The following is a 57,671-nucleotide window of genomic DNA, read 5'->3' on the forward strand; positions in this document are numbered from 1 at the left end:
GTCTTACTCTGGTACCGACGGTATCCTGGTTCAAAACCAAGATGGCTCAGTGACCTTCTCGCCAAATGAGAACTTCAACGGTGACATCAGCCTGGATGTCACCATCATCGATGATGATGGCGCCACTGCTGAAACCACCGCAGGCATTACTACACTGGCGGTTAATGACGCACCTGTAGTTGATGGCAATGTCGCTTACACTATGGATGAAGATGGTGTTATTACGGTCACGCAAGAGCAGTTACTGGCCAATGCCAGTGACATCGATGGTGATGAGTTAACTGCTAGTAATTTAGCTGTTAATGGTAATGGCAGTGTGGTTGATAACGGTAATGGCACATTCTCCATTACACCAGATCCAGATTACAACGGCGATTTAGGGCTGACATTTGATGTTTCAGATGGTGAAGCAACTGTTTCTGCCGCAATGGATTTAACAGTAAATCCAATTAATGATTTACCGACAGCACCTACTATCAATCTAGAGGGTACTGAAGACGTCAGCATAACCATTGACCCTAACTATATCCTTTCACAGGCAAGTGATATCGATGGTGATAATCTGACGTTAGATAATCTATCGGTTCGTCAACCTGCCAACTCATCACTAACACAGAATCAGGATGGTACTTATAACCTCATTACTCCTGAGCACTTCAATGGCTTAATAGAATTAAGTTATACCATTTCTGATGAAACTGGAGAGGAAGTTGAAGGTGAATTGGCAATGGATATCATCCCAGTGGATGATTCACCATTCCAAAATGGTAATGCGCATCTGACTATTCAAGAAGATGGCGACATAACCTTTAGCGAAGCTGATTTATTAGCCTTATTCGGTGATGTTGACAGCTCACTAACCATTTCGAAAGTGGTTACCGCAGATGGTGAGGAGGCTGACGGCAGTATTACTGACAATGGTGATGGAACCTGGACCTTTAGCCCGACAGGTGATTTTGCTGGTACCGCAGGTTTGCAGATCGTCGCAACAGATGGAAATAGTGAAGCAACGGTCGACTTACCTATTTATATTCGACCTGTAGCTGACGGTACTGTTATTACCACAGCTCATGAAGGGCCACTTGTTTTTGCTGAAGATAGCACGGGTCATTTCTCACTTAATGTTGAAATGCTTGATGCATCAGAAACAATGGAAAGTCTTGTGATGACAGGCTACCCAGTAGGCTTCGTAGTGAGTGATGGCACCAATACCATGACTATCACTGAAGAAGGGCAGGTTGTTGATATAACCCAATGGAATCTTGAAGATTTATCAATGACGCCACCAGAAGACTACAACGGTAATTTCTTTGTCACAGTATCTTCAGTTACTTTAGATGTTGGCGATGAAAGTTCAGTAGAGGATGACAGTCCATTATTGAACGATGTGCCACATGAAGAAGCATTTGCCATGAATGATGATGGTTACGTACTTTTAGAGGCCAGCGATTTATTGGAATCTCAAGGTTTAGATTCAGAGGCTGTCAATGTTGAAAGCGTGAGTTATTCAGGTGAAGAAGGAGTATTGATAGACAACGATAATGAGACATGGACATTCTGGTCAGATCCTGATTATCAAGGACCGGTCACTGTCGATTTTACCGTAGATGACGGCACATCTCATTCGGTTGATTTTGAAATATCGGCAATAAACACAGAGGCAGCAGTAGATAATATTGCCGAGGCAAGTATCGAAGCGCCAGCTGCAACAATCGTAACTGTTGATGAGTTACTTGAAAATGTAGAAGGTATAGAAGGTGATAATTTAACTGTTTCAAACGTGCAGGCAGAAAATGCAGTCGTTATCGATTTACTTGATGGTAGCTATAGTGTTGAGCAAGATACTGATTCACAAGGTTCTTTAGACTTAACTTACAGTGTCAGTAATGGCACAGATACAGTCGATAGCTCAATAACCCTTGGCTCTGCAGTAGGGAATGAATCTGAAGATTATGACTATACAGCAGCACCTGGTGGCAGTGTAAATGTATTCATACCAACAGATATCAGCTCAAACAGTGAAGTCGACCATGTGATTATTTCTGGTTTACCAGAAGGTGTTTCGCCTCAGTCAGGTATAGAGCAAGGAGACAGTGAATACTTAATTACTGGGGACTTATGTCAACCAGTCAAGCTAGAAATACCAGAAAACTTTAGCGGTGATATTAATATGGACATGAGTGGTGTTAATAGCATGGATCAACCAATTGATGGAGCAGCAACGTCTATTACCATTGACGTTAATTCCTCTTATGAAATGGATGGCTCAAGTGCTGATACGCAACAATTAATCACAGGCTCTGATGATAGTAATGCAGGTGATTGGACTTCAGGTGATAACACCGATCTCGGTATTGACGTTATGGATGACAGCGCCAGCTTTGATGATAGCGCTCATACAACAACAGAGGATGACTCAACGACATTGGCTGATTCAATATAAACCACGATTAAATATTTACAGTGATAAGACGTTAAAGTGCAGGTATCTTTATAAAATATATGTTTTTTATAGAGATATCTGGATTTTAAACTAAAGTTATTATTAGGGATTATTAAATCGTAATTACACAGTACCTAAGTCGTCAATTTAGGTGGTGTTAACCAAGTCAAAATGAGTTTTAAATATGATAAATATAACAGCGTTAAGTGACATGTTTGATGGTGATACAGAGTGCGTAAAAGAGCTATTAGGTTTGTATTTAGAGTGCAATGCTGATGCCGCAACAACCATTGAGGCGCATTATAGTACTCAGGATACAGAGGCGCTTTTTCATGTTTTTCATACTTTATCAGGTTCTTTGTCTAACTTGTGCGAAGAAGATGCTGTTCCATTGATTAGGGAGGCCGAGGGGATAAGTAAAAAGGGCGAAATGCCAAGCAGGCAGCAAATAGATGTAATACAGCAACACCTATCAAAAATTGCTGAGCAGGTTAGCCTTTCCGTTTAAAAAAATTTATTTCATTGACATAACAAGGTAGTGATGGAGATAAATGAAAGGTAAAGATAATCTTGAGCAAAACTTTGAAGACATCATCGAGGAGTCTATTAACAGTGTTCATTCTGATAGCTCTAGCGTATTAATAGCTAAAAACAGCAGTAATAGTTCACAAAAAGTTTCCTCGGTTGCATTTGTCTTTTTCTTTATTTTATTGATATGGGGCTCACAAGCAGAGCTTGAAATTACTGTGGCCACAAGAGGGGAAATACTTCTAAACTCAGATATCGAAAAAGTGCAACACTTAGAAGGAGGGATACTTGAAAAACTCTATGTCGCCCCTGGCGATATTGTTTACAAAGGCCAAAAAATTGCACAATTAAGATCAAAAGATAAGCTTGGTGATCTTGCTGTTAATCTTTTTGAAATCAATCAGCTTAGGATAGAGCTAATAAAATACGAATCTTTAATATCCCAACAAGAACCCGACTTTTCAGCCTTTAAAGACTATCCACAAACGCTCAAAATACAGCAAGAGCAATGGCGAGAAGAGAATAGCAAAAATGTAACCAGTGATGATTTAATGGAGCATGATATTGCCCATAAAACGGTGATCATCGACTCTATGAAACAGCGAATACTTTCTTCTACAGCCCAGTTAAACATAATTAAAAAGCAACTCGCCATAAAAGAGCAATTGTATAAAGAAGAAATGGCGTCATATACCGACGTGCTTAATATGCAAGTGCAAGAAATGAATATGCTGCGTGAAATTGAAAATTTAGAGGAGTCAGTAGTTAATGAAGGTTTTTTATTAACTCGTCTCACCAAGCAACTGGAAAACACCAAGTTTATTAGGGATAGCGAATATCGAACCAAGGTTGTTGCGCTAGACAAAGAGCTTTCAATAAAGTCAAAAATGCTGCCATCGATTTCAGATAAAGTGGATCGCTTGTTTGTTTATTCACCGGTAGACGGTACAGTAGATAAGCTTAATTATAATTATATCTCTGCCATTATATCGCCAGGGGATAGCATTGCTGATATCACGCCGTTAAATAATGCTTTACGAGCTGAGATAAAAATAGCCCGCAAAGACATAGGTTTTATCGTTAAAGGCCAAAAAGTAAAACTAAAGCTTGATGCCTATAATTTTGCTAAATACGGTGTTATCGATGCGGTGATTTCATCTATCTCGAGAGGATCATACGAAGAAAAAGAAGAAGAATTTTTTCTAGCCGAACTCACAATCAATAAAAATTATTTAGAAAATAAAGGGGTTAAGTACCACTTAGCACCATATATGGAATTTACTGCAGATGTAAAAACAGGCAGTAGAAAAATTATTGATTATGCTCTTAAACCTATAATGGCTGCGTTAGAAGAGTCGTTTAATGAGCGTTAAACATGAATGTAAAATATAATAATAATGCGCTAAAAATTAAAATTGCTTTTGCTATTGTGCTGATATTAACTCTCGGCCAAGTGGTTTATTCACTAAAAAATACCGTTTCTGGTCAGAAGCCTGCCGTCACGGCTAATCAAGATGCACTCATTAACACCTCAAACAATATCGTCGATCAACTTGAAATATTAAATGCCACCCTCTCCTTATGCGAAGTAGGGCGCTCACCATGTAATAAGGCTCAAATTTCTGTTTTGACGCAGCAAATTGCTAAAGACGTACAGTCTTTCATTTCTATCGCATCTACTGAAAAAAAACTTATATCCCTTGCTGGTCTGTTAAAGTTTGACTACGTTAACTTATATGTAAAAAAGTATAATGATCATAAAGATATCAATACATTAAAACTTGATATCGAAGGAAGTTTAGCAGAAGTTAGTGATATTTCAGCTAACCTAAATCAAAAATTAGCAGCTGATATAAAGCAAAATTCACAATCCCAAATGGCGATATTTTTTGCCATCAATACCGCCATATTTGGTTTTTTTGTGTTTGGCTGGTACCTGATAAGGAAGCAAATTCGATACACAGTAAAAGAAAAGAGCAGATTATCGAAGTCGTTTCATCATATTTTAGGTGACGTTAAAACCCTCAATCATAGTTCTCTAAAGCATCGCTTATCAGATATTGAATCAAGCTCAGATGAAAAAAAAATCTACTCCATGCTGCTGTTTAGTTTTGAAAAGTTAGAGCAGCAAATGAGTAAAACTGACTTATACCAAAGGCTGTATAACTTATTAGGTTATGAAATTAGAGGCATAACTAACACCATACACGGGGGCATTGATCTACTGGTCAATAAAGAGAATGTTCAAGAGGTTTTACAGGCCAAAGAGATCACCACTGCGACCAGAACATTAGAAAACCTTGCTGAAAATTTTAATTTACTTTCAACAGTAGAGTCATCTTCTAGCACAAAGTTGGTCGATTTTTACAATTTAATTAGTGAATTAGTAGTACTACTATCAACAAAATCTAAGCAACAAAATAAACTTATAGAATGTTACGTCGCAAATACTATTCCCTTATCCTTTTATGGTCATCATACTGGTTTATTTTGGCTTTTGCTGATGCAAATTTCCGAAACAATCTCCAGTTCCAACTGTCGTAACGTACTGTTTTCTTTAAGTTGCAGCTCGGCAACAAGGGTTGAGAAGTTACAGATTAATATTGATCTATACCTCTATGATCAAGATATACCCTCCATGGAGCATATCGAAAATTTAGCTTGGGGTGTCGTACCTAAAAAAGACATAACCAACAAGGCATTGGTTAAAACATTACTCAATCAAATAAAAAAATATCATGTCATTCAAAAAAATATTGATGACATATCAAGAGTGCGGATCTCTTTTGATGTCACCCCTGTTGATTATCAGACTGAAAATAACCAGCTCTACGGCAGAACGCTGCTAATTTGTGGTGCATCTTATATGCAAGTTGATGTGATTGAACAAATGCTAACAGATCAAGGGGCTAAAGTGATTATTGCCCGCACCGGCAATGAATTATTTCAATCTATAAAGGAGCTTTCACCCCAAGATGGCATCATCTTAACCAATACTATTCAGGGGGTAAATTTACAGTCATTTTGTAAAATATTAAAGGCGAGGCTGAATAAGAAAGTGATCAAAATATTCTTGTCGTTATCATCCTCAAATATCGATGAGAAGCTCTACGAACATGTTGATCATGTCTTTTATCACCCTTGTCCACCCAGTGATTTTATCGCCCATATTGTTGAGCATATAAATAAAGACGAAGACGCAGCGGTAGATGAAAAATCAGAAAAAATATTAATCGTTGAAGATGATAGGTTGCAGCAATTTATCTTGAAGAAAATACTCACTGATTTAGGTTTTGATTGTGATACGGCTAATGATGGTAAAGAAGCCATTGAGTCAGTCAAAGTGGGCGATTATAAAACGGTGTTTATGGATTGTATTATGCCTAATCTTGATGGTTTAGAGGCGACATCAAGGATCAGACAGAGTGACAATGAAAATAATCTGCCTGACAGGGTCATCATCGGTGCGACCGCTTTAACCAGTAACGATGAACATCAAAAATGTATCAGTGCGGGCATGGATTATGTCATCCATAAGCCCTATAAAAAAGATGAGATTTTTAATGTATTAAGAAAGTATCTAGCAATTAATAAGGCGAATAAATGAAGATTATTAAATTCGCTTTAATACTGTTGTGTGTTGTTAATGCTGCTTCTACAAGGGCATCAGAGCTATCTTTGTTAATTGATCAGGCATTGAGGAATAATTATCAGATTATCAGTTCTGAGTTTGAATTAGTGTCTTCAGAATATGATCTACAAAAAGGGACTTCGCCTTTCTTACCAACCGTGAATATTCAGGCAAATTCCACTTGGAATGAATCTAAAACCACCTACCCTAACCCTGATGATGGCAGTCGTACCGATAATGACTATAACAGTAATGGTTACAGTTTATCCTTGTCACAGGTATTACTGGATTACTCTATCGTATATGACTACGACTTGAGCAAGTTAGAGTTACAAATAAATGAAATAAAACATAATAAAATTCTCAATGATATTATCATCAAGGTGGTTGAAAATTATTTCTCTTATTTAAAATTCAAAGCGCAGCATAAAGCCACCAAAGTGGAGCTAAAGTCATCTCAAGCACGCCTAGAGCAAATTAGTAGAAACAATGAGCTGGGTAATGTGGCCAAAACAGATGTTTATGAGGCCTATGCTAAGAAGGAGCAAAATGCAAAAAGCTTGGCAAGCATTGAAAAAGACATCAGGATTTCTCTAATCAAGCTCAATTCTACAACCCAAACAAAGCTCGAACCTAAGTTTGATATCCAATTAAATCAGCACTATCAACAGATCCCATCAAGAAGCAAAAGTAAGCTTAAAAAAAACTTAGCCCATAAAAACTACGACATTATTATTTCACAATACAATATCAAAAAATCAGAAACCACATTGGATAAAACCAAATCAGGCTTTTACCCCACCATTTCAGCGTCGGCAAATTATAGTGTCAATGATAGCAATAATAATGTTGAAACCTATAACGATGATATCAGCTACTCTTTAAATATAAATGTTCCCATAATGAGTGGTGGCTCCACTTATTATGAATATCAAAAAAATAAGAATAAAATATTCCAGAGTATCGCTAACCATAGGCAATCAATTGATGACGCAGGAGTTGAATTTGATGAGTTGATTTATCAAATTAATGACAATGTCACATCAATTAATTTGTTGCGGAAAATTATTATATCGAACTACTCAGTTTATAAAGGAACGCAAAAAGCTTATAAAATCGGAACTAAAACATTAACGGATTTACTTTCTTCAGAGTCAAATTTATACAACAGTATTCGTGATTTTTATTCTAATCAATATGATTACATCATCAATATGACTAAGTTTGACGCCTTACTCGGCCCAGTTGACCTTAATATTCTTAGTGCATTATCAAATAGTATGGTGCCGATACAGAATAATTTTGATTTGGAAGTGCTTGAAAAGTTGAAAAAGGAAGCTGATGAATAAATTATCCTATATTCCTAAACTGTCGATAATCGACTTAGTTTTTCTATTCACTTCAAGTATTCTGACGACCTTACTTGGGTTGGTGTTACCATTTGCAATTTTGATTATCTTTGACCGGGTACTGCCAAATCAAGCAACTTCCACTTTGTATTTTATCTATTCAATTATTTTAATAGCGATAATTTTAGATTACAAAGTGAAAGCATTAGAAGAAACCCTTATTGCTGATATTGGTAATAAGTTTGAAAGAAAAATCACCAATCAACTGTTTCAGGCGGTATGTCATGCCAATATCACCCGTTTTAAAAAGCTTGAAGTCGGTGAATACTTAGAACGACTCAATACGATCCCCAGCTTAAAATCCTATTTTAGTGGCGACTTAGTGTCATCTTTTATCAATATATTTACTTGTATTGTGACCATAGTCGTACTGGCGGTCATTAATCTGAATACCGGTATTATCATCAGTGTAGCGTCATTATTTCTATTTATTATTGCCTATTTTTCAACAAGTAAAAAAGTGCAGTTATTAGAAACCAAGTCGACTATTGAGGGGATTACAAACTCTAAAATAATCGAGATTGTGTCATATCCACTGGATATTAAAAGTCGCACCATGGAATACCGAGTTGAAAACTTGATGAATAACATGATCGAACAACGAGAGCATTTCAGTACTAAATTTGAAAGACAGGAATCAAATTTTGCCTTAATTCTTTCTTTGGTGCAGCAGCTTTCAGTGGCGGTAGTGGTAATTAATGGTGCCCTTAGCGTGATCGCAACAGAAATGAGCCAAGGGGTGATGGCGGCTATTATTTTATTAACTAACCGCTATTTTGGCCCGTATCAGCAAGCGATGAGAACTATGGGACAATGGAAAATCAATAAAATTTATATTGATCGCTTGAATGAAATGTTGCTGATGGAAAATACCAATAAAGCGGCTTGCACCTCGCCTGAGTCTGCTGCCGGGCAAGAGCCTAACACTAGCTCTGGTTCAAGTGTGTTGGCCAGTGATAAAGCTAACGAAGCGTTATTAGCCTACAACAGTAGGATCCCCAAGATAATTTTTAATAATCGAGAAATCTCTTTTACTAAGGGAAAAATAACCCTACTAAAAGGCAAGTCGGGTAGTGGTAAAACCCGGTTAATTGAGCGCATTGTACAAAAATCTCAAGAAGAGAATATCGATGCTAACCTTGTTGTAACTATAGATAAAAACAGCAGTTTTATTGAAGGGACTATCATAGATAATATCACTTGTTTTAGGCCGCAATTACATAAGGCGGCATATTCTCTTTGTGAAGCTTTATCAATAAAAGAAGATATCGACCAACTCAAACTCGGTTTTTTTACTGAGCTCAGTAGCGGTAATAGTAAAGTATTTTCTCGTCAGGTTTCTTTTTTATTACTTATTGTAAGAGCACTATTAAATAACAAGTTGGTTATTATTATTGATGATTTTGATCTTGTTTACGATAAAGAAGTGGCCATTAATTTGCTCTCTTGTTTGAGGCCCCGCACCGGAAAATACTCCTTTGTCATAGTGAGTAATAAAATCACCAATACTGACACCCTGGTTGAAACGATTACATTGGGTTAAAAAATGGATACTTTAATAGCATTTGATGAGCTTAACGAAAGACTAGAGCACTTTAAGCATGGTGAGTATCAGCAGCGCTTTGAACAAACGCCATTATTAAATGGCATAGCCTATGCGTTGATTGCATTAGAGTGGGAAGGGACCCCCAGTATTTTATCCGATGTCTTTATTCATCATGACAACCACCTTAGCGCATTTAAAGCCACATTAACCAGAGTTGGCTATGAGTGTCTAAGCATTGATATAAAAACAAAAGATCAATTACACGAGGTCACATGTCCGGCCTTTATTTCGCTAAAACATCAAAATTATATTTTACTCAGTTATAACGATAAAACCTGCTTCTTATATGATTATGAAAATGACAATATTTTCGAATATGTGTTTGATCCCAGCGGCGAGTTTGTCGCATCGATCTGTTACATATCAAGTTACTCTCGGTTATTTCGAGAGCCGCCGCCAGAGTCTCAAGATAAAAAGAATTGGATTAAATATTCGTTTTATCGATATAACGCAGAATTTAAAGATCTCATTAAACTGAGTTTAGGGATCAACTTGTTGGGCGCCCTGCAGCCTTTTTTTATTATGAGTGTATATAATTTTGCCTTAAGTGCAGGCTCGATTTCTACCTTATTGTGGCTTTCAGCAGGGGCTGTGATGGTCGCTTGTTTCGAATATATTTTGAAAAAGCAGCGTATGGAAATTCTAGCAACCTCAGGCAAAGAGCTCTCTTGTTATATTTCTTACAGTGTTTTGTCTAAACTGCTGTGGCTGCCCTATGCGATGACATCAAGTGCTGGTACATCTTCACAGTTAGCCAGACTCAAAGATATTGACCAATTTAGGCAGTTAGTGACAGCTGAATCAAGCTTAAGCTACTTTGATTTACCTTTTATCTTTATTTTTATCATTGCCATAGTCATCATGTCTGGCACCGCGGCGATAACCGTAATATCTGGTATTTTAGTCATGGTGGGCTTTTGTGTGTATGGCCGCTACATCTATTCAAAATCGGCTTCTCAAAGTTCTAGAGCCAATGCGATGGTTTCTTATCAGTGGAATGAAATATTATCCAATACCTCCTCAATTCAAGGGTTACCATTAATTTCGGTATTAAAATCACGTTTTAATTCAGCGTTAATACAACGATTAAGCGATTCACACCAAGTTAGTACCACTAACAGCAAAGTGCAGAGTATGGGTGGTAGTTTGATTCAAATTATCGGCATCACCAGTATTGTCACCGCGGTGTCAGGCGTGATGGAAGGCACGACAGATGCAGGTGCTATGTTGGCGATTATCATTTTAGTGTGGAAGGCACTAACGCCAATTATGGGGATTTATAATTCCTTAGCCAAAATAGATACTATTAAAGCTTCAACGGGGCAAATTAATGCGCTAATGTCACTAGATGATGACCGCAATAAAATGGAGAAAAGCTCGCCATTAAATCAATTTCAGGGACAGTTAGAAGTCACCGGGCTAACCCATCGTTATACGGGGCTTTCAAAAGGGTTAACTAACTTATCTTTTCGTGTTGGCAAAGGCCAGAAAGTGTCAGTTTGTGCGCCTTCTGGGGTAGGTAAAACCACGTTAATGAACCTTTTAGGGGGGATTGAAACCCGTTTTCAAGGTCAAATCACGCTAGATAATTATAATATTACCCAGTTTAATAGCTTCAAATATAGAAATAGCATCTGCTATATCCCCTTTGACTTTCATTTATACCAAGGGTCAATTCTGGCTAATTATCGGCTTTATAATGGCTATGTTGATGAAGACCATATCGATAAAATGATCAGCTTTTTTCATTTAGAAAAATACTTGCCAGAAGGTAAGTCAACACTGATCACCAGCGGATTAATCAAAAGCTTACCAGATGGTATTTTAAGAAAAATAAAGCTGATGATTGGTATTGGTAGTTGTCAGCAAAAATTTCTTATTATTGATGAGCCATTTGTCGGCTCAGAAAAAGAAAATAGCCATTATTTAACTTCGCTTTTTTCTAGCTATTTAAAGAAATGCACAGTGATCTATACCAGCAATGAGAAGGCCATGGTGGCAACATCAGATCTGTGTTTACTGCTGGATGAAGAGGGGGCGCAGAAGTTTTTTGGTACGCCTGATAAGGTCTTATCAGCGGCGTCTAAAATATTGTATTAAAGGCCGTAGCCTTTGCAGATGGTATTCGCTTCAACAGGGTCTAAGGAGGCTACTTTTAATCCCCCTTTTTCATCAGTCAAATTTGGTAGTGTATTCTTGTAGTGGGCTTTTAATTGAGCTTAGCTGTGAATTGAGTTTCGCTATAAATAAAGCACAGATAAAAGACATCAAATAAATTTAGTGAGCTTTTCTACCAGAATTTCGCGTCTAAAGGGTTTAGGTAAATAATCGTTCATGCCCACATCGTAACACTTTTGAATATCATCATCTAAAATTGAAGCGGTTAAGGCTATGATAACCACAGGCTCTGAGCCTTCTACCTTTTCAAAAGCGCGTATGGCCTCAGTGGCTTCAAAGCCTGTCATAACTGGCATCATACAATCCATCAGTATCAATTCGATGTTTTTATGGTGACGTTTATATATTTCTAGCGCTTCGCCACCATGGTTGGCAATTTTGTAATTTATTCCTAATTTTTTTAAGTTAATTTCAACCACTTTCTGATTAATTTTATTATCTTCCACCAGCAAAATAAGTTTGTCACTCTTCATCGTCGCTTGAGTGCTTTCAATGTCAGCAGTAACTGATCTTGTGACGGTTTTCAGTAAGGTATCTAATCTAAGCCCTAACAATGGGATTGTGACGTAGCCAGAAATGGATTCGCCAAAGTCATCCTTGCTATCATTGTTATGACGAGATAGCACCACAGGCAAGTTTGGGTAAGCTTTAGTTATGTTAATGATGTCAGAGGCTTTAGTCGTGGGAGTTTGCTTGAGCAGTAATACTGCACTGTCTGATATTGATTCAGGCAGCTCATCAAAGGCCTTAAGTAAGATGACAGGGTAGTTAAATTCATCCAAATTTTGCAGTAACAGGGTTTCATGCTCGTTAGCACAGTAATAAATGGTTTGAGCTGGCTTAGCAGGGGCTGTATGGGCCTGCTTGTCTAAAATCAAATTGAAATAAAACTCTGAGCCGACTCCTTTGGTTGAGTTGATTTCAATTTTACTGCCCATCATTTGAACCATTTTTGCTGAAATAGCCAGCCCTAAACCTGTGCCACCAAATTCAGTAGAGGTGCTATTGCTTTCTTGTTTAAATTCTTCAAATACCTGACTTTGTTTGTCCTCATCTATTCCAATACCAGTATCTCTTACTGAGAAATATAAATTAACCTTATGGTCTTGGGCGCTTTTTAATGGCTGTTGTCGCAAGGTAAATTGCACTGAACCTGAACTAGTAAACTTAATCGCATTTGATGCCAGATTCATCAAAATTTGTCTTAGCTTTTGCTCATCGGCACGGATTAACGTCGGTATTTGTGCATCCATATCGATACGCAATTCGATATCTTTTTGCTGTGCCTTGGGGGCGATAAGGGCTGCTGTATCGTAGATAACTTCTTTTATGGCGCAAGTGTGAACATTAATATCAAACTTGCCCGATTCAATTTTGGAGAGGTCTAAAATATCATTGATAAGCATTAATAGTGTTTGAGAGGATGCATTTATCGTCGCTAAATAGTCTTTTTGCATGGCGTTTAAATTAGAGTCTGTGAGGATCTCGGTCATGCCAATAATGCCATTTAACGGAGTACGTATTTCGTGGGACATATTCGCGAGAAACGAGCTTTTAGCCCGATTGGCCTTTATTTCATCTTGCTTAGCGTCAATCAGTTCTGCTTCAAGTTGATGGCTGGCAATGTTGACCGTATATAAGGTTATAAAGATAAGTAAGCATAATAATAAGGCAAGCAGATAGTCATACAATAAGTAATTTTTAATTTTCTCATCTATCATGCTTGGAAGTTGATTAAATAACCCATCAAGCTCCTCTTCAACCTGTTGAATCGAGGCGCGAAGCTCACCTTGTAGCCCTGATTTATAGTCGTAGCCAAGCTTTTGATGTGCAGTTTGTAGCGTGAAAAATGCGTTTTTATAGGCTTCTAAATAGCGAGTAATGGATTTATCGATATTATTTCGGCCCAGAAGTGAGCCAAGCGTGTCAAATTGCAGCGTAATTTGTTCAAGCTGCTTTGGGTCAAAGCTGGAGAAAAACTCGAAAGTCTGCTGCTGAATATCAAGCAGTACCAGGTTTAATTCAGCATCATGACGCTGCAAAGCATCTTGCTCAAATGCCAGCTCCGCAAGCTTAAATCTGCCTTGATAACCAGGTTCAAGGTCATCTCCGTCAATCAAAAAGGTTTGCTTGCTAAGTTCGTTAAAGGTGTTGGTATAGCGGGCGACACTCTTGATACTGTCAAGGCCGTTAAAGTCTATTTGTAAGTCATGGGATATCAATATGCTATTGATATCCAGCAGTTGTTGCTCTAATAATCTTTCGCTGTAATTAAGCTGGGTGATGTATTGCTCTTCACGTCTTAGGATAAAATCCTTTTCCAATCGGCGAAGTTGTAAAAGGGTATTGGAGGCAAGCGATATCTTATTTTGAAACACTCCGAGCTCGTGTCGCTGTTGAATAGTTTTTTGATTGGCGATTAAAAAAAGTATCAAAATAATAAATATTGAAACCGCACCAACAGCCATTAACTGCTTAAGATTAAGTCGTGCAAAAGTTTTCATATCCATAAACCTTTAGTAATCCATTATCATTGCCAATCCTATCTAATAACTATAGTTGTAAATCATATTAATATCAGAAAACAAACAGAAAAAGATTGATAAAACACTGATAAAATCAAGCCATAGGTTAAGTTTATCAGTCACAGTACAAACAAAATGCAGCAGGTTTAGCTTACTCATACCTGCATTGTTTCAGGCTGACATGGGTAGGGCTTGAATATAATGAAAAACCTTGCCGTTTTTGGGGAAGCACATAGCGTGATACAGATTGCTAATCATCCAAAGCTTCAAGATACAAGTGGTCAACTAATATTAATTACAGTTAAACCGCGGACTTTTTGGGTTTCTCTGGTATTTTAGTCACAATTTTTTGGCCAGTATTCTGGCTTTAGTTGTTTTGGGAATATGTAGGCATGAATAGCATCGATCTATTTGTAAAAAACTGGGGCAGTAAAAATGCCATGGTGCCAATAAAGAGTCAGTTTATCGCTGAACTTGAAGCAAAACTGACGGCAGTGCTGCCAGACTCATATAAGTATTTAATCTCAACCTATGGCTTGGTGCACACCCCTAATGTATTGACAAAAATTTGCGATTTAGGTGTCGATATTTCTGAAGTGCAGGACTTTTTAAGCCTTGAAGATGTGGCGTTACTGTCCAACTTATATGAGATGAGCGGCATGCCAAAAGGGCATATTTTGTTTGCCTCTGATTGTAAGGGCAACATGTTTTGCTTTAAGCAAACCGAGTGTCAAACTCAGCAGCAAGATGTGGCTGTGTGGTTTTATAATCAAGGTTGGGGGACGGTTGAAAAGGTGTCTAATTCGTTCAGTGAATGGCTACAGCAGTTCAATGATCTTTAAAGCGGATGTATCACTAGCTAAGTTACTTATTGTATAGCTTCCAGTAGGTTAACTGTCTAAGTATATTGATTTTAAGTGTAAGTTTCTGTTAGTGAAAAAACCGGCTTAAGTAATTAAGCCGGTTTTTTATGGATTATTTTTGTTTGCGTAACCAGTTCATTTGGTAAATAACAAAACTGATAAATACCATAAAAATGATTAAGAATGTTTTTTGCAATAAAGGGTCTTCTAATGATGTCACTATGGGGTCATCCATAGGGAAACGGGTCATAATCTCGGTGGCAGTAGGGATCAAATGAAATAGTATGGTTGCCGAAAAACAGAGGTTAACTAGATATTTATTCCACGATTCAAACAGCACTGTTTTATCAAGTACGATGCCAATAACAGCCGCTAATATGGTTAATGTAAGGCTCGAAGTATAAGACTCGAAGTTTAATTTGGGGGCATTTTTTGGCCACTGTGTTAATTCAGGCTAATTCATCCAAGGACTCGATATCGAGTCCTTTTTTGTTGGTTTTTAGTCAGAATATTACTTTACATAAGCGGTATCGCAAAGCTATGTTTAAGCTATTGTTTGCTTGAAATTTAAACTGCACAGGCCTTGAGTTTAATTCAGATGACGCGATGTAAGGAGTGGTTGTGGACATAAAATTGAATATCAAATTATCTACATTCTGTATTACTCAGTTCTCAATAGTCACCCTGTTGGTTCTTGCTGGGCTCGCTGCCTATATTTATGCTCATATCACTGGACATGAATATGTATTGGGTTTCTTGCCGTTATTTGACGTAGGTAATGAGCAAAGCTTTCCGACTTATTTCTCGGTATTAAATTTACTATTAGCGTCAATATTGTTTTTTGTTTTATATCTATTTGAAAAAACCAATCATCATAAAGGCTTTAATTATTGGTTATATTTAGCAGTGCTATTTTTATTATTATCCTGTGATGAGAGCGTAGGGGTACACGAAAATTTTTCAAATATTCATGATTACCTTGCTGCGAAAGACATCATACCGGCCTTAATTAGCTCACACACATGGTTACCTTTTGGGGTGTTGTTTGTGTTTGTTGTAGGCGTCTCGCTAGTGCCATTTTTAAGATCATTATCAAAACAAAGCGCTTTTTATTTTGTACTTTCAGGGGGGATTTTTCTTACCGGGGCTATTGGTTTTGAATATCTAGGTGCTGTGATGTTAGAGCACGGATTAGTCGATTCCAAGGCTGACTTATTGTACAAACTGCGCCGAGTATTTGAAGAGGCGTTTGAAATGTATGGCATCGCAATATTAAACTGTGCTTTATATCGAGAGATGCTTAATAGAAAGCTTTGTTTGGCTATTCATCGCTCAGAATCATAAGCTATGATCTTCGCCGTAGAGTTGCACAGACTTTACCGGATTATAGTAAGAAAACTGTGAAAGAAGATTGATCGCTATAGGGTTTTTCCATTCATTCAAGTCACAAGAACACACAGCTAAAACCCCAAGCGCTAAAGTTTACTATCACCCAAGTTACGACTATAACTTAAGTAGTCGACTCTAATGGGTGAGCCTGCCAAAACGTTTAGGAAAAGTTTAAACATGAACATGCAGATAGTTTCTCAGGCTAAAAATCTCACCGGTTTCTTCTTTCTTCTCTATTTTTTACCCCTTGCCTTATTGCTATTTGTTATCCTCGCCAGTACCACAATGGATTTACCTTTTGGCATTTTTACCCGTGATCTCGCTGCGACGGCAGAAGTGAATCCTTTAACTGGGGTGACATCAAATGTTGGCGCTTTATTGTGGGCAGCTGCTGCGACCATATGCTTTTTAGCTTGGGAGGTTTTTCGTCATCAGCCTAAAGAAAAGTGGTTCGCTGTATTTATGTTGTGTTCAGGCCTATTAACCACGCTGCTATTATGTGACGACTTTTTTATGCTGCACGATTATATTTTTCCGCGTTATTTAGCTATCAAAGAGAAGTTTTTTCTATTGGCTTACTTCAGTTTAATGTTTTGCTGGATGGTGGTTTTCAGAAAGTGCATCCTAAAAACGCAGTATCTAATTCTGCTGCTCGCCTTTGTTTTTTTGGGTTTGTCAGTGTTGGTTGATCAGTTTCAAACTCCAATCGAGGCCTTTATTGGTGACTCACGTATTTTGTTTGAGGATGGCTCTAAGCTGATTGGTATTGTTAGTTGGCTTGGCTATTTTTTTAAATGCTGTTTATTGAAAATAAACGAAAATATACTCGAGTAAGGGGGTTAATTAATTTCTTTGGCAGATTGGATTGATCTCTTAAGGTATTATGCAAGATGCAATTTTTATCAGCAGCTGACGTTGGCGCTTTAGGCTAAAACTAGCACCCAAACCTAGGCTGAAAACTAGCACTAAATCTTAGTGCTAAATCTTAGTGCTAAATCTTAGTGTTAATATAAAGTCTCAACGCGCTCTCTCAAAGCTCACCTAAAAGCTAGAAGTAAACCTAATTGAGTTTTGCCAACCTATAACCTTGCTCAATCAATAGTCCTATTTATTGAGTCGCAGCCCTCTCATTTCGCCATTTTAGCCTACAATTTATCAGTGCCCTTTAGGGCGAGTGGCGTGATATTTCTTCGTAATAAACTCGCTGTTAAATATTAAACGCCAATGTGATTCACCTGAATCAAAGCAAGGATATAGTTTATGAGTAATTCACTGTATGAACGACTTGGCGGCAGTGCTGGCATTGAGAGTATTGCAAATGACTTGGTCGATTTGCATATGGCCAACCCGACAATCTCCCCAAGATTTGCCAAATCAGATCCCGTAGCGCTAAAAAATGCCGCGGCGACATTTTTCATTGCAGGAACTGGCGGCCCAAGTGTGTATAAAGGCCAAGATATGCTCTCGGTACATAAAGGCATGAACATATCGGCGGCTGAATTTATGGCGGTACTGGATGATGCATTGCAGGCATTTGAAATGAATAATATTAGCCAGCGGGATCAAGAACAAGCGCTGTATATTTTGTACAGCATGCGATCTGATATCGTGTTGGTTTAGCTTGTTACTGCCCTAAAAGGCTCACTTAACCCCGAGAGTAGGCTAAGTTAACCAGTTATTCAGGATCGACTTAGTCTCTTATCACTAGTCTCTTATCACTAATCTGTTAACGCAGACTTCAAACCAGCTCTATAGCTTGTGTCATCAATAGCTCGGCTGCAAAGGATAACCTTATGGGCACATTTCGCACAGAAACGGATTCATTTGGGCCATTAAAGGTGCCTGCGGATAAATACTATGGCGCTCAGTCGGCGCGCAGCTTAATCAATTTCGCTATTGGGGTCGAGACCATGCCCAAGCCATTAATTCATGCTTTGGGAATGGTGAAGCAATGTGCGGCCAAGGTGAATATGGAGTTTGGCATTCTCGATACTGATATTGGTCAAGCGATTGAACAGGCCGCTGGCGAGGTGATGCAAGGCAAACTGGATGAACACTTTCCGTTGTCGGTATGGCAAACTGGCTCGGGCACTCACACCAATATGAATATCAATGAGGTGATTGCTAATCGCGCCATTGAATTGCTTGGCGGCGTGCTTGGCAGTAAAACCCCCGTGCACCCAAATGATCATTGTAATTTAGGCCAGTCATCAAACGACTGCTTTCCCACTGCAATGCACATCGCAGCAGTACTGGAGTTACACCAGCAATTGTTGCCCGCATTAAGGCATTTACAGCAGCAGCTAGCGATAAAATCGGTAGCATTTAATCATATTATAAAAATCGGTCGAACCCATATTCAAGATGCCACTCCGCTGACCTTAGGTCAGGAGTTTTCAGGTTATAGTGCCCAAATGAGTCATGGCATTGCTCGAGTTGAAGCGGTAATGCCTGCGTTATTACAGTTGGCTCAGGGCGGCACTGCTGTGGGGACCGGCATGAACTCAATTAAAGGCTTTGATATAAGCTTTGCTCAGCAAGTTGCCAAGCTGACTAAATTGCCCTTTATTACTGCGACCAATAAATTTGAGGCCATAGCGAGCCATGATGCCATTGTTGAAGCCAGTGGTGCATTAAATACCGTGGCCGTCAGTGTGATGAAAATTGCTAACGATATCCGCTTTTTGGCCTCTGGGCCGCGCTGTGGATTAGGGGAAATTAATCTGCCTGCAAATGAGCCCGGCTCATCGATAATGCCCGCTAAAGTGAACCCGAGCCAATGTGAAGCGTTAACTATGATAGCGGCGCAGATTATGGGAAATCATACAACCATTTCAGTGGCAGGCAGCAATGGCCATTTTGAGCTCAATGCCTTTAAGCCAGTGATGATTTATAACCTACTGCAATCAATTGCTTTACTGGCAGATGGTTGTAGCAGTTTTACTGATAAATGTATTTGCGGTATTAGTGCCAATGAAGCACAACTTGCTAAGTTTTGTGATGAGTCATTAATGCTGGTAACCGCGCTTAATGACTACCTTGGTTATGATAATGCCGCCAGCATCGCTAAAAAAGCTCATCAAGATGGCTCGACACTACTAGCGGCAGCCCTTGCCCTTGGATTACTCACAGAAGCGCAGTTTAATCAGTGGGTCGTGGTAGAGAAGATGCTAGCGCCCCGTGATTTACCTAAAGGCAAACCTTAGATCGAATGATCTCGCTTAAAACACCGTCTAAGTAAAGAGTTGCTTATGAAACTTAATTTTAATATGGAAGATGCCAGCCAAATATTTGTCGGCGCTTTTGCTTTAGCTGTACCTATTTCTTTTTCTGAAGAAGCGTGGAAACTGGGTGAGACTTTACCCTTAATCAACGTCATGATGCTGTTTGTGTTGTCGGTGGTATTTTTGGGGTTATTTACCTATCACAGCGTGTTTCAACATGATGTTAAATCACGGGTTATTGTGTTTATATTTCGGATTGTGATCGCTTATTTGATGGCGGCCTTGGTAGTGAGTTTGGTGTTATTATGCCTTAATAAATTACCCTTATTAGACGATCCCATAACCTCATTACGGCGGATTATTATCATTACTATGCCAGCCTCCATGGGCGCCATAGTGGTGGATAGTTTTGATAAAGAGTAAGCCGTAAAAGAGTAATCAGTAAAATAACCTTGCCTCTTCAGCTATAAGTATTTAGCAATAAGTATTCAGCTATGACCGTTCAATTTGGCCGCTAATAACTATTCGATTAAATCGACTAAAAGTAGCGTTTTATTGCAATATTTATTCGATTAGTTGCTTGTTAAGCTAAGGCTATTAATCACTCATAGAGTAGAACATCATGAAAGTATTAGGCCGTTTTAGCGCTCGACCAGCAATGGATGGTGACGGGGTTAACATTAAGCGGGTTGCGGATTTTATCAATACCCGCTTTGATCCTTATTTAATGATTGATGAGATCAAATCAGATGATCAGCAAGATTTCATTGGTGGTTTTCCACCGCACCCTCATCGCGGTATTGAGACCTTTACCTATATTCGTAAAGGCGGCTTTGAACACCGCGATCAATTAGGTAATGTTAAAGCCATACGCGCTGGCCATGTGCAGTGGATGAGTACTGGCAGTGGGGTGATTCATTCTGAAATGCCATTAGCCGATGCTGAAGATGGCCTACATGGTTTTCAAATTTGGCTCAATATGCCCGCTAAAGACAAAATGCGTTCGGCTATCTATCAAGATACCTCAGCAAAGCCTAATCCAACAGGTACTAACCAAGACGGTGCACAGTTAAAAGCGCTTGCTGGCCAATGGCAATTTGCTGGCAATGATAGGGACAATGACGTTGAGGTATTAGTCTCGAGTATTCAAGGCTTGGCGGGCAATGGTGCCATTGCGGATTTAACGCTCGCAGCTAATGGCCACGCCAGTATTGATTTATCCAGCCATGAGGTGGTTCATGCCTATATCTATCAAGGTGAGCTTGAATATATCGCCGCCAATGGAGACTTGATGACGGCCAGCGCCGGACAGTTATTGTTATTGTCAGCTGAGCTAAGTCATTTTAACAATGCTATCTCTGCCGAGACAGGGTTATTGTTACTGGCAGGTTCACCCATTAATGAAAAAATAGTCCATATGGGCCCATTTGTAATGAATAGCCAAGCTGAAATAGATCAAGCAGTAGATGATTACCAACAAGGGCGCTTTGGTAAGATCATTTAGCAAAGATATATCTGCCATGTGCGGATAAAATTGCTACAATATGCAATTAGGCCAAGGTATAAATATCTTGGCTGTTTTGTTTGTACTCGTTTTGTTTCAGTACCCGTTTTATATCAGAGGATATTCGCCTTGAGTCAGTCTACTCAACAAGCCGCTAATACGGCTTTCGCATCACTAAATCTTAAACCTGATTTGCTTGAAAATCTCAAAACCATGGGATTCGAGTCAATGACTCAAATTCAAGCTGAGAGCTTACCAGCAATCCTTGCAGGTGATGACGTGATTGGCCAAGGAAAAACCGGCTCAGGTAAAACTGCAGCATTTGGTTTGGGCTTACTAAACAAGTTAGATGTGAAACGTTTTCGCATCCAAACCATGGTGTTGTGCCCAACACGTGAACTCGCCGACCAAGTGGCAAAAGAGATCCGTACTCTAGCTCGCGGCATTCATAACGTGAAAGTACTAACATTGTGTGGCGGCGTACCAATGGGACCACAAATTGGTTCATTGGAACATGGCGCGCACATTATTGTTGGCACCCCAGGACGTATTGTTGATCATCTTGATCGCAATCGCTTAGATTTAAGCAACGTTAACATGCTGATTTTAGATGAAGCCGATCGCATGTTAGAAATGGGCTTTCAGCAGCAATTAGACCAAATTATTGAAGACACGCCGCGTGAGCGTCAAACCTTGCTATTTAGCGCGACCTTCCCTGAGCAAATTAAGCAGGTTGCTGATCAAATCATGTATAAGCCATTAATGGTTAAGGTTGAAGCGACGCACGACAACCTCACTATCGATCAGCATTTTTATCTAACCGAAGACAATCATGCACGTATGGAGGCTTTACAGTTATTGTTACTGGATAAGCAGCCTGAAAGTGCGGTGGTGTTTTGTAACACCCGCCGTGAAACTCAAAAAGTGGCGGATACGTTAGCTGAACAAGGTTTTAGCGTACTAGCCTTACATGGCGACTTAGAGCAGCGCGAGCGCGATCAAATGTTACTGCGTTTTGCCAACAAAAGTGCCCGCGTATTAGTGGCAACCGATGTGGCGTCTCGTGGTTTAGATATCGAAGACTTAGACGCGGTATTTAACTATCACATTGCCTACGATACCGAAGTACACATTCACCGTATTGGCCGTACCGGTCGTGCGGGCAGTACTGGCGCAGCTTACACTTTCTATAGTCATGAAGATGGTCATCGTATGGTTGAAATCGGTGAGCTAATTGGCCGCGAAATCGACGGTGAAGCATTACCAGCCATGAGTGCGTTAACGAAAATGCCACTTGAAGCTGAGATGGTTACCATTCAAATCGATGCAGGTAAGAAGCATAAGGTTCGCCCTGGCGATATCGTTGGTGGTTTAACTGGCGAAAATGGCATTGATGGCGCAGACATTGGCAAAATTAAAGTGACCGATATCCGTTCATTTGTGGCAGTGAAACGCACCGCGTCTAAAAAGGCACTTAACAAGATCACTAAAGGCCGTTTAAAAGGTAAAACCTACCGCGCTTGGTTCTTGTAGATATTATTTTGAGTCGGTAGCGCTAGCGTTACTCACTGAATTGAAAGCGAGTTTAGTTAATACTAAACTCGCTTTTTTATATCTATTTATGGCTCAGTGCTGTTGATGTAAAGCTCAGTACTGTTGATTCTATGTAGCTGTCGCTTGACCGTTATCGACTCCGGATAGCATATTAATCAGTGTCGCTCTTCCCCTAGTATCGTAGTGCTCAACAAAAAATCCCAAAAAAAAGGTATAAAAACTATTGTCTTCATACCTTTTTTATTGAGCTAATTCATCGAGAACTCGCTTTAGCGATTAGCATTAGTCACGGGACTTAGGTCTTGCATTAGCGTAAGGATTCACACTGCCAGAAGCTGCGCTATTGGCGCTATTGTTACCTTGGCGGCGACGTTGTGGCTTTTTAGCCGCTGTTGAATTTGCCGAGGCATCAGCGCGCGAATTCTGGCGCGAGCTATGTCTAGATTCTGGTTTACCTGATCTATCACTGCTGTTTTGGCTCGCATGCTTACGGCGATTTGGGTTCGGCTTTTTATGGTTGCTGTTGTGGCCACCAGCGCGATTCAAATTCGGCTCAGGCAAAGTATGACATGCTTCATAACCGGCAATCTGTTTACGTTCAATTACGCGCTTAATAAGACGCTCAATATCATGCAGTAATTTGACTTCTTCATCACTCACTAATGATACCGCTTGACCAGATGCACCCGCACGGCCAGTACGGCCAATACGATGCACATAATCTTCAGGCACATTCGGTAAGTCAAAGTTAACCACAAATGGCAGTTGGTCAATATCGATACCACGGGCAGCGATATCGGTGGCCACCATCACTTGTGCAGTGCCCGCTTTAAAGTCAGCTAAAGCTTTAGTACGAGCGCTTTGACTCTTGTTACCATGAATAGCAACCGCTTTAATGCCATCAGCTTCTAGGTTTTTTGCTAAGCGGTTGGCGCCATGTTTGGTGCGTGAAAAAACTAACACTTGATGCCAATCATTTTCTTTAATTAGCTTGGTTAGAATTTTAGCTTTACGGCTTTTATCAATGGCGTATACCGCTTGATCAACCGTGTTCGCTGTTGCGTTACGTGGCGTTACTGAAATTTCAACTGGGTTATTCACTAAGCCTTTAGCCAGCTCGCGAATTTCATCTGAGAAGGTGGCTGAGAACATTAAGTTCTGACGTTGCTTTGGCAACATGGCTAAGATTTTCTTAATGTCACGAATAAAGCCCATATCCAGCATTCTGTCGGCTTCATCCAAAATAAGCACTTCAAGCTGACTAAAGCTCAATACTTTTTGTTGGCATAAATCTAATAATCGACCCGGTGTCGCCACCAAAACATCAACGCCATTTCTTAGTGCTGCAATTTGCGGGTTAATAGATACGCCCCCAAATACCACTGCAGATTTTAGCGGTAAGTTTGCGCCATACGTTGACACGCTTTCAGCAACTTGAGCGGCTAATTCACGTGTTGGAGTTAATACCAAGGCTCTAACTTGTCCGCGCTGTGCACGTTGACCTTTTGAAAGTAATTCTAGTAGTGGCAGGGTAAAACCTGCTGTCTTGCCGGTGCCGGTTTGTGCTGCAGCCATAACATCTTTGCCTTCAAGTACAGCAGGGATCGCTTGTGCTTGAATAGCGGAAGGCGTGTCATAGCCTTGTTTTTCAACAGCTTTTAAAATTGCTGCACTTAAGCCAAGGGAGGCAAAACTCATAGAATGATCTCTTTGGTCAACGCTAACGTTGTTTACAATAAATGGGAGCCAGAATGTGGCGGGCGTGAAGCTTACCTGAATAGGTGCATAAGTGCTAATAAATCGCCAATTTAACCCTTGGCCTTAGGGCATGGTATCCACAGCTAACGCTGGTGCTAGCGGTACTTTCACTCAGCACAATGGCCGAAATCGATGAATAAGGATTAATCTTTGATGGCAAAGTCGGCTATTTAACATACAATGAAATACAATCACTTACCGAATGGAGTCGCGATAAATGAAACCGCAGTTTGCCGCGCAAGTTCATATTGAAAAAACGCTGGCTTGCCTTCGTGAACAAGCCTGTTCGGTGATTAAAAATATTTTGCTGATGTCTAATATTTCCAGCCAAGATGTGCAGCAGGGAATGAAAAAGTTACATGCCCACGGCCAAGTGGCACTGCATTTTCATCCCGATCGCATTGATAGTCGCGGGCTCAGTGTGGCTGCTGGGCTATTAAAAGATGGCTATTATAAAACCCAGTTTGAGACTCATATCTCCAATGGCCAGTTATCACCTGAATTAGGTGGCCCTCGAGATCATTGGGAGAACCAACTGTTTGGTCAATGCTACTCTGGGGTAAAACATCGGCCTAAATATGGCGCTTTAGATTTAGGTTTTTGCCCATTAGGCCCAGCACCCCGTTTTGGTAGTTGTTACTTCATTACAAAGCCCCAAGTGTTATCTCGCTGCAGTTTTAGTTATATGGATTCATATCGCTTGCCAAAAGAAAAGGGCACGCTGCAGTGTTTTGAAGTGATTTTAGCGGCGTTACTTAGTGAAAGTTTTGAGCGCCATTATGCGCTGGGGCTGGCTAATATCAAACCAGCGCAGATTATTACGCATTTACAGCAGCTGCCTATGGAAGTTAATGCACGCTTTGCTCGCCAGCCCTTAGGTAATCTTGATCATTATATCGAAGCGCAGATCCACGGCGATGTATCACTGGATGATGATATTGCTTATCTGGTGGCAGACCCAAGTTTTAAACTCACTGAAGTGGGGGATTGCATGCAAGCCCTGTGTGAGGAATATGACATCAGATTGCTGTGGCATCAAGGTTATCAATTAACAGTTGATAGCGTGCCAAAAGATTTTCGTGGCCCTGATATGCCTGTACTTGCTCAAGCAATTGCGAAAGACGGCTTAATCACCGCACAATTAATTGGCAAAGCGGCAATGGATCTCACCTTAAAGCCAATGTTATGGAGTGAGCGCGGTAAGCAAGCACAGCAGTTACAGCAGTTGAAGTTAATCTGGCATGTGTTAGTGAAATTTGGTGCGATTGCGCCAACTGAGCCAACATCTTAAGCGACTTGCTAAAGCCAGTAGCTAAATCAGCAGCCTGATAAGGCTAGCTAAAACGATAGGTTGCTCCGCCTTGGCGCTTGGATTTGTACATGGCAAAGTCAGCTGATTTAATCAAACTATCAAAGCATTCACCCGAATCAGGGTAAGTGGCGATACCAATACTGCAATTAACGTTTACCGATTGTTCGCCCAATTGAAAGGGCTTATATAAACATGCAATTAAGGTATCTGCCACTGCGGCAATGTCGTTGTTGTCGTGAATGCCTTCAATCATTAAGACAAACTCATCACCACCCATTCTAGCAATGGTGTCAGCATCTCTGACTTGGGCATTTAACCTGCGGCCCACTTCTATTAGCACTTGATCACCTTCGTTATGACCAAGGCTGTCATTGACCTTTTTAAAGTCGTCTAAATCAATATAAAACAGACAAAAACGACTGTTATTGCGTTTGGCTCTTTCGATATATTGTCCGACTCTGTCAGTGAGTAAGTGACGATTGGGCATTTGGGTGAGTTGATCGTAATAGGCAAGGTTTAATAACCGCTGGGCATCTTCAATGCGTTTGGTGATATCGCGGTTGATGCCGAGTGCGCCGAGAAACTGCTGTTGCTCATCAAACAGCGGGATACACATGGACTCAATCCAGCCTATGGTGCCATCTTGATGTTTAAAGCGAATTTCACCGCTCCACTTGCCATGCTTGGCCACTGCAGACATCACTTGTTCGGTGATAGATTCAGTATCCTCCGGCGAATGCAAAATACTGACGTGTTGACCCAGTATCTCGGCTTTACTATAGCCATATAAAGATTGAGAACCTGCGTTCCAATCGATCGCAACACCTTCAGTGTCGGTGACCACCACAGCATCAAATAAATAATCAAATGCTTGGGCCCGCAGCGCAGGAAGATCAAATTGCATTTAATTGCATCTCCACAGTGAATTTTTAGTCATTAAAAAGGACTAACTAAATGTGGGTAGAATTAGGGTATTTGTCAATGGTTAATATTTGAACGTAACAATGTTTATGGTTTTAGTCATGGGGAGTTTTTATGGCTCTGGTCATCAAAGCCGCTGTGGTTTTTAAGCAGATCTTTTAACCCTCTAAACAAGGTTAATAAGCTTTACCTACTATAATTTTTATTAGTATTGTGTGAGTCAGTTAACACTTCTAAGGTGGCGGCTGTAATCTAGGGCTTTAGCTTGCGATACTGCGGCAATTTTCCACACTTTACTGCGCCAATCTAGGCGTATTTCTCTTCAGGAATCTAATGGATAAAACTTTAGAAAAGTCCCTCACTCACTGGCTTAAATCGCAGAAATCATCTTGTGGTATTTTCCTTAAATTAGCCATTTTTACCGGGGCCGCTAATGGGGTGGCAATTGTTGCCCAAGCTTACTTGTTGGCGACCATCCTCCATGGGGTGATCATGCTGGAATTACCCATGGGCAGTTTTACGCTGCAATTTGGCGCTTTAATTAGTTTAATTCTAGTCAGAGCGGTGCTGGCATATGCTAGAGAGCGTTTGAGTTTTGAAGCGGGTAAACGCCTTCGTGGCGACATTCGTGAAGCTGTGCTCAATAAGCTCACCGATTTAGGTCCAGCTTTTATTAAAGGTAAACCAGCAGGGGCATGGGCCAGTGTGGTTCTTGAGCAAGTTGAAGATCTGCACGATTTTTATGCTAAATATTTACCGCAAATGATGCTGGCAGCGTTTATTCCGCTAATTATTTTAGTGGCGGTATTTCCGCTCAATTGGGCCTCAGGGCTGATCTTACTGGCCACAGCGCCGTTGATCCCCATGTTTATGATTTTAGTGGGCATGGGCGCCGCCGATGCTAATCGTAAAAACTTCAGCGCGCTGTCACGTTTAAGCGGCCATTTTATGGATCGCTTAAAGGGCATAAGTACCCTCAAGCTGTTTCACCGCGCAGAAGCTGAAGTAAAGCAAATCGAAACTGGCTCAGAAGACTTTAGGCAACGCACTATGTCAGTGCTGAGAATGGCATTTTTAAGTTCGGCGGTACTGGAGTTTTTTGCCGCGCTATCTATCGCTGTGCTGGCGGTGTATTTTGGCTTTAGCTACCTAGAGCACCTTAATTTTGGTCATTATGGGGTTAAAATTAGTTTATTTACCGGTATGTTTGTGCTGATTTTAGCGCCAGAGTTTTTTCAGCCATTACGTGATTTAGGCACCCATTACCATGCTAAAGCACAAGCCATTGGTGCAGCAGAAGCCTTGGTAGAACTTCTTGAACATCCTAATCCATTAAAGCAAGTTGACGAAAACTTTAGCGAGCAAACTGGCCAGCTGCGAAACACCGATCTCAGTAAAATTGTGATCACCGCAACAGATCTTGAAGTGCTCACCTTAGAGGGAAAACCCTTATTAGGGCCGATTTCATTTAGCATTAAAGCCGGCGAACATATTGCTATTGTTGGCCCAAGTGGCGCCGGTAAAACCAGTTTATTAAATGCCTTGCTGGGCTTTTTACCTTACAGAGGTTCACTGCAAATTAATGCCGCTGAGCTGAGTTTACTTGATAAAAACTATTGGCGCTCAAGGCTTGCTTGGTTAGGTCAAGACCCGCAGTTGTTCCATGGATCTATCCGCGATAATGTCAGCCTAGGCAACGCACAGCTCAGCGATGCTGAGATTATGGCGTTACTGCAACAAGCCAATATTGCTGATTTTGTTCAGGCTCATCCCCAAGGGCTTGATGCCATTATTAGTGACCAATCAGCGGGTATTTCAGTGGGACAAGCTCAGCGTATTGCCCTTGCGCGGGCGTTGTCGCAACCAGTGAGCTTATTCTTGTTGGATGAGCCCACCGCCAGTCTTGATAACCAAAGTGAGCAACTGGTTAGCGCCGCCCTTAATCAAGCCAAGTTGCAGCAAACCAGCTTGATGATCACCCATCGATTAGACCAGCTACAAGATATGGATAATATTTTAGTGATTGATAATGGCAAACTTGTGCAACAAGGCGACTATAAAACCCTCAGCCAGCAACCGGGTTTATTCAAATCAATGCAGCAACAAGATGATGGTTTATCACTGTTTATTACTGCTGAATCTGATACTGACGCGGCAAACGTAAATAACCAAGCCGAAATGGCGCAGAGCATTGGCACTAAGGAGGATAAATAATGCAAGTTTTATATCCGTTCCTTAAATTGTTTAAACGCCAATGGCTGATGATGGCCATTGGCTTGTTTCTTACCTGTACTACTATCCTTGCGGGTATCGGTTTATTGTCATTATCGGGCTGGTTTTTATCCGCAACCGCCATCGCGGGTTTAACTGCAGCCACGGCATTAGCCTTTAACTTTTTTACTCCTGCTGGTGGGGTGCGTTTTTTCTCTATTGCCCGCACCGCAAGTCGTTATGGTGAGCGCTTAGCTACCCATGAGGCGACCTTTAAATTACTTACGGATTTACGGGTTTGGTCTTGGAAAAAGCTGTTTCCGCTTAGTGCCAGTAATCTGCAAGGGTTACGACAAGGCGACATGCTTAACCGTCTAGTGGCCGATATCGATACCTTAGATCATTTGTATTTACGCTTACTGGTGCCAATGACAGCGTCGTTATTGACCATCATTGCCTTGTATGCATTTTTATCTTGGTTTGATTTAACCCTAGCGTTAAGCCTATGTGGTTTGTTGCTGAGTGTATGGATTGTGCTGCCATTGATATTCTATCGCTTAGGCAGAAAACCTGGTGAGGCTGTGGTAGATGCTAAGCGCCACTTTAGAGTGTTAATCCTTGATGTTATTCAGGGACAAGCTGAATTAAGCATTTTTGCAGCTAATGATCGTTATAGACAAAAATTACGTGATGCTGAAACAGCCTTATTTAACAGCCAAACAGCCATGGCCAATATTACTGGTTTTAGCCAAGGGCTATTGATTGCGGTGAACGGTTTTGCTGTGGTAATGATGTTATATCTTGCTGGACAAGGCGTTGGTGCGCAGGTGCCGCCAGGCCCCTTAATGGCGACAATGGTGTTTGCTACTATGGCGTCAATTGAAATGATGATGCCAATCTCTGGGGCGTTTCAGCATTTATCTAGCTGTGTGTTATCGGCTAAACGTATTACTGAAATTACCGATCAGCAAGGGGATATTCAGTACGGTGAGCGCCAATTTCAAGGGGGGGAATTAGGTGCTACAGAACTTGAGTTAAACGACATTCACTTTGGCTATCAAGCTGAGCGGTCAATTTTAACAGGGGTTAATTTACATATAACCCAAGGCCAAAAAGTGGCCTTACTTGGGCCAACGGGCTGTGGTAAATCAAGCTTGCTTGCACTGATCACCCGTGAGTGGATGCCGCAACAAGGTCAAATCAGATTATCAGGTCATGATATTGCTGACTATGACGAAGTGTCATTACGCAACGCGATGACAGTGGTGAGTCAGCGGGTGCATTTATTTGCTGGCACAGTACGCGATAACTTAACCATTGCCTTACCTTATGTTGAGGGGCAAAAGAAAAAGGCCAATGATCAGCGCTTAATCGCAGTGTTAAAGCAAGTGGGCTTAGGCACGTTACTTGAGTCCGTAACGGCTACAGATCGCGGTGAAGAAATTGGTTTAGACAGCTGGATTGGTGACGGCGGGCGTCAGTTATCAGGTGGCGAACAGCGCCGAATTGGGGTGGCTCGTGCATTACTGCGTGATGCGCCTATTTTATTGCTTGATGAGCCAACCGAAGGGCTTGATAAACGCACCGAACGGGAAATTTTACGCTTACTGTTTACGTTTGCTGAAGGTAAAACCTTACTGATGATCAGCCACAGACTCACCGCCATGGCTGAAATGGATCAAATTCATATGCTGGATAATGGGCTGATTGCCGCCAGTGGCACCCATGAAGACTTAATGCAAGATTGTGCTGAATACCAAGGTTTATATAAGCATTTAGCCAAAGACTAATCGGCTAATTTTTAAGGCTAGTGTTATTTTTAGATTAGCCTTTATTAACTGCGCCTTCATTGGCAAAGCTTTTAATGAATAAGCTTTCATCAAATAAGCATCTAAATGACAAGGCTAATTAATCAAGGCGCTTATAATAAGCGCCTTTTTTTATGGAAATGAATAAGTTATTTAGCCGTTAAATGCATGGCTTTGTTATCTATGATTTGCACTGCTGGGGAGTGGTTATTAGCGGCTGTATGTAGCTCATTTTGTATAGCTGTCTGCAACATCACTTTTGCCACTCGCTCGCCGCTTATGGGCTTATATTTCACAAGTGGGCCGATAAAGAAACCGGAAGTGAGTTTAAATAACCCTTGGCCTATATCTTCTAAGGTTCGCTGACTCGCACGCTCCCCTAATAACAAGCTTGGCTGAAATATCATTAGTTTAGGTAGGTTAAGCGCGACTAAGGCTTGCTGTACCTGACCTTTAGCACGATTATAAAAAATGCTTGAATTTGCATTGGCATCTAATGCCGTGACCACTGAAAAAGACCATGGCTTTGAACGGTTTCTGCTAAGTTGATGTTGTTGGATTAACTTAGCGAAATCAATAACTGCAGTCACATCTACTTTTTTAAAATTATCTTGGCTACCCGCTTGCTTAATGGTGGTGCCTAAACAACAAAATGCATGATCGATGTCGATCGGAATGGATAAACTGGGGATGTCTTCTAGCTGGCATTGAATAAAGCTGAGCTTGTCGATGCCGTGGGTGCCTTCAGCCAGTTGTGGCAGACGTCGACCTAAAACCATTACTTGCTGGTAGCGCTCATCAGCCAGTAATCCAAGTAACACATTTGCACCAATAAGCCCTGTGGCACCAATTATTGCAGCATTCATATTTTTCCTAAAGTACCAAGCCAGCATGTTGACTCTTTTTTATAAGTAGAGATTTTAGCATGGAATAAGCTTGTTAATACGGCTCAAAATAAGTGCGCACAAAAGCGCTGCTGCATAGGTAGTTGAATAGGTAGTTGCATAGGTAATTGCATTGGTAATTGCAGGGTTATTAGTCCATAGCAGCAGCTATTGAACATTTATAAGTATTGGTTTTAGCATGGAATAAGCTTGTTAATATCATCAAGATAGCGCAGTATTTTGTGGCATAAATATAATGAATAAGCTGACCATTCAGTTTGAAAACATAAAAACAGGGAGACGTTATGGGATTATTTGATGCGATATTAGGTAACTCGTCAGAAGTTGATTTAGCAGAATTAGAGCAAGAGCTTGCGCCAATTTTGGCTGACAATGAGTCAGTGCATCTGGGTTATAAATTGATCCGCGATATGTTTGTGTTCACCGACAAACGGCTTATTTTAATCGACAAACAAGGCATGACGGGCAAAAAGGTGAGTTATCATTCAATTGCTTATAAATCGATGACTCACTTTATTGTTGAAACCGCAGGTACCTTTGATATGGATGCCGAGCTGAAAATTTATATTTCAGGCACAGAGCAACCCATAGTTAAAGAGCTAAAAAAAGGCACTGATGTGGTGGGCATTCAAAAAGCCATTGCTAACTTTTCACTTTAATTGCGAGTTAATGTGTTTTATAACAAAGCAGCCAGCTAAAGTCTTACCATAAACCGCAGGCCAACAACAATTACTGAGTTAACATATCGGCTGAGCCATAGCGCAATCATTATGTGCGTATGGTTAGGCCTACTTTACATATTGGATAACGCAAATGACCACAGAAACTCCGCAACCATCAGCCTTGAATGATGCGCCTAAAGCCATTCAACTTGCGGTCGATTTAATTCAGTTACTCGAAGAAAATAAAATAGATACCACAACGGCGATTGAAGCATTACAAATCACCTTAGCTGATTTCAAAAAAAAGCAGCAACAGGGCACGTAATTGCCCGGAGTAACGGCTTGAGAACCACTCACATGGTCGAACTAAAATAATCAAGGAACACACATGACCGAAGCTCACTTACCACTGACAGATTTCATCGAATATAGCCAAGCAGAGATGATTGAACGGGCGCAGCAAAACTATCAAAATGTAAAACGCCGTCATTCGATACGTAAGTTCTCTGATAGAGCGGTTCCTCAGCAGGTTATTGAGCAATGTATTTTAGCGGCAGGAACCGCGCCAAATGGCGCGAATCATCAGCCGTGGCACTTTGTCGCCATCAGTAACCCTGAGATTAAAGCGCAAATTCGCCAGCAAGCAGAAGCCATTGAACAAGCGTTTTATGCCGGTCGCGGCGGTGAAGAGTGGCTCGATAATTTAAAGCCATTAGGCACTAATGCCAGCAAACCTTATCTAGAAACCGCCCCTTGGTTAATAGCGGTGTTTTCTAAAAAACGCAGCGAAGATAATGGTGAGCAAAAGCAGAATTATTACGTGCATGAGTCGGTAGGCATCGCCACAGGTTTTTTAATTCAGGCGCTGCACAATGCAGGCCTTGGCACCTTAACTCACACTCCCAAACCTATGTCGTTTTTAAGTAAAGTATGTGGCCGAGATAATGACAATGAGCGCCCCTATATGCTGATTGTGGCTGGTTATCCTGATGAGAATGCTACGGTACCAGAGCATGCTTTACACAAGAAACCGTTAACTGAGATTTGTGATTTTTTATGATTACTTCCAGCCTTGTAACCACTGGCTGGTTTGTTTTAACTCGCGCCAATTGATAGCAAATTCTTGACCGTTTAGCTCTGCTCTAATCAAGCATTCAATCACGTTTTGTTGTTCATCAAAACTGACTTTGATGACCGAAAAGTGTTTTAGCTTTTCGGTCACATTGACCTTAGTCCACTTACTATGAAGTAACTTTTTTGGATGTAGTGGGTTCATTCATTTCTCCTAGTTGGTGGTCTATATCTCATCTGATTGTTTATTTACCTCATTACGTTATTACGTTGAATCGGGTTAAAAGGTTCAGCTATAGAAGGGTTCTGTTTCCAAACTCTGTTTGGATTAACATTGTGGTTTTTTCACATTCACACTTGCCCTCAATTTATTTTGCCATGTAAAAATCAAAGTCGTGGCGCTTCGCCCACACCAGAGTCAAGGGGGAAACTGCTTGTCCCCCTTAACAATCCCTCAGCACCCCGACGAAAAATGCTGAAAAGCGCATAATTTTCGATGGGGATTGATCCAGCTTCTGACTTCGTTTGTTGCTAACTTCGGCCCCTGTTTATTATAAAGAGTGAAAATGCTAACGCTTCCGATGGTGAGTCTGAAGTAAATGGATTTACAAATGTCACGGTGGCATGGATGCTAAGGAGTGACCCTGCACCGCGAAAGCTATGCTCACATCCATGTGAGCACACGCTATTTTCTCTGCGTCCTCAATTCAAATTGAGTCGGAGGCAAATAGATCTTCAACTCTTTAGCTTTTACTTGCCGCAATATATGAGGCTAAATCGAAGATATGAAAATTCCGGTGTAAGCGCAGCTGTGACCGTCCATGACATGGCGAAGTTTCACAGTGTGAAACGTTCTGAGCGAGAGGCATGGATGCCGAACTGGCCGTTTAACAAGGATGTTATTTGTTTTGGCAGAGCTTTCAGGGACCTTTTGATTTATATAAAGAATGCAGCGTGTCACAGTAGTGCTTGCACATAAGGTCGCTCTTTCACATCTGACCCATAGGGATTTGGGAAATGTCATGATGATGTCGGGAACATCATTGACCATGTGATCGCGACATTTGTATATCCTATACATCACCTGCGGCAGGCAATTGGTTAGATTGAAGTAATGGCCTGCTGTAACGGGGCCAATATAAATGAAGTTTAAAGCTTAATATCACTGTGTATTAACGCAGTTATATTAATCCTCTAAGAATTTTTCATTATTATCGAAGCCAAAATCAGGTCAATTGGCATCGATAAATTTGAGGTTGAAAGTTTAACTTATATATTTCATGGGTTTATGTTATTCATATTGAGTAACAATGGACCCGATAAATGTTCAGGCTCAACTTTGCGGAGTGATTAACCTTAAATGCGGCCAATAAAGTAGGTGTTAGTTATTTTATATCAGTAAGTTACGTGATAAATTGAATTCAAAATTAATTATAAGCAGGGATTTATCCGAGACGCTGGATAATAAGCTGTTAGGCGTATATTCATTATTGTGTCAGCAACTATTTATTAACTAGGAATTATTATGACGAGTGTAAGTTCTGAGCGACATATTTTTTCGTTTGAAGGTGGAGATCTCCTAACTACGATTGGTGCTACTTTCTTGGTTTCATATTTATATCACAAGCATATTGATTCAACCCATAATAACTGGGCTAAGATCAAAACTCAGAAATCTCGTATTAGTACGATCAACCGTTCAGAGAATTATCACCTTAATTGGCTAAAGCACATCGAGAATATGAGTGAAGCTAATCTAAATAGAAATACTATGGGGTTAGTTGCCCCTGATATTAAAGAAATGGCTTTAGAAATATCTAGAATAATATAAGCACTTTGGCAATACGCCTAACAAGGGCATTTAAACGGAACTAAAACAGTGGGTTACGTTCCGCTTCGCTCCACAGTATAACCCACAATTTTAGTCCGCTTAATGCGGCGTTATATTTTTCTAGGGATTGAACATTGAGAGCTATCTTTGCACTGTGTTTTTTTAGTTGTTTTGCTAATTCAACAACTTGCTTTCATACAGAGGCGCAAGCGGAAGAGTGGAATAAAAAATACGGTAATCTTTTCAAAGTAGAAACTACTCTGAACAGCGGTGCATACGACGTAATTGCAGAGTTGCCAAAAAGTATTGATGGTCAACGCTTTGATTCAGTCTCGCTATTCGTGAGCAATCTTGAACACCCCACCTTTTTTGCTACATTAAGCACATATGAAGATGATGGTGTTACTAAAGTATGGTTCGTTACAGACCACAAAAACTTTCAACAGCATTATTTAAGTTTTAGCTACGGTACTGGGTGTGGCATGTCCGTAACACTAGAGGTTGATTTTGAGTAAAAATATAACAAACACATTATGTTCATTCGCTTCGCTCATTGGGACGCATACTCGCTGGCTGGCGCTACGCGCAATTTTAGCCAGCAAGTCTGCGCCCCATATGTGAAGCGTTAACTGTTTTTAAGGAGTGTATGTGTTTCAAGATGTAGCAACAACTGAAAGTAATTATCAACGTTTCTTAAAGCGAGTATCTGAGTTTGGCGCTGTTTGGGGACTTAAACACCCAGAAGGTGGTTGGGCAGTATGCCCATCTAACGAATATGAAGATATTGATGTGTATGTCTTTTGGTCTGATGAAGCATATGCATTACGTTGTGCAAAAGATAATTGGAAAGAGTATAAGCCTGAGATGATTACTCTTGATTCATTTATAGATAATTGGCTTCATGGTATGCACAAAGACGATTGTTTAGTCGGTGCTAACTGGGATGCAAATATGTTCGGCAAAGAAGTTGAACCTATTGAAGTTGCTAAGTTCCTGGTGAACAGTTAATGAGGCATTTAAATATAACTAAAACAGCGGGTTACGTTTAGCTTTGCTACGCATTTAAACCCTCTATTTTAGTCCGCTTAGTGCGGCGTTACTAACCCACTTTTTGTCCAAAAAAAGTTACAAACCAATCCCAATCATGCCCCTAAAGTAGCGAGTTAACTAGCTATTAGACGCCAAAATCGCGTGTTGTAATTGTCGTAAATCATTCACAATAAAATCAGCCTGAGATTGATAATCAGGCTGCTTATTGTGGTTGATAAACACCGACTTCATCCCTGCATTTTTCGCCGCTTGAATATCATATAAATAATCGCCCACATAAATCAGTGACGCAGGGTCTAAATCCCAAGTGGTGGCGATGGCCAGCAGTGCATCTGGGGCGGGTTTGGCGGGATAACATTCGCGGGTTAATACCAGTTCGAGATTGATATTATTTTGCCTAAGCTTGGTGGCCGTGGCCGCTTTACTGTTGCGGGTAACAATGGCGCTGGGCAAACTTAACTGTTCAATGGTGCTGAGCAATTCTTGCATATGCGGCAAGGCCTTGGCGTTAGTGGCATCTTGTGTTTCATGGGCCAAGATAATTTGGTTGGCTCTATCTTGCAAAGGCGGATGGGTAATATCGGCGACAAAATCCAGTAGGTCAACATCGCATGGGCAACCTAATTCCTGTTTTATTTGGCTAAAATCCAGTGCTGATTCAACCAAGGTGCCATCTAAATCAAAAATGACGCCTTTAATGCCGGCCAAACTTTTCATTGCTAATCCTTGCAGTCAAAAATAGGGTGATGAGGTGCGATAGCCGTTCGCGCTCACGCTCTGATTCTACTCAGCTTATGCTTAGCTTGAGCTTATATGTGGCTATCAAATATAAGCGTATCTAAGGTAATACTAAATGGGCCTTGCTGTTTGGCGGCGATCAGTAACCCAATACGGCTGATATCAGCAAATTTTAACGCTGGCGCGCTGATATTTCTACCCCGAAAACGTGGCAGAAAATCTGTCACGGTAAATGTGTGTTCACTCCATTGCCCCGCTTGCGTATCAAAGTCGGCGGCATAGGCTTCACCAAAACTCAGTTTGGCGGTTTTTAGGCGTAATTGATAGCGTTTACCGTCACCAAAGACCCTAAGGGTAATACGGTCACTATAAGGGGCTGTTTGACGTAATTGAAACTCTATCGAGGCAAAGCCGCCATTATTATCTAGCGAGACATTACCGCTAAATACGGCATTTTGGCCTTGTTGAGAGTCAAGCTGACTTGCCGATAATCCGCCCATTACCGTGTCATTACTTATTCTGCCCTCTTTGACATGATTGGGGTTATCAAACTGAATTTCCATGGCGAAAGCCTTTATGCTGAGTAAATGAAATAACACCAAAGTGACAATATAAAGCGGAAATAACTTTAGCATAATGCTGTGCCTCAAGGTTGTTTAGCTGGCATTTAAGTTGAGTTATGGTTTTGATTGATGATTTTAGTAAAAAAAGCGACTTATCTGGGTGAGGGATAAGTCGCAAAAGGTAACGCAGGGACGGGTAAATCGTGTTTAATCAATACTCATACTGGGTAGATATCAGTATTGAATTGGTTGTTACTCTTCTTCGGCAACAAAGTCATCCATTAGAATAACTGAAAACATAGAAGTGTCATTTTCTGCATCCACTGCAGCAACGCTGTATAGCCCATTTGCAGCTAAGCTCACTGGCAGTGGACCAATGGCAACAGTTTTAGTACCTGTTACAGTGACGCTTACGGTGTAATCACCTGGGGCAACACTTAAACTACCTGACGCTGCTTTAAATGGTACATCTGTTAGCGCAGGCTCTGATGCACTGATGTCGGCTGTAGGGGTGAGGTAAACATCGACATTACCCGCTGAGTACGAAGCGTGGATGACGTTTAATCTAGCTTCAGTTGCAATGCGGCGAGTGTGCTCGGCAAAGGCCCAAGGGCTAATGTCGTTGTCAGATAAAGAGCCGACTGCGAGCACTGAGTAGCTGGCACCTAGCATTAAATCGACTTCGGCATCTTTAATCACTTCAACTGAGTTATCAGCATCAGCTGCCACAGTGACTGTGTGCATGCCTTCTGGGATGTTGACGTAACCTGCAAATTGACCAAACGATAGCATGTCAATGGCGGGAGTCATGCTGCCATCAAGAAACACATCAACAGCAGGTGCGTCTGCTACGGCATGGACTACACGGATGTCGCTACCACTGCTCACATCATTTAAAAGTACTTGTGCATCTGGTAATGCCACTAACAGCGCGACAGGTGAGTCTCCTGACCATTCATTTGGGATTGCCGAAATGAAGTAATCATTACCTGCGGCTAAATTGACTGTGCCTGAATCAAACACCACGGTTTTGTCACCATTTGGGGTAATTCGAATTTGATAATCAGCGGTCGGCACTTCAAGCTGATCACTGTTATCCATGTAATTGGCCGATAAGGTTGGCTCCATCATGGCGATGTCTGCCATTGGCTCGGTGACGTAAATATCCACTAAACCCACATCAGGAGCAGCATGTAATACTTGCACTCGGGCATTGTCTGCGGTGATGTCGGCTTTTTCATTGGCAACCAACTTGAGCATCAAGTTTTCATCGCTGACGTTACCTAAAGCTACGGCGGTATATTCCATATCAGCAGCGGCGGCTAAGTCGGCTGACAATACCGTTGTAGTGGTGCCATCTGCAAGCTTTGCATCTACGGTAATGGCGTAGGTTGAGGCTTCAACTTCTAACAAACCACTTGAAACGGCGTAATCGACATCGGCTAATAACTGAGCGCCATCGGCAGTGACATTAACCATAGGCGCATCGCTTGATGCGTGAATAACTCGTACTTGGGCATATTCAATATTGGGGGTTTCTTCAATAACAATTTTGTCATCGTCATCATCTGAACAAGCAGTTAGGGCGATTAGTGAAAAGCACAGACCAAGGGAGTATTTCCGTTTCATCTTTATATCCTCAAATTCATTTTGTCGTATTGTCATGTCGATGGGTAATACGGCACTTGCTAATTTAGGATCATGTTTTTATTTAATCTTTAAACACAATTGTTGGTTTTAGAGATTCTAATAGGGTGATTTTTAGTCGGTATGACAAACATCGACATAGGGGTGAATAGGGGATAATCTGTAGTCTTAATCGGTGTTGTAAGGTGTCGCGTGTGAGTTTAAAAAGCCGTCAAAATACTCTGAATAAAGCTCTTAAAAATAGTCTAGAAAAAGATCTGCAAAAGGATCAAAATAATGATCTGTTACTGCCAATAGCGGCAGATGTCGCTGCTGAAATCGACGCTGACATTCCCCCTAAAGTTGCACAAAAAACGCCACGTCAGTATCGGGTGGCCTCGTTTAATTTATTCAACTTCATCGAGCCACCTGCAGCTTATTATGATTTTGAAAATATTTATTCCCATCAGCAGTGGCAAAAAAAATGTCGCTGGTTAACTGACTATCTCACTGAGCTGCAACCTGACATGATTGGTTTTCAAGAAGTCTTTAGCCCCGATGCCTTAAAAGCGTTATTGCTCCCTTTAGGCTATGACTATTTTGCGGTATTAGATGAGCCAACCTTAGTCAGTGACTATGTTTATCAAAGCCCTGTAGTGGCGCTGGCTTCTAAATTTCCGATAACCGAAACTGCCTTAATCAGCGTTGATAAATCACTATTGCCACTGATGGGCATTGCCAGTGATTTTAGCTTTAGCCGCCAACCGTTACTGGCAAGGGTTAACATTCCCAACTTTGGTGAGTGCGAGTGTTACGTGGTGCATTTAAAGTCTAAACGCAGTGGCATGGGTATCGACACTTTAGCCGATACTGGCATGACTGGCGGCGCTGATATTATGGCCAGACAAGCCCTTGGTACATGGGCATCGAATATGCAAAGGGGCAGTGAAGCGGCATTACTATTTTATGAAATTGCCAAACGCCGCCAGGCTAATCAGCTGCCGGTGTTATTAATGGGTGATTTTAATGATTCATTGCAAAGCACAGCACTGGAGGCTTTTAGGGCTAACAGCAAGCGAGTGTTTAGAAGCGATATTATCGATCCAAACCTTAAAGTATTGAATGACGTTAATCTTAAAGCTGAGTTTGAACGCTTTAGTTTATTTGATAGTTATGAATTGTTTCAAGCAGGGCAAAAGCTCAATGCCACCTTAGCCCAAGATGAATATGAATCTAGTGTTAATGCAGATGAATCGACTAGCGACATTGATGATGCACCAGCGCCTGATTTACATAAGCATGATAGGCCAGCAACCCATTATTATGGCAATACTGGCTCGGTATTAGATTATATTTTGGCAAGCTGTGAGTTTGATGCCGCTCACCCACGCAATTTAGCGGAAGTGAGTGGTTATCAAACTTACGATAGGCACTTAGTTAGGCCAGAATATGAGCGTGACAGTGATAGTACTGATCACGCGCCTATTATGATGACCTTTAGGGTTAGGCGCTAGGCTAACGTGAGTTCAAAAAGCTAGCGCGAGTTCAAAAAGCTAGTGCTAGTTCAAAAAGCTAGCGCTCGCTTATTATCTTGCTAAGGCCTCACTCATGCTGACACAGGTTTGTTCCTGTTGGCGGGCTTCTAACAGTGCCCGCCGAGTCATTTTCGATAATCCCGTTTGGGTATTTAACACTTCAGATAAAGCTTCAATATTGGCATTGGTGCAGTCCATGGGGATTAATGCTCGGTTGTAAGCGCGCATAAATACCGGGCCTTTTTTATCAATCTCACTTAGCGTATCTAAACGCTGCTCCGCAGTAGCGGCGCTCAGTAATTTTTGTTCGCTTGGGTAAAGATGATCCATGGCGATACGGGCTTTGGCAAAGGGCAGTCGGCTGTCATCTTGTATCTTGTGTAGCCATTGACGTTTAAGGCTAGCTTGAGGGCGAGACACTTCTGCGGCAATGGCAGATTTTTGGCCACTGTCGCTGTTATCTTGTTGTTTTTCGTTTGCCAGCAACGCCGCGCTATTAGGGTAATCATAGCGATTTAATTGAATGATTATTTTCCAGCGTAAATCCTGACTGATAGTTAACCCTTTAATCGGCGCAATGCCAGCCAAGATATCGGCTAAGTGCCCAAGGGCGGCATTGTCGCTGGCTAAGCTAATATAAGCATCAAACCAACGGCGCTGAAAATCAGCATCGTCGTGGTGCTCCATGGTCATGCGTAAACTCATTTGTGTTAGCGCTTTGCTGACTTTAGTGGCATAAGATTTATGGTTAGGCGCCATGCTATGAAGGTTTTTTTGCACCTCTGTTAAGTAGCCAATGACTTGGCCTAAAATGGTGTAGTCTTTTTCTAATGGGGCATTAACTAAGGCGACATTAATAAACTGCTTTAATGAGGTGTGGCCATCGCTAACACTGTCCCACATGCTTTGCCATAACATTGACCGCAGTAATGGGTCACTGACCTTAGCTAACTGCTGCTTTACCGTGTTAAACGAGCGCTGATCTAACTCAACCTTTACAAAGCCCCAATCATCAAAATTTGGGTAAACCAAGTCTGGGCAATACTCGCCTACAAGTTCAGGTACCTCGGTAATGGCGCCTTTATAAGTGACCGCTACCGTGGTGCTATGGTGAATAAAATGCCGCGCTGCTCTAAATAATGCCACTTGTACTTTTTGTTCTCGCAGGGTGGCAAAGTCTTCACTTGGGGCGCTTTGTAGCAATGAAAACTTGCTGATGCGATGGTCTTTACATTGGTATTGGGCTGTTAAGGTGTTAACCCCAGCTTGGTACAGCCACTCTTGTGTCCACTGGCTTAAGTCGCGATTACTGGCTTTGGCAAGGCTATTAATAAAATCCGCTAACTGGGCATTTTGATAACTGTATGTTTTAAGGTATTGCTGCACACCTTGTTGGAATGTCTCAGCGCCCAGTAAATGGCGTAATTGCATTAACACCGACGCGCCTTTTGAATAGGTAATAGCATCAATATTATCAAAGGCATTATTGCTACTGGCCACAGGAACTTCGATGGGGTGAGTGGTCACTAGGCTATCTTGCTGATACGCCTTTAGCTTGCCACTGGCGTAAAAGCTGCGCCAAGCGTGGTTAAATTCGGTGGCTTCGCTGGTGGCCAAGGTGCCCATAAAGGAGGCAAAGCTTTCGTTGAGCCATAAGCCATTCCACCATTTCATGGTCACTAAATTGCCAAACCACTGGTGCGCCATTTCATGCATGATAACCCCAGCTAACCGCTGCCTTTGGGCGGCGGTCATGGTGTCTTTTACCATAAAGCGGCTTTCTGAGTAGGTAATGGCGCCAGCATTCTCCATCGCGCCATAGAGAAAATCAGGCACTAATAATTGGTCGTACTTTTTAAAAGGGTAGTCAATACCAAAGTAATCATCGAAGAAGCTGAGGCCTTGCTTGGTGTAAGTAAACCAATCTTGATAGTTAACTTGCTCAGCCACAGATTGGCGGGCAAATAAACGCATGGGGTATTTGCCTGAGTTATCTTGCCACACATGATAAGGCCCAGCATGCATTGAGAAGTTATAAGGGCTCAGTTTTGGCGTCGCTGGGAAAGTCCAAATTTTGCTGTCGCCAAGATCTTCAATATGGGTTTCAGCCATGGTGCTTATCACCTGCCAGCTTGGCGGCGCTTCAACAGTAATTTGAAAGCTGGCTTTTAAATCGGGTTGGTCAAACACGGCAAACATTTGCTGGGCAGCAGCGGGTTCAAAATGGGAATACAAATATACCTTGCCATCAACGGGGTCTTCAAAGCGATGCAAGCCCTCGCCATTGGTACTGTGCTCGCGGCTGTAGCTTATCTCAATGGTGTTTTTGCCACTTGATAAAAGCAGCGGGTTAATGGTGAGGTATGCGCCATTGTAGTTAGGGTAAAGGCTTTTGCCATTAATCAATAATTTGCTGATATTGGCTTGGTTTAAGTCGATGGTTAATGCTTCCGCTGTGCTTGCAAGGCTAAAATCTATTTTGCTAATGGCCTCAAAACGGGTTTCACCAGTGAGGGTAAAACTGAGTTGGTAATCTACCTCTGACACCACATTTGAGCGAGCTTTAGCTTGGCCCTGAGTGATGTTCGCGCTGCCATCTCGGGGTTTGATATTGGGCGCGGTGGCATTACAGGCAAATAAACTGGAGCAGACCAGTGCAATAAGCGCAGACTTAAACGAGTTCACAAATTCTTCCCTAACCTAATTTGATGTTTTTATTATTGTTATTTTTGCTATAAAAAAGCCGACGTGACGTCGGCTTATGATTGTAAATCGAATAGGCTTACATGCCTAAGAAAGACTTCGATTTTACTTTACGGATTTCTTTTTCATCAGACCATTCAATTAAGCCTGTTTCAAGGTCCATAAGACGCATGGTCATTTTATAGTAAACATCTTTAGTGCTGCCATCTTGTTTTACTATGCTAGAAAGATTGCCGTATAGCATGTATTGCGCGCCCACTTGGCGGCCAAACTTAATCGCAGTTGATGGGTCGACCATGCCAGCATTGTTTTGGTAATCAAGCTGCTTGCGCACTGAATCGACTTTAGTCATGTCAATAAAGCGGAACTTACCTGAGCGTAATAGCTTGTTACTGATGGTGTCAGTGACTGATTCAGTGTCGATGTGCTCTGAGGTTTTATTTTTAATTTTATCAACGAAAATAATTGGGCGATCGTTTTGGGTCATTACGATCACTGGTGGGAAGGTTAACATGCTGTCGACCATTTTGGCGGCAATGACTTGTAGATCCGTTGAACCGAAGTTTTCATTCACGGTTTCTACTTCTGTGGCATCGCCATACTCAACCTTAGATTGACACGCTGATAGCCCAATAACCGCAGCTAAAACAAAAATCAGTTTAAAATGTTTCATAGTAAGTTCCATGTTAGATAAAAGGTAAAGTTGTTGTTTTTAAAAAGTCGCGTTAAATAGGAGTCGTATTAAATTATTATTGAATAAAAACGGGTTTGATTGCCAGTTTCTATTACCCAAATTAAGGTGGCCCGATTAGCGTGAACATTAATGGTCGCAGCTGGGCTGTTACCTAGGCTGACTTGATAGGCGCCTGGCTCAATATATTGGCGCGCTATTTGCGCTTGCCTTGGCAGCGTTAGCCAACTTCTTCTGTCTGCTTGCTCTGTTACTACATTGAAAATTTGCATTAATATGGCGGCGGCATCGGCTTCATTATTACGGCGTTTACTGCCACTTTCGACGCTGCGAGTAAACTCTGATTTAGTATAGACCCGCGCGGCTTGTCGAACCAATGCGCCGGGTAAATCTTCTTTTAAGGCATTAATGGCTAAGGCATCGATATTGGCAATGGGCTCAGCTTTTAGCACTGTGCCAAAACCTTGAATGATTGAGGGCGGGATCACTTGGTTATAGGGCTGGTAAGTGGCTAATGACACCGTTTGCCAGTTGCCATGAATTGTAAACGGCACGGTCAGGCTTTGTTTTTCGGGGACAAAGCCACGTTCAACCACCATCACCACCTGACCTTGGCCTTGTTTAGGTAAAATGGCATCTCCCCAACGGCGTTTGAATTCATCATATTGCGGCATTGAAAGTTGCTTGGCTAACCTGACTAAATCTTGTTGGAGGTATTTATTATTCGGGCTTATTTGAGCGGCTTTACGGTAATCAATATAGGCATCATTGGGCTCGCCCAATAACTCATGCAGTAACCCTGTAGTGTAATAGCTGTAGGCATTTAAAAAGGAACTGGTGACTGTGCCAGCCGCTGATCCTAATTTATTTAATTCGCTATCAATGGTGCCATTGGCCATGGCTTGCACTGATTTTTGCGATTTTTGGTAGCGCGCCTGCTCACTGCTTTGCAGCTCATTACTGCGGCGCACTTCAATTAACGCCCCTTGGGGATCGCCGGCAAATAAATAGTTAAAGGCTTGGTATTGATGCACCATAATGCGCTCATAGCCAGGGCCGCGATATGGAATGGCATTGTCGTTTAATACTAGGCTACTGGCGGTGGCGGTTAAGTCTGAGGCGCTAATAACGGCTCTGTCATCAAAGGCTTGATAGGCTTTGATGGCTTGTTGGTAATAATTTTTACTGGCATCAAAATCACCCGATATTTGCGCTACTCGGCCAGCTTCTTGGGCGTAAAGTAGGCCATCATTGGTATCAATTTCACCGGCCAACTCATTAAGTTTGGCGCTGGGTGTTGGGCCACTGAGTTGCTGTTTAATCGGCGCAATTTGCGAAGGGTAGTTAATCAGCACACTATTATAAGCGCAGCCTGATAACAGGATTGGCAATAGGAAAATACTGCTCAGTGCTTTCATTAGCATACGTCCTGCAACCGTGATTTTTCTTGGTCGAAGGCCTGTTGCTGATCTGGCATATTTATCCTTTCTAGCAAAGTAATACCTTGTAAATGATCAAATTCATGTTGAAAAATGCGGGCATCAAAGCCGCTCAACTGTTGTGTTACCCACTTACCGCTTAAGGTTTGGTATTCCACGTTAATGTGTTTATGCCGATAGACGCTAACACGCTGGTTATCGATTGATAAGCATCCCTCTGTAGCCGCTTCCACCTCTAACGAACTGCTAATTATTTGTGGGTTGATAACTATGGTTGCTTGGCTTGTGGGTATTGAGGGATAGCGCGCATTTGGCCTTGAATGCATAATAAATACCGCTTTATTACTAAACACTTGTGGCGCAGCGATCCCGACTCCATTGGCTGCCAACATAGTAGCCATCATATCGTCGGTTAGCTGAACCAGAGCTTGATCAAAAGTAACAACGGGCTGAGTTTGGTGAGTTAAAATAGCGGCACCGGTTTTAGCAATCGTTAGAATGTTACTTTCTAGCATATAATCCCTTACTGAAAATTCAGCTTGATAACATCAAGCGAATTCTTGACTCTTTAATGTTAATAATAAAGCGACCACGTTATCTAAAAGCTAGCTCATAGCGGCTTAGCTCATCATGGCTTATATAGCATAGATTAATAATGTGGCGGTGGTGTTTCATCTGCTTGAGAAGCCATATTACTGGGTTCAATCGCTTGTAGTTTATTGACGATTAATGACAATTGATGTTGCTGAAACGCAACAAGGTCATTTAATTTAATCACTTCTTGATTGAGATCTTCAATGGTTGCTTCTTGAAAAGCGACTTTCATTTCTAAATCATCAATTTTTTGATGTACATCTTGCATTAATCTTCTCCAAACATGGCACTATTTTAAGTTGCCCCATGTTTCTACTAAACCTTGATTACTGATACTGATGATGTTTTGATTTTCATCACTTGCAATAGAGTATACAACGGCACCTCTATTTTGGCTGTTTTTCGTCAGCTGAATTTGCCTTGTTGTTTGTTTTTTACCAGTTTTTGTATCCCATAATATAATTTCTTTGGAAGGTGAGCCTGTTATTAGCTGTTTATCTTGATGAATAAACCTGGCACTACTAAAGGTCATTTGGCGTCGGTTTATGGCCAATTGCGATTGCTGTGCGCCAGTGTCATTGTGATAGATATAGGCATGACCTTTAATATCACTGACAAAACTCAAGCTGCCGCGCTGATTCAATTGTACTTTACTAAGGCGTGACTCAAGTTGCCATTGCTGAATCGGTTGGCCTGTTTGTGCTTGCCACAAGATAACAGAGCCATCATTGGAGCCTGTTAGTGCCCGCTGGCCATCAGCGGAAATTGACACGCTTGAAACGCGCTCATTATGGCCCAAAAATTTAATCAGATTTTTTTCTGGTGCCAATGACATTACTGAGCCATCAATTAATCCCACTAGGGTTTGGGCATTATTAGCAATGGCCACCGATTGTGCTGATGCGGGCAAGGACCACCAGCCAATGGATTTACCACTTTGGATATTCCAAATCACTAATGAGCTATTAGATAATGTCGCGGCATAATGCGCATTGGCAGAGATCGCTGTATCAAAGACGCTATTATCGCTTTCGCTAGCACTATTGCCATGCTGCCAATGGTATTTTAGCTGGTTAGCCTTGAGATCCCACCATAAAATCCCATTACTTGCTGTACTAACAAGTGCATATTGGCCATCTTCAGATAAGCTGGCGCTGTAACTGGCATCATCAGTGACGCTAAAGACGTGTGTGGCAGAGGGATGACAACCTATGAGTAAGCAAATGCAAAATATCAGCATTATGATCCTAACCATGAACTTACTCCCATAAATGTTGTCTCATTGGCGTTGATATGACTTACGGCCATTGCTAAAAACACTTTAATTAGTATAAAGTGGCCAAATATATACAAATTTTACATTTAAAGGTTATTGTAACCGCTCAAGAGTGCTGAGGAAGCTTTAATGAAATCTATTTACAAATTATCGTTAGTTGCATTGGCTGTAGTTGGTCTAACTGCGTGTAATCAAGAGCAAGAAGTTGTTGCTAAAAAAGTTGAATTAACAACGGATGCACAAAAAGAAGCTTACAGTGTTGGTGGTTCTATTGGCCGTTACATGGCGGGTCATATTACTGAACAAGAAGAGTTAGGGTTTGCAGTTGATAGAACTTTAGTTATCCAAGGTTTTAGCGATGGTTTAGCTGATACGCTAGAGTTAACTGAAGAAGAGATGCAAGTGGTTCTTCAAGGTTTAGACACTAAATTAAACGAAAAGCGTACTGAGCAAGCTGCATTATTAGCCAGCAAAGCGGTTGAAGAAGGTAAAAAGTTCCTTGAAACCAACAAAGCTAAAGAAGGCGTAGTAACCACAGAATCTGGTTTACAGTACGAAGTACTTGAAGCGGGTGCAGGTGACACTCCAGTTGCTGAAGACACGGTTGAAGTACACTATAAAGGTACTTTGATTGACGGTACTGAGTTTGATAGCTCATACAGCCGTGGTGAGCCAGCTAAGTTCCCACTAAACCGCGTTATTCCTGGTTGGACTGAAGGTGTTCAATTAATGCCTGTTGGTGCTAAGTACAAGTTCGTTATCCCATCAGAACTTGCTTACGGCGAACGTGATACTGGTACTATCCCAGCTAATTCAACCTTAGTATTTGAAGTTGAATTGCTGTCTATCGAAAAAGCACAAGCGGCACCAGCTGCACAGTAATTTTTCGAATAATAAAAAAGGACGCCAAGCGTCCTTTTTTATTGTCTGAAAATCACTACAACCATTTAAAGCGATAAAATAGCCACATTTGCAGCGCAATAATGGCAAACAGTCCTGCACAAAATAAGCTGAACGCTAAATGGCTATCAGTACCAGGTATGCCGCCAATATTGACCCCAAGCAAGCCCGTTAAAAAGCCCAATGGTAAAAATATTGCTGAGATCAGTGACAGAAAATAAAGCCGTTTATTAAGCTGCTCAGATTGCACTGATTGCAGCTGCTCTTGAGTGACGCTGGCTCTATCACGCACCGCATCTAAATCCTCAATGACCCGAATGAGCACTTCATTAATTTCTCTAATGCGAAGCTTATGCTCAGTATTAAAGAGCAAGTGGCTGTCATTAAGTAGCCGCGAAAAAGCATCCCGTTGGGGCGAAAAGTATCGCCGTAAAATAACCGTTTGCTTACGCAGCTCAGCAATATCGGAGCGTAAAGTTTGGCTGTTATGCTCAGACACCTGCTCATCAAGATTATCTAGTTCATCTTCAAGATTATGGATGAGTTCTACTTTTCTGTGGGTTAAACGTTCACATAAAGAGATAAGAAAATCAGCACTAGAATCAATAGAACCAGGTGAGCTTATTATATGTTGAGCAATATCTTTTACCGATTGTAGTGGCCGTTCACAGGTAGAGATTATCCGCTGTGGCTGGGCGAAAACGCGCATCGACACCATGTCTTCTGGCGCTGAATTGGGGTTAAGGTTAACTCCGCGTAAAGCCATTAATATACCATCTGCAGTGCTAAGAGCCCTTGGGCGAGTGTGCTCTGCCAGTAGGGTGTCTGTTTCAGTGGCGGGTAATTGGGCGTTGTTAATCCACGCTATGGCATCGGCTGCGCTATAACGCAGATGTAGCCACAATAAACCATCTGCAGGCTGCCATTGGTTAACTTGCTCAGGTGTTAAACTTTGACCAGCATTAGGACCTGATAATAATAAGCAATATATAAAACCTGATTCCATATGATTCCTTATACCTAGGCGGTATGGTGTATGGTTTAAAAGCGGATTTATCTTGTTGGTAATGCCTATCCTATCACTTAGCATTAAATATACCGCTAACTATTTAACCTACTTGCTAATGCCTTATTAAGGCATTTTAGATGCTGTAAGTTTAAATACCATTCGGGGTATTTTTAATTATTTACTGGCTGTAATTAAGCAGTTTGCATCAATATCAGTTAAAATAGACTTAATGCCTTATTTAATTGAGCTTTACCATGGAATATGAATTTCGCCGTAATAGTCTAGACGACACCGTGTTTGCAGAATTCAGTATGGAGCATGCGATACTCGGACGATTTTTTGCTGAGCAACTTGGTACTGATAAATCCCAATGCCACGATATTTTGCAGCAAATTGAACAAATTAGGGCCAGCAAAAAAGCAGGCTGGTCGTGGCAAAGTAACGATTTGTCTATCGCGATTGACAGTGAGCAGGTGCGGATTTATACCAATGCCATTGATTTTGATGAAGACTTTGACTTGGAAGAGTCAATGAATATGTATGATGCAGAGTCAGAAGCCTTTTGTGGTTTAGAAGACTTTGAAAGCGCCTTAAAGAGTTGGGTTGAGTTTATCGCCAGAGCCTAGTTGATGTTTCGTCAGGCATCTTGACCTTATAGCTGTTTATTATTGCTTTAGAGATAAAAATGGATGATAGCCAGTGGCTGTCATCCATTTTTTATGGCCTAAACACTTTCAATGGGCACAAGTAGCTGCGACTGAAGTTAGTGGTTTAAGTATCTTACCGCCATTTCAGTTCTTGATTTAGCATTGGCTTTACGTAATAAGTTTTTCACGTGAACTTTTACCGTACCTTCACTGATATGTAAATCTTCAGCGACCACGCGGTTGCTTTTACCTTCGGCAAGCTCTTTGAGAATTTGCAATTCACGTGGGGTTAACGAGGCTATCCAAGTTTCATCATTATCAGCATTTTTCAGCTCATAAATGTATTCTTCGACCTCATCACTAATAACGCGATGGCCAAGCATGGCTTTTTTAAGCTGCTCTAATAATAAATCTGGCTCAGTATCTTTAAGTAAATAGCCGTCAGCGCCAGCGCGTAATAGCCGCACCACATCTTGTTTAGCATCAGACACGGTCAAGATCACAATACGAGCAGTGACTCCTTCTTGACGCATAGCATTTAAGGTATCTAAGCCTGACATGCCTTTCATATTAAGGTCGAGCAAAATAATATCAGGTTCGTCTTCACCTATTGCGGTTAATGCATCTAACCCCGTTCCGGCTTCACCAAATAGTTTAAAATCGCTATCTGAGGTTATTAACTGACAGATGCCACGCCGAAGTAGAGGGTGGTCATCAACTACGAGTACAGAATAAGGTTTACCCATTTAAAGGCTCCTGCTGGGGTGGAAATACGAGGGAAACAGTTGTGCCGCCCTGCGGATTATTGTCAAACTTTACCGTGCCGTGCAATTTAGTTGCACGCTCATGCATGATGCCGATGCCAAAATGTTGATCCCGCTCTTTTAAGTGAGAGACACCAATGCCGTCATCTTTTATGTTGATTTGTATCATACCAGAGTCTGCTAAAAAACAATCAATAACTATTTTATTTGGCTTGGCATGTTTTATGGCATTAATGGTTGCTTCACGCATTAAATGTAGCACATGAATATGCTGGCTTGAGGCAAATAGGTGCTGCGAAAGGCTATATTTAAGCTCAATGTTAATGCCAGATTGCTTACGTAACTCACTAATCATGACTTCAATGGCTTGGTTTAAATTAGGCTCTTTAATGGTTAAGCGGAAGGTGGATAATAGTTCTCGTAATTGACCGTATGCTACGCTAACACCTTCATTAATATCAGCTAATTGTGATGCTACTTTCTCAGTTTTATGTGCTGGTTGAATTTGTTTTCCTAATAAACTCACCTGAATTTTTAAATATGATAATAGCTGACCTAGAGAGTCGTGTAGCTCTCTGGCAATCACGGCGCGCTCTTCCATTAAAGCTAATTGCTGGCGCTCTTCGGTGGCATTATGGATCACAATAGAGCGGGTTAGCATCATAGCGAAATTGACAAATAACATGTTATTGATCGGCTTTAGAGAAATAACTTCCAGATAACCTAAGGTTTTATTTTCCAGTTTAAGGTCAAACTTAACAGGGATTAGTTTGCTTTCTTTATTTAGGATATGTTCAGGTGATGGCCAGCCTGTATCAGCCTCAATGGTATCGATTGAATGGTCATCATGTTCGATAACAAGGCGTAAAAAATCAAGACTTTCAAATTGCTGCAGCTGGTTTAATGCTAAGCCCAATGCTTTGTAATCCAGTCTGTCAGCATGAAGCATAATTAAGTTGTCATATAAAAAACTCAACTCATTATTGGCGCGAGTTAAGGCAGTGGTTTTTTCATTTACTTGGCCTTCTAAGTCTTGATATAGCCTATCAAGCTCGGCGGCGGTCTTTTTGAAAGCGACCCCTAATGAGTGCAGCTCTATATAGTCTGTGGCTGGCACCTCAACGTTAAATTTTCCTTTAGATATTGAATTGGCCACATCCATTAATTGCAGTATCGGTTGCACCATCTTTTTGCGGGTATAGCGGGTCGCAAAACTTGCCACTATTAGCATTAAAAATAAACCGATTATTTGGCTTATAACTAATGCTCTGAGCTTAAATGCCGCAAATCGCTCCATTTCTAGCACCAGTAAATCAATAGTATCAACAAAGTCTTTTAGGGCAGCGGTATAGAGTGGTTTTTCATTATTTTCAATGAAATAACGCATTTGTTGCCATTTATCAATGACCAATAAATATTGGTCTGAAAGTTCTTTCGGGCTATACCAAGCATTGGAGCGCTGTAGTGCTTCAGAGTCTAGGGTTTCTTCAAACTGATTTATTTTTTCATTCAATAACTGTGGTTCTCGCTCTAAAAATAACTTTAAGCGGTAACTTTGCATCCTTAATGAGCCGGAAGCATTAATGGCTCGGGCATCGCCAATACTAAATGAAAGATTAATAATTGAGTACACAGCTAGGCTGGAAGAAATAAATATTAGTACTAACATTAGTCTTAATATTGTTGATGTGAGACTGCCTCGCTGCGCCATGAGTTACCCAACTTAAGTATATTATTGAACACAAAGTACTCAATTTTTTCATTGAGAGTCTTGTCATTATGTTAACAGAATAGCAAATATGTGACATACAACATATTAACACTTTGATCTAGCGCAAGCTTATTGCTTAATACTCATTAAGGGGTATTCTTAATTGAACCTTAAATGTATAAGTTTGCCAATAGAGATGTCGTGATTATTCAAATATAAAATGTAACACGGAGATGAACGGTGATGAAGATGAAAGGAAAGATTGTTGCACTAAGTGCATTATTAGCAAGCAGTTTTATGATGACTAGTGCAATGGCTAGTGATAAAACAGAACCTAGAAATGAAGTATATAAAGATAAGTACAAGCTTCAATATGAAACTTGGCATGCTACCTCAGAAAGTGATGAAATTGTTGATGTGTTAGCTCAAGATCCAAACCTTGTTGTGTTATGGGCAGGTTACGGCTTTGCTAAGGATTACAATAAAGCACGTGGTCACCATTATACCGTGACTGACTTACGTAATACATTACGTACTGGCGCACCAACAGGACCTGATGACGGCCCAATGCCTATGGCATGTTGGAGCTGTAAAAGCCCTGATGTACCTCGCATGATCGAAGAGCAAGGCGAAGACGGTTACTTCAAAGGTAAATGGGCTAAAGGCGGTCCTGAAATCGTTAACAGTCTTGGCTGTGGCGATTGTCATGAAAAAGGTTCACCAAAACTACGTATTTCTCGTCCATATGTTGATCGCGCTCTAGTAGCAATTGATAAGCCATTTGATAAAGCTTCTCGTAAAGACAAGCAATCTATGGTTTGTGGTCAATGTCACGTTGAGTACTACTTCGAGAAAACTGAAGAAAATAAAGGTTTCGTGAAATTCCCTTGGGATAACGGTACAACTGTTGAAGAAATGGAAGTTTACTACGATGCCATCAATTTCTCTGATTGGACTCACGCTATTTCTAAAACACCTATGCTAAAAGCTCAACATCCTGGTTATGAAACTTGGATGCAAGGTATGCACGGTAAGAACAACGTAAGTTGTACTGACTGTCACATGCCACGTGTTGCTAAAGCAAATGGTAAAGGTAAGTTTACCGATCATAAAGTGGGTAACCCATTTGATCGCTTCGAAGAAACTTGTGCAACTTGTCATAAAGGCAAGACTAAAGAGTTCATGATGGAAGTAACACATGCTAATCAAAAAAGTGTTACAGAAATCAAGCTAAGAGCTGAAACTCAACTTGTACACGCTCACTTCGAAGCGGGTGCTGCATGGGACGCTGGTGCAACTGAAGCTGAAATGAAGCCTATCCTAATGGATATCCGTCACAGCCAGTGGCGTTGGGACTTTGCAACTGCATCTCACGGTGTTGCAGCGCATGCGCCAGCAGAAGCATTACGTATTTTGGGTGGCGCTGTTGATAAAGCCGCTGATGCACGTATCAAGCTGGCTCAATTACTTGCTGCTAAAGGCGTTAAAATGCCTATCGCTATCCCTGATATCTCAACTAAAGCAAAAGCACAACAAGCATTAGGTATGGATATGGATAAGATGAATGCGGATAAGCAAAAGTTCTTAAAAGATCTTGTGCCACAGTGGGATGCTGAAGCTGAAAAGCGCGAAGCGACTTATTAATTAGCACTAGAACTTAGCACTAGAACTTAGCACTAGAACTTAGCACTAGAATTTAGCACTAGAGCTTAGGTCATTATGTCTTGTAAAAGCCCTCTTTTGAGGGCTTTTTTATTGGGGTAAATTTATGCTTTAATTAAGGTTTACAGGCTTAACAATTGAAGGTTTATATGGATGATAAATCAACTGAGCAGGCAGCTATGCTCACGGGTGGTTGTTTGTGCGGCGCAATTCGCTATCAAGTCAGTGCTGCGCCGTTTGATGCCGATTATTGCCATTGTGTGCAGTGTCAAAAGTCATCAGGTGCGGTGTTTCAAGCTTGGATGGACTTTAAGTTAGCACAGGTGAGTTGGCTAGCAGGCGCGGTGACTGAATATGCCTCTTCTGACAATGTACTAAGGGGCTTTTGCGCTCAGTGTGGTTGCACCATGAGTTATCGAGATCGCCGTTACCCTGATTATTACACTTTGACTATAGCATCCCTTGATAAGCCAAGTTCAGTGAAACCCAATTACCACATTTATACTCAAAATCAGGTTAGCTGGCTTAATATTGTCGACGATTGTCAGCGTTATCAATATGAAAGAAGCAGTTGATTGATTTTGATCGACTTCAGCTGCTGTTCATTGTTGCTTCAAATACAGCTAATTTTCGCTTCAAATACAGTTAATCAGGCTCTAACTGCCTAAGCTCCCATGTGGGCAGTTTTTGCTGTAGGTCTGCGCTGATTTTGTCGGCATCACCGCGCAGCACTACGATAGGCGTGGTTAGGCTCAAGGTGTTGGCCTGTTGCAATAATTGCATCGGAGTCAGTTGTTGAAGTTGCTTCATCCCTTGGCTAAATTCAGCCGTGGTTTGGCCGCTTAATAATTGACGGATGTAGAGGCTTTCTTTACCAAATGGGCTATCAAGGCTAAGTTGCTGCTTACCTTGTAAGTAGGTCACAGTGGCATTGATTTCGTTTTGTGAGGCGGTTTGCTCAGTGATAAGACTTAAATGATCCAGCATCCCTTTTATAAAAGCGCTTGAGTTTTCTAATGCGGTGCTGCCATAAAAATACATATATTGACTCAATGGCGCATTGACGCAGCGGCCATAAACCCCATAGCTTAAGCCGCGCACTTCACGTAAATCATAAAATAACCGCCCTGAATAACCTCTACCTAATAGCGCGGCAATCATCTGACAAGTATTGGCATCTTGCACTGTCGCATCAGCTGTAGCTGTGACGAGTCCAATTCTGACTTGGGTCTGCACAGTGTCTGGCGCATCAATGATATAAAGGATTTTATCCTTTGCAGTGCTGGTTTCAACTGTGCTTGAATTTATAGTGCTTGCTTTAGCACTTGCTTTAGCACTTGTTTGAGCGCTTGAATCGAAAGCTGAATGACTTGAATCTGGCTTTTCTGTTAATAGCCAACTCGGCAGCGATGTGACGTGCTGAGCTATTTGAGTCTTTGAGCTATTCGTTTTTAAGCTATTCGTTTTTAAGGTATTTGCTTTTAAGGTCTGCGCTTTTGTATTGGTTAATTGCGGGCTAAATTGTGGCGCAAACAAGTGCCACTGCAGTTGTTGTCGCAGCTCAGTGTGCAATGCAGATAAGCTGGAATGGGTTAACTCATCAATCACAGCGTTATTATTGATGTTTTGGTTGTAAGGGTGTTGGCTGCCCAGTAATTGCTTTCTAAAGGCGAGATCTATTTCGCTACCAGTGAAAGCGCCTATGTGCTTATTCAATTTAAGATTGCGTTTGATAGTGGCAATATTGACCTCATTCACCGCTTGGTTATCCCAAAACTGCCACAGTAGTTCCGATTTAAGCTTTGTGGTTGCCATACAATTAATACTGATGCCGATACTGTGCAGGCTGGCCCTAAAGCGCATGCTGTCATAACAGGCTGCTTGCACGGCGGTTAGCACTTGAGTATTGGCCATGTGTTTTTGCCGTTGTTTGAAGGCTGCGATAATAATATCGGGGTTAGCAATGGCAGTCTGAGTTGATATGCCGACTAAGTATAGCTGATGTCCTTGCTGGGCAAAGGAGTCAGCAGTTAATGACCATTGATGTAAAAAACTATTTGTAGTCAATGACATGGTTTGCGGCGAGACTATTGCGCTTAATGGCAATTGTACTTTTTCACTACCGAATACCGGCAAATCGTTATAATTTGCTAAATTGGGCGGCTGTGCAGGGGTGAAACTAATAGGTGCATGCTGACAAGCCTGTTGTGAGCAGATAAAGACAGCTAAGCCGATTATTTTTGCCCAGAGAATTGAATGCGACTTTTTCATAATGCCCACTCTTCTAAAGATTCAGCCATCCCTTGGGGTAACCATTCAAGTAAGGTTTTGCCCCAGCGAATGTACCAAGGCGGCAGTAAATCAAGGCGAACTTGTTTGCCGATAAAGTATTGCTGGGTGACAGTTTTAATATCATCGCTAGTGACTTGGTTTATGCGCTGCCATGGCTGAGTGAGCGGCAAGAATTTATCGCGACTGGCGGTATTTGATAAATGAATAGCCAATTGTTGACTATCAGTAAAGTTAATTAGCGTGTCATTAAGGGCAATACTTTTAAGTTGGCACAATACATTGGGCTCAATACCTTGGCTGGCGACTTGCTTAAGGATAGTACTGACTAGTTGATTAAGTTCATCTAATGAGGTGTTGGCTCTGGGGACCAATACCAGATTAGTGACGCCGTGATTGTCCATGGTTAATGGCACTGAATAACTGAGCATATGGGGCGGGTTGGCAAGGCTTGCTTTGGTTAATGCATTGGCGATATTTTGAAAAAGATAGCTTTGCAGTAATGAAATTGCCTCAAAATCGCGATCTTGTCTGCCTACCGTATGCCAAGCCAGCAATAATGCAGGCCATGGGCCGCGAGTATCGATGATTTCAGCGTGGATAGCGTTAGTCTTTGTACCTAGATCGATTTTGCTAAATTTATCTTGCGGATGAGTGGGAGCTTGCCAGTGGCCAAAGTACTTTGTTAGCCAGTCAGCACTTCGGTCATTGAGTTGGCCAACCAAGGATATTTGCATGGCATCTGGGCGGTAATAGCGCTGATGAAATGCCATGAGTTCAGCGGCACTGGCGCCTTGAACATCTTGCTTACTGCCAATGATGGCATGACCATATTGGCTGCCTTTGACTTGCGATAATAGAAACTCCATTGCCTTTCGAATGTAGGGTTGGTTATCAATGCTGGTGGCCATTTCTTCTAACACCGCGCCTTGCTGATTTTTGACCGTGGTTTCTGACAGTTGCGGTTGAATAAATCTGTCGGACTCTAAAAACAGGCTCTGCTCTAAGGCTTGAGCTGGAATAGTGACATAATAATTGGTGTAGTCGAAGTGGGTACTGGCGTTAAAACGTGCTCCAAGGGCGCTCATTTGTTGTGGGTAGCTTTCATCGGGGGCATTTTTACTGCCTTTAAACAGTAAAT

At 41.3% G+C, this 57,671-nt stretch carries 49 protein-coding genes (1 of these 49 running past the window's edge); 29 read left to right on the forward strand and 20 right to left on the reverse strand.

The window, feature by feature from the left end:
* The 7 genes from AB4140_RS17855 to AB4140_RS17885 form a co-directional block, all read left to right on the forward strand.
* A partial coding sequence (locus tag AB4140_RS17855) for a tandem-95 repeat protein (protein WP_372002026.1) occupies positions 1–2,443 on the forward strand: 2,443 nt, incomplete at its 5' end.
* Positions 2,444–2,627: 184 nt separating this feature from the next.
* Positions 2,628–2,951 carry an Hpt domain-containing protein gene (locus tag AB4140_RS17860; RefSeq protein ID WP_102438343.1) on the forward strand — a complete coding sequence of 108 codons (324 nt, stop codon included), beginning with the start codon at positions 2,628–2,630 and terminating at the stop codon, positions 2,949–2,951.
* A gap of 43 nt (positions 2,952–2,994) precedes the next feature.
* Positions 2,995–4,344: an HlyD family type I secretion periplasmic adaptor subunit gene (locus AB4140_RS17865; protein ID WP_102438345.1), complete on the forward strand. Its 1,350-nt coding sequence runs from the start codon at positions 2,995–2,997 to the stop codon at positions 4,342–4,344.
* A gap of 2 nt (positions 4,345–4,346) precedes the next feature.
* Positions 4,347–6,578 (forward strand): response regulator, encoded by a 2,232-nt coding sequence (locus AB4140_RS17870; protein WP_372002028.1) that lies wholly within the window; start codon positions 4,347–4,349, stop codon positions 6,576–6,578.
* Positions 6,575–7,951, forward strand: coding sequence for a TolC family protein (locus AB4140_RS17875; protein ID WP_372002030.1), 1,377 nt, complete (start codon positions 6,575–6,577; stop codon positions 7,949–7,951). Before AB4140_RS17870 ends, AB4140_RS17875 begins: the two co-directional genes overlap by 4 nt.
* Positions 7,944–9,554 (forward strand): ABC transporter transmembrane domain-containing protein, encoded by a 1,611-nt coding sequence (locus AB4140_RS17880; RefSeq protein ID WP_198589346.1) that lies wholly within the window; start codon positions 7,944–7,946, stop codon positions 9,552–9,554. Before AB4140_RS17875 ends, AB4140_RS17880 begins: the two co-directional genes overlap by 8 nt.
* Before the next feature lie 3 nt (positions 9,555–9,557).
* A complete protein-coding gene (locus tag AB4140_RS17885; protein WP_102438353.1) occupies positions 9,558–11,717 on the forward strand; it encodes an ATP-binding cassette domain-containing protein in 2,160 nt (719 codons plus the stop codon).
* Positions 11,718–11,884: 167 nt separating this feature from the next.
* Here AB4140_RS17885 and AB4140_RS17890 read toward each other — a convergent pair whose 3' ends face one another.
* Complete coding sequence (locus tag AB4140_RS17890; RefSeq protein ID WP_372002033.1) at positions 11,885–14,299, reverse strand: ATP-binding protein; 2,415 nt, start codon at positions 14,297–14,299, stop codon at positions 11,885–11,887.
* Positions 14,300–14,712: 413 nt separating this feature from the next.
* Here AB4140_RS17890 and AB4140_RS17895 point away from each other — a divergent pair, with 413 nt between their 5' ends.
* Positions 14,713–15,162, forward strand: a complete 450-nt coding sequence (locus tag AB4140_RS17895; RefSeq protein ID WP_102476887.1) for an SMI1/KNR4 family protein — start codon at positions 14,713–14,715, stop codon at positions 15,160–15,162.
* Between the two features lie 133 nt (positions 15,163–15,295).
* Here the strand turns inward: AB4140_RS17895 and AB4140_RS17900 are convergent, their stop codons facing one another.
* Positions 15,296–15,523 (reverse strand): hypothetical protein, encoded by a 228-nt coding sequence (locus tag AB4140_RS17900; protein ID WP_133126443.1) that lies wholly within the window; start codon positions 15,521–15,523, stop codon positions 15,296–15,298.
* A 281-nt stretch (positions 15,524–15,804) separates the two neighbouring features.
* Between AB4140_RS17900 and AB4140_RS17905 the strand changes: the two genes are divergently transcribed.
* From AB4140_RS17905 to dbpA, 7 genes are all read left to right on the forward strand, one after another.
* Positions 15,805–16,527, forward strand: a complete 723-nt coding sequence (locus AB4140_RS17905) for a hypothetical protein (protein WP_303445951.1) — start codon at positions 15,805–15,807, stop codon at positions 16,525–16,527.
* 222 nt (positions 16,528–16,749) lie between these two features.
* Positions 16,750–17,406: a hypothetical protein gene (locus tag AB4140_RS17910; protein ID WP_372002036.1), complete on the forward strand. Its 657-nt coding sequence runs from the start codon at positions 16,750–16,752 to the stop codon at positions 17,404–17,406.
* Positions 17,407–17,832: 426 nt separating this feature from the next.
* Positions 17,833–18,192 carry a group 1 truncated hemoglobin gene (locus tag AB4140_RS17915; RefSeq protein ID WP_102438364.1) on the forward strand — a complete coding sequence of 120 codons (360 nt, stop codon included), beginning with the start codon at positions 17,833–17,835 and terminating at the stop codon, positions 18,190–18,192.
* A 173-nt stretch (positions 18,193–18,365) separates the two neighbouring features.
* On the forward strand, positions 18,366–19,778 hold the full coding sequence (gene fumC / locus AB4140_RS17920; RefSeq protein WP_372002038.1) for a class II fumarate hydratase: 1,413 nt from the start codon (positions 18,366–18,368) through the stop codon (positions 19,776–19,778).
* Positions 19,779–19,823: 45 nt separating this feature from the next.
* The gene (locus AB4140_RS17925; protein ID WP_102438368.1) at positions 19,824–20,219 is read left to right on the forward strand and encodes a DUF2391 family protein; all 396 of its coding nucleotides are present in this window, start codon (positions 19,824–19,826) and stop codon (positions 20,217–20,219) included.
* Between the two features lie 199 nt (positions 20,220–20,418).
* Positions 20,419–21,300 (forward strand): pirin family protein, encoded by an 882-nt coding sequence (locus tag AB4140_RS17930; RefSeq protein ID WP_372002040.1) that lies wholly within the window; start codon positions 20,419–20,421, stop codon positions 21,298–21,300.
* 129 nt (positions 21,301–21,429) lie between these two features.
* Positions 21,430–22,833, forward strand: a complete 1,404-nt coding sequence (gene dbpA, locus AB4140_RS17935; RefSeq protein WP_102438372.1) for an ATP-dependent RNA helicase DbpA — start codon at positions 21,430–21,432, stop codon at positions 22,831–22,833.
* Positions 22,834–23,136: 303 nt separating this feature from the next.
* Here dbpA and AB4140_RS17940 read toward each other — a convergent pair whose 3' ends face one another.
* A complete protein-coding gene (locus AB4140_RS17940) occupies positions 23,137–24,552 on the reverse strand; it encodes a DEAD/DEAH box helicase (RefSeq protein WP_102438374.1) in 1,416 nt (471 codons plus the stop codon).
* Between the two features lie 277 nt (positions 24,553–24,829).
* Here AB4140_RS17940 and AB4140_RS17945 point away from each other — a divergent pair, with 277 nt between their 5' ends.
* Complete coding sequence (locus AB4140_RS17945) at positions 24,830–25,903, forward strand: DUF3626 domain-containing protein (protein WP_102520552.1); 1,074 nt, start codon at positions 24,830–24,832, stop codon at positions 25,901–25,903.
* 43 nt (positions 25,904–25,946) lie between these two features.
* On the opposite strand, the gene AB4140_RS17950 is transcribed toward AB4140_RS17945, so the two are convergent.
* Positions 25,947–26,828 (reverse strand): diguanylate cyclase domain-containing protein, encoded by an 882-nt coding sequence (locus tag AB4140_RS17950; RefSeq protein ID WP_372002043.1) that lies wholly within the window; start codon positions 26,826–26,828, stop codon positions 25,947–25,949.
* A 350-nt stretch (positions 26,829–27,178) separates the two neighbouring features.
* On the opposite strand from AB4140_RS17950, the gene cydD reads away from it, so the two are divergent.
* The gene (gene cydD, locus AB4140_RS17955; RefSeq protein WP_372002045.1) at positions 27,179–29,059 is read left to right on the forward strand and encodes a heme ABC transporter permease/ATP-binding protein CydD; all 1,881 of its coding nucleotides are present in this window, start codon (positions 27,179–27,181) and stop codon (positions 29,057–29,059) included.
* The gene (gene cydC, locus AB4140_RS17960; protein ID WP_372002047.1) at positions 29,059–30,846 is read left to right on the forward strand and encodes a heme ABC transporter ATP-binding protein/permease CydC; all 1,788 of its coding nucleotides are present in this window, start codon (positions 29,059–29,061) and stop codon (positions 30,844–30,846) included. The genes cydD and cydC overlap by 1 nt, the downstream gene beginning before the upstream one ends.
* A 167-nt stretch (positions 30,847–31,013) precedes the next feature.
* Here the strand turns inward: cydC and AB4140_RS17965 are convergent, their stop codons facing one another.
* The gene (locus AB4140_RS17965; protein ID WP_372002049.1) at positions 31,014–31,730 is read right to left on the reverse strand and encodes a nucleoside-diphosphate sugar epimerase; all 717 of its coding nucleotides are present in this window, start codon (positions 31,728–31,730) and stop codon (positions 31,014–31,016) included.
* 323 nt (positions 31,731–32,053) lie between these two features.
* Here AB4140_RS17965 and AB4140_RS17970 point away from each other — a divergent pair, with 323 nt between their 5' ends.
* The 3 genes from AB4140_RS17970 (at position 32,054) to AB4140_RS17980 (ending at position 33,491) form a co-directional block, all read left to right on the forward strand.
* On the forward strand, positions 32,054–32,428 hold the full coding sequence (locus tag AB4140_RS17970; RefSeq protein WP_102438386.1) for a PH domain-containing protein: 375 nt from the start codon (positions 32,054–32,056) through the stop codon (positions 32,426–32,428).
* Positions 32,429–32,582: 154 nt separating this feature from the next.
* On the forward strand, positions 32,583–32,756 hold the full coding sequence (locus AB4140_RS17975) for a YbaM family protein (protein ID WP_372002051.1): 174 nt from the start codon (positions 32,583–32,585) through the stop codon (positions 32,754–32,756).
* Between the two features lie 63 nt (positions 32,757–32,819).
* Positions 32,820–33,491 (forward strand): nitroreductase family protein, encoded by a 672-nt coding sequence (locus AB4140_RS17980; protein WP_102438389.1) that lies wholly within the window; start codon positions 32,820–32,822, stop codon positions 33,489–33,491.
* Here AB4140_RS17980 and AB4140_RS17985 read toward each other — a convergent pair whose 3' ends face one another.
* Complete coding sequence (locus AB4140_RS17985; RefSeq protein WP_102476900.1) at positions 33,492–33,707, reverse strand: TIGR02450 family Trp-rich protein; 216 nt, start codon at positions 33,705–33,707, stop codon at positions 33,492–33,494.
* A 1,320-nt stretch (positions 33,708–35,027) separates the two neighbouring features.
* Here AB4140_RS17985 and AB4140_RS17990 point away from each other — a divergent pair.
* The 3 genes from AB4140_RS17990 to AB4140_RS18000 all read left to right on the forward strand — a co-directional run bounded on the left by AB4140_RS17990 (position 35,028) and on the right by AB4140_RS18000 (position 36,341).
* Positions 35,028–35,333 carry a hypothetical protein gene (locus tag AB4140_RS17990; RefSeq protein WP_102476266.1) on the forward strand — a complete coding sequence of 102 codons (306 nt, stop codon included), beginning with the start codon at positions 35,028–35,030 and terminating at the stop codon, positions 35,331–35,333.
* 134 nt (positions 35,334–35,467) lie between these two features.
* The gene (locus tag AB4140_RS17995) at positions 35,468–35,848 is read left to right on the forward strand and encodes a hypothetical protein (RefSeq protein WP_303445958.1); all 381 of its coding nucleotides are present in this window, start codon (positions 35,468–35,470) and stop codon (positions 35,846–35,848) included.
* Between the two features lie 133 nt (positions 35,849–35,981).
* A complete protein-coding gene (locus AB4140_RS18000) occupies positions 35,982–36,341 on the forward strand; it encodes a DUF2750 domain-containing protein (protein ID WP_372002053.1) in 360 nt (119 codons plus the stop codon).
* Between the two features lie 159 nt (positions 36,342–36,500).
* Here AB4140_RS18000 and AB4140_RS18005 read toward each other — a convergent pair whose 3' ends face one another.
* The 3 genes from AB4140_RS18005 to AB4140_RS18015 all read right to left on the reverse strand — a co-directional run bounded on the left by AB4140_RS18005 (position 36,501) and on the right by AB4140_RS18015 (position 39,313).
* Complete coding sequence (locus AB4140_RS18005; protein ID WP_102532009.1) at positions 36,501–37,100, reverse strand: HAD family hydrolase; 600 nt, start codon at positions 37,098–37,100, stop codon at positions 36,501–36,503.
* Between the two features lie 92 nt (positions 37,101–37,192).
* Positions 37,193–37,756: a CIA30 family protein gene (locus AB4140_RS18010; protein WP_102519184.1), complete on the reverse strand. Its 564-nt coding sequence runs from the start codon at positions 37,754–37,756 to the stop codon at positions 37,193–37,195.
* Between the two features lie 180 nt (positions 37,757–37,936).
* Positions 37,937–39,313, reverse strand: coding sequence for a DUF4397 domain-containing protein (locus tag AB4140_RS18015; protein WP_198589932.1), 1,377 nt, complete (start codon positions 39,311–39,313; stop codon positions 37,937–37,939).
* A gap of 212 nt (positions 39,314–39,525) precedes the next feature.
* On the opposite strand from AB4140_RS18015, the gene AB4140_RS18020 reads away from it, so the two are divergent.
* Positions 39,526–40,824, forward strand: a complete 1,299-nt coding sequence (locus AB4140_RS18020) for an endonuclease/exonuclease/phosphatase family protein (RefSeq protein ID WP_372002055.1) — start codon at positions 39,526–39,528, stop codon at positions 40,822–40,824.
* 72 nt (positions 40,825–40,896) lie between these two features.
* Here AB4140_RS18020 and pepN read toward each other — a convergent pair whose 3' ends face one another.
* The 6 genes from pepN to AB4140_RS18050 all read right to left on the reverse strand — a co-directional run bounded on the left by pepN (position 40,897) and on the right by AB4140_RS18050 (position 47,527).
* Positions 40,897–43,530, reverse strand: coding sequence for an aminopeptidase N (gene pepN, locus AB4140_RS18025; protein ID WP_102532007.1), 2,634 nt, complete (start codon positions 43,528–43,530; stop codon positions 40,897–40,899).
* Positions 43,531–43,627: 97 nt separating this feature from the next.
* On the reverse strand, positions 43,628–44,221 hold the full coding sequence (gene lpoB / locus AB4140_RS18030) for a penicillin-binding protein activator LpoB (protein WP_175609517.1): 594 nt from the start codon (positions 44,219–44,221) through the stop codon (positions 43,628–43,630).
* Between the two features lie 68 nt (positions 44,222–44,289).
* Positions 44,290–45,663: a COG3014 family protein gene (locus AB4140_RS18035; RefSeq protein WP_372002057.1), complete on the reverse strand. Its 1,374-nt coding sequence runs from the start codon at positions 45,661–45,663 to the stop codon at positions 44,290–44,292.
* A complete protein-coding gene (gene def, locus AB4140_RS18040) occupies positions 45,657–46,193 on the reverse strand; it encodes a peptide deformylase (RefSeq protein ID WP_102438412.1) in 537 nt (178 codons plus the stop codon). Before def ends, AB4140_RS18035 begins: the two co-directional genes overlap by 7 nt.
* Before the next feature lie 134 nt (positions 46,194–46,327).
* Entirely contained in the window at positions 46,328–46,540 is a 213-nt protein-coding gene (locus tag AB4140_RS18045; protein ID WP_076540726.1) for a SlyX family protein, read from the reverse strand.
* A gap of 21 nt (positions 46,541–46,561) precedes the next feature.
* On the reverse strand, positions 46,562–47,527 hold the full coding sequence (locus AB4140_RS18050; protein WP_102438414.1) for a WD40 repeat domain-containing protein: 966 nt from the start codon (positions 47,525–47,527) through the stop codon (positions 46,562–46,564).
* A 150-nt stretch (positions 47,528–47,677) separates the two neighbouring features.
* Between AB4140_RS18050 and fkpA the strand changes: the two genes are divergently transcribed.
* Positions 47,678–48,430 (forward strand): FKBP-type peptidyl-prolyl cis-trans isomerase, encoded by a 753-nt coding sequence (gene fkpA / locus AB4140_RS18055; protein WP_102438416.1) that lies wholly within the window; start codon positions 47,678–47,680, stop codon positions 48,428–48,430.
* 55 nt (positions 48,431–48,485) lie between these two features.
* Here fkpA and AB4140_RS18060 read toward each other — a convergent pair whose 3' ends face one another.
* Positions 48,486–49,454: a zinc transporter ZntB gene (locus AB4140_RS18060; RefSeq protein ID WP_102519176.1), complete on the reverse strand. Its 969-nt coding sequence runs from the start codon at positions 49,452–49,454 to the stop codon at positions 48,486–48,488.
* Positions 49,455–49,711: 257 nt separating this feature from the next.
* On the opposite strand from AB4140_RS18060, the gene AB4140_RS18065 reads away from it, so the two are divergent.
* Positions 49,712–50,083, forward strand: coding sequence for a YacL family protein (locus AB4140_RS18065; RefSeq protein WP_372002060.1), 372 nt, complete (start codon positions 49,712–49,714; stop codon positions 50,081–50,083).
* A 137-nt stretch (positions 50,084–50,220) separates the two neighbouring features.
* Here the strand turns inward: AB4140_RS18065 and AB4140_RS18070 are convergent, their stop codons facing one another.
* Together AB4140_RS18070 and narQ are read right to left on the reverse strand one after the other, a co-directional pair.
* On the reverse strand, positions 50,221–50,850 hold the full coding sequence (locus AB4140_RS18070; RefSeq protein WP_102438422.1) for a response regulator: 630 nt from the start codon (positions 50,848–50,850) through the stop codon (positions 50,221–50,223).
* Positions 50,843–52,579 (reverse strand): nitrate/nitrite two-component system sensor histidine kinase NarQ, encoded by a 1,737-nt coding sequence (gene narQ, locus AB4140_RS18075; RefSeq protein WP_303412005.1) that lies wholly within the window; start codon positions 52,577–52,579, stop codon positions 50,843–50,845. The genes AB4140_RS18070 and narQ overlap by 8 nt, the downstream gene beginning before the upstream one ends.
* Positions 52,580–52,828: 249 nt before the next feature.
* Here narQ and nrfA point away from each other — a divergent pair, with 249 nt between their 5' ends.
* Complete coding sequence (nrfA, locus tag AB4140_RS18080) at positions 52,829–54,223, forward strand: ammonia-forming nitrite reductase cytochrome c552 subunit (protein ID WP_198589257.1); 1,395 nt, start codon at positions 52,829–52,831, stop codon at positions 54,221–54,223.
* A gap of 167 nt (positions 54,224–54,390) precedes the next feature.
* On the forward strand, positions 54,391–54,816 hold the full coding sequence (locus tag AB4140_RS18085; RefSeq protein ID WP_102532002.1) for a GFA family protein: 426 nt from the start codon (positions 54,391–54,393) through the stop codon (positions 54,814–54,816).
* Between the two features lie 70 nt (positions 54,817–54,886).
* Here AB4140_RS18085 and AB4140_RS18090 read toward each other — a convergent pair whose 3' ends face one another.
* Positions 54,887–56,512 (reverse strand): pitrilysin family protein, encoded by a 1,626-nt coding sequence (locus AB4140_RS18090; protein ID WP_303412009.1) that lies wholly within the window; start codon positions 56,510–56,512, stop codon positions 54,887–54,889.
* Positions 56,509–57,671, reverse strand: partial view of a pitrilysin family protein gene (locus AB4140_RS18095; protein ID WP_372002063.1) — the 3' portion only. 223 nt of this gene lie beyond the right edge of the window; 1,163 of the gene's 1,386 nt are visible here — the last part of the coding sequence; its start codon lies off the right edge, out of view; it ends in the stop codon at positions 56,509–56,511. The genes AB4140_RS18090 and AB4140_RS18095 overlap by 4 nt, the downstream gene beginning before the upstream one ends.

This window comes from Shewanella sp. 10N.286.51.B2 (assembly GCF_041469265.1).
Taxonomy (GTDB): domain Bacteria; phylum Pseudomonadota; class Gammaproteobacteria; order Enterobacterales; family Shewanellaceae; genus Shewanella.

Coding starts and splice junctions, on each gene's coding strand:
- AB4140_RS18070 (WP_102438422.1), bottom strand. CDS start 50,850: ATGGGTAAACCTTATTCTGTACTCGTAGTTGATGACCACCCTCTACTT.
- AB4140_RS17910 (WP_372002036.1), top strand. CDS start 16,750: ATGAACATGCAGATAGTTTCTCAGGCTAAAAATCTCACCGGTTTCTTC.
- AB4140_RS17945 (WP_102520552.1), top strand. CDS start 24,830: ATGAAACCGCAGTTTGCCGCGCAAGTTCATATTGAAAAAACGCTGGCT.
- fkpA (WP_102438416.1), top strand. CDS start 47,678: ATGAAATCTATTTACAAATTATCGTTAGTTGCATTGGCTGTAGTTGGT.
- AB4140_RS17875 (WP_372002030.1), top strand. CDS start 6,575: ATGAAGATTATTAAATTCGCTTTAATACTGTTGTGTGTTGTTAATGCT.
- AB4140_RS17980 (WP_102438389.1), top strand. CDS start 32,820: ATGACCGAAGCTCACTTACCACTGACAGATTTCATCGAATATAGCCAA.
- nrfA (WP_198589257.1), top strand. CDS start 52,829: ATGAAAGGAAAGATTGTTGCACTAAGTGCATTATTAGCAAGCAGTTTT.
- AB4140_RS18090 (WP_303412009.1), bottom strand. CDS start 56,512: ATGAAAAAGTCGCATTCAATTCTCTGGGCAAAAATAATCGGCTTAGCT.
- def (WP_102438412.1), bottom strand. CDS start 46,193: ATGCTAGAAAGTAACATTCTAACGATTGCTAAAACCGGTGCCGCTATT.
- AB4140_RS17860 (WP_102438343.1), top strand. CDS start 2,628: ATGATAAATATAACAGCGTTAAGTGACATGTTTGATGGTGATACAGAG.
- AB4140_RS18060 (WP_102519176.1), bottom strand. CDS start 49,454: ATGGAATCAGGTTTTATATATTGCTTATTATTATCAGGTCCTAATGCT.
- AB4140_RS17950 (WP_372002043.1), bottom strand. CDS start 26,828: ATGCAATTTGATCTTCCTGCGCTGCGGGCCCAAGCATTTGATTATTTA.
- AB4140_RS17985 (WP_102476900.1), bottom strand. CDS start 33,707: ATGAACCCACTACATCCAAAAAAGTTACTTCATAGTAAGTGGACTAAG.
- AB4140_RS18050 (WP_102438414.1), bottom strand. CDS start 47,527: ATGGTTAGGATCATAATGCTGATATTTTGCATTTGCTTACTCATAGGT.
- AB4140_RS17915 (WP_102438364.1), top strand. CDS start 17,833: ATGAGTAATTCACTGTATGAACGACTTGGCGGCAGTGCTGGCATTGAG.
- AB4140_RS17885 (WP_102438353.1), top strand. CDS start 9,558: ATGGATACTTTAATAGCATTTGATGAGCTTAACGAAAGACTAGAGCAC.
- AB4140_RS17870 (WP_372002028.1), top strand. CDS start 4,347: ATGAATGTAAAATATAATAATAATGCGCTAAAAATTAAAATTGCTTTT.
- AB4140_RS17890 (WP_372002033.1), bottom strand. CDS start 14,299: ATGAAAACTTTTGCACGACTTAATCTTAAGCAGTTAATGGCTGTTGGT.
- AB4140_RS18015 (WP_198589932.1), bottom strand. CDS start 39,313: ATGAAACGGAAATACTCCCTTGGTCTGTGCTTTTCACTAATCGCCCTA.
- AB4140_RS17990 (WP_102476266.1), top strand. CDS start 35,028: ATGACGAGTGTAAGTTCTGAGCGACATATTTTTTCGTTTGAAGGTGGA.
- AB4140_RS17925 (WP_102438368.1), top strand. CDS start 19,824: ATGAAACTTAATTTTAATATGGAAGATGCCAGCCAAATATTTGTCGGC.
- narQ (WP_303412005.1), bottom strand. CDS start 52,579: ATGGCGCAGCGAGGCAGTCTCACATCAACAATATTAAGACTAATGTTA.
- cydC (WP_372002047.1), top strand. CDS start 29,059: ATGCAAGTTTTATATCCGTTCCTTAAATTGTTTAAACGCCAATGGCTG.
- AB4140_RS18065 (WP_372002060.1), top strand. CDS start 49,712: ATGGAATATGAATTTCGCCGTAATAGTCTAGACGACACCGTGTTTGCA.
- AB4140_RS17940 (WP_102438374.1), bottom strand. CDS start 24,552: ATGAGTTTTGCCTCCCTTGGCTTAAGTGCAGCAATTTTAAAAGCTGTT.
- AB4140_RS18010 (WP_102519184.1), bottom strand. CDS start 37,756: ATGCTAAAGTTATTTCCGCTTTATATTGTCACTTTGGTGTTATTTCAT.
- AB4140_RS18045 (WP_076540726.1), bottom strand. CDS start 46,540: ATGCAAGATGTACATCAAAAAATTGATGATTTAGAAATGAAAGTCGCT.
- AB4140_RS18035 (WP_372002057.1), bottom strand. CDS start 45,663: ATGCTAATGAAAGCACTGAGCAGTATTTTCCTATTGCCAATCCTGTTA.
- AB4140_RS17970 (WP_102438386.1), top strand. CDS start 32,054: ATGGGATTATTTGATGCGATATTAGGTAACTCGTCAGAAGTTGATTTA.
- fumC (WP_372002038.1), top strand. CDS start 18,366: ATGGGCACATTTCGCACAGAAACGGATTCATTTGGGCCATTAAAGGTG.
- AB4140_RS18085 (WP_102532002.1), top strand. CDS start 54,391: ATGGATGATAAATCAACTGAGCAGGCAGCTATGCTCACGGGTGGTTGT.
- AB4140_RS17865 (WP_102438345.1), top strand. CDS start 2,995: ATGAAAGGTAAAGATAATCTTGAGCAAAACTTTGAAGACATCATCGAG.
- AB4140_RS17930 (WP_372002040.1), top strand. CDS start 20,419: ATGAAAGTATTAGGCCGTTTTAGCGCTCGACCAGCAATGGATGGTGAC.
- AB4140_RS17880 (WP_198589346.1), top strand. CDS start 7,944: ATGAATAAATTATCCTATATTCCTAAACTGTCGATAATCGACTTAGTT.
- AB4140_RS17895 (WP_102476887.1), top strand. CDS start 14,713: ATGAATAGCATCGATCTATTTGTAAAAAACTGGGGCAGTAAAAATGCC.
- AB4140_RS17975 (WP_372002051.1), top strand. CDS start 32,583: ATGACCACAGAAACTCCGCAACCATCAGCCTTGAATGATGCGCCTAAA.
- AB4140_RS18005 (WP_102532009.1), bottom strand. CDS start 37,100: ATGAAAAGTTTGGCCGGCATTAAAGGCGTCATTTTTGATTTAGATGGC.
- lpoB (WP_175609517.1), bottom strand. CDS start 44,221: ATGAAACATTTTAAACTGATTTTTGTTTTAGCTGCGGTTATTGGGCTA.
- cydD (WP_372002045.1), top strand. CDS start 27,179: ATGGATAAAACTTTAGAAAAGTCCCTCACTCACTGGCTTAAATCGCAG.
- AB4140_RS17965 (WP_372002049.1), bottom strand. CDS start 31,730: ATGAATGCTGCAATAATTGGTGCCACAGGGCTTATTGGTGCAAATGTG.